This window comes from Trichocoleus sp. FACHB-262 (assembly GCF_014696035.1).
Taxonomy (GTDB): domain Bacteria; phylum Cyanobacteriota; class Cyanobacteriia; order FACHB-46; family FACHB-46; genus Trichocoleus.
Window position 1 is genome coordinate 230,362 of sequence record NZ_JACJPK010000017.1, and the last position, 56,904, is coordinate 287,265.

At 50.0% G+C, this 56,904-nt stretch carries 61 protein-coding genes (2 of these 61 cut by a window edge); 10 read left to right on the forward strand and 51 right to left on the reverse strand.

From position 1 onward, the window contains the following. The 4 genes in view from deoC to H6F68_RS02190 are tightly spaced (at most 56 nt apart) and all read left to right on the forward strand, a layout consistent with a single transcriptional unit that may run on beyond the window. Positions 1–571, forward strand: partial view of a deoxyribose-phosphate aldolase gene (deoC, locus tag H6F68_RS02175; RefSeq protein ID WP_190554174.1) — the 3' portion only. It extends 134 nt beyond the left edge of the window; 571 of the gene's 705 nt are visible here — the last part of the coding sequence; its start codon lies off the left edge, out of view; its stop codon occupies positions 569–571. Between the two features lie 56 nt (positions 572–627). Then, on the forward strand, positions 628–1,677 hold the full coding sequence (recO, locus tag H6F68_RS02180; RefSeq protein WP_190556150.1) for a DNA repair protein RecO: 1,050 nt from the start codon (positions 628–630) through the stop codon (positions 1,675–1,677). A gap of 11 nt (positions 1,678–1,688) precedes the next feature. Beyond that, entirely contained in the window at positions 1,689–3,404 is a 1,716-nt protein-coding gene (locus tag H6F68_RS02185; RefSeq protein ID WP_190556152.1) for an MFS transporter, read from the forward strand. Positions 3,405–3,420: 16 nt separating this feature from the next. Next, positions 3,421–4,581, forward strand: a complete 1,161-nt coding sequence (locus H6F68_RS02190; protein ID WP_190556154.1) for a glycosyltransferase family 4 protein — start codon at positions 3,421–3,423, stop codon at positions 4,579–4,581. Between the two features lie 23 nt (positions 4,582–4,604). Here H6F68_RS02190 and H6F68_RS02195 read toward each other — a convergent pair whose 3' ends face one another. The 41 genes from H6F68_RS02195 to H6F68_RS02395 all read right to left on the reverse strand — a co-directional run bounded on the left by H6F68_RS02195 (position 4,605) and on the right by H6F68_RS02395 (position 33,715). After that, positions 4,605–5,492: a peptidase gene (locus H6F68_RS02195; RefSeq protein WP_190556156.1), complete on the reverse strand. Its 888-nt coding sequence runs from the start codon at positions 5,490–5,492 to the stop codon at positions 4,605–4,607. 83 nt (positions 5,493–5,575) lie between these two features. Then, the gene (secG, locus tag H6F68_RS02200) at positions 5,576–5,809 is read right to left on the reverse strand and encodes a preprotein translocase subunit SecG (protein WP_190431516.1); all 234 of its coding nucleotides are present in this window, start codon (positions 5,807–5,809) and stop codon (positions 5,576–5,578) included. A gap of 42 nt (positions 5,810–5,851) precedes the next feature. Then, a complete protein-coding gene (gpmI, locus tag H6F68_RS02205; protein WP_190556763.1) occupies positions 5,852–7,450 on the reverse strand; it encodes a 2,3-bisphosphoglycerate-independent phosphoglycerate mutase in 1,599 nt (532 codons plus the stop codon). Positions 7,451–7,548: 98 nt separating this feature from the next. Further along, positions 7,549–9,267: an ABC-F family ATP-binding cassette domain-containing protein gene (locus tag H6F68_RS02210; protein WP_190431513.1), complete on the reverse strand. Its 1,719-nt coding sequence runs from the start codon at positions 9,265–9,267 to the stop codon at positions 7,549–7,551. Positions 9,268–9,552: 285 nt separating this feature from the next. Next, entirely contained in the window at positions 9,553–10,656 is a 1,104-nt protein-coding gene (gene prfA, locus H6F68_RS02215) for a peptide chain release factor 1 (protein WP_190431511.1), read from the reverse strand. A gap of 93 nt (positions 10,657–10,749) precedes the next feature. After that, complete coding sequence (rpmE, locus tag H6F68_RS02220) at positions 10,750–10,998, reverse strand: 50S ribosomal protein L31 (RefSeq protein ID WP_190431509.1); 249 nt, start codon at positions 10,996–10,998, stop codon at positions 10,750–10,752. 118 nt (positions 10,999–11,116) lie between these two features. Next, positions 11,117–11,530 carry a 30S ribosomal protein S9 gene (gene rpsI, locus H6F68_RS02225; protein ID WP_190431507.1) on the reverse strand — a complete coding sequence of 138 codons (414 nt, stop codon included), beginning with the start codon at positions 11,528–11,530 and terminating at the stop codon, positions 11,117–11,119. Next, on the reverse strand, positions 11,530–11,985 hold the full coding sequence (gene rplM / locus H6F68_RS02230; protein WP_190431505.1) for a 50S ribosomal protein L13: 456 nt from the start codon (positions 11,983–11,985) through the stop codon (positions 11,530–11,532). The genes rpsI and rplM overlap by 1 nt, the downstream gene beginning before the upstream one ends. 56 nt (positions 11,986–12,041) lie before the next feature. Next, positions 12,042–12,938, reverse strand: a complete 897-nt coding sequence (truA, locus tag H6F68_RS02235; protein WP_190556158.1) for a tRNA pseudouridine(38-40) synthase TruA — start codon at positions 12,936–12,938, stop codon at positions 12,042–12,044. Between the two features lie 20 nt (positions 12,939–12,958). Next, positions 12,959–13,309 carry a 50S ribosomal protein L17 gene (gene rplQ / locus H6F68_RS02240; RefSeq protein ID WP_190431501.1) on the reverse strand — a complete coding sequence of 117 codons (351 nt, stop codon included), beginning with the start codon at positions 13,307–13,309 and terminating at the stop codon, positions 12,959–12,961. 113 nt (positions 13,310–13,422) lie between these two features. Continuing rightward, entirely contained in the window at positions 13,423–14,370 is a 948-nt protein-coding gene (locus tag H6F68_RS02245) for a DNA-directed RNA polymerase subunit alpha (protein ID WP_313930014.1), read from the reverse strand. A gap of 141 nt (positions 14,371–14,511) precedes the next feature. Beyond that, positions 14,512–14,907, reverse strand: coding sequence for a 30S ribosomal protein S11 (gene rpsK / locus H6F68_RS02250; RefSeq protein WP_190431499.1), 396 nt, complete (start codon positions 14,905–14,907; stop codon positions 14,512–14,514). Between the two features lie 84 nt (positions 14,908–14,991). Next, entirely contained in the window at positions 14,992–15,375 is a 384-nt protein-coding gene (gene rpsM, locus H6F68_RS02255) for a 30S ribosomal protein S13 (RefSeq protein WP_190431496.1), read from the reverse strand. A 76-nt stretch (positions 15,376–15,451) separates the two neighbouring features. Further along, positions 15,452–15,565 carry a 50S ribosomal protein L36 gene (gene rpmJ, locus H6F68_RS02260; protein WP_071782548.1) on the reverse strand — a complete coding sequence of 38 codons (114 nt, stop codon included), beginning with the start codon at positions 15,563–15,565 and terminating at the stop codon, positions 15,452–15,454. A 99-nt stretch (positions 15,566–15,664) separates the two neighbouring features. After that, positions 15,665–15,892, reverse strand: coding sequence for a translation initiation factor IF-1 (infA, locus tag H6F68_RS02265; protein WP_009767978.1), 228 nt, complete (start codon positions 15,890–15,892; stop codon positions 15,665–15,667). A gap of 237 nt (positions 15,893–16,129) precedes the next feature. Then, the gene (locus H6F68_RS02270) at positions 16,130–16,684 is read right to left on the reverse strand and encodes an adenylate kinase (RefSeq protein WP_190556160.1); all 555 of its coding nucleotides are present in this window, start codon (positions 16,682–16,684) and stop codon (positions 16,130–16,132) included. Next, positions 16,684–17,988 (reverse strand): preprotein translocase subunit SecY, encoded by a 1,305-nt coding sequence (gene secY, locus H6F68_RS02275; protein ID WP_190431493.1) that lies wholly within the window; start codon positions 17,986–17,988, stop codon positions 16,684–16,686. Before secY ends, H6F68_RS02270 begins: the two co-directional genes overlap by 1 nt. 80 nt (positions 17,989–18,068) lie before the next feature. Further along, positions 18,069–18,521, reverse strand: coding sequence for a 50S ribosomal protein L15 (rplO, locus tag H6F68_RS02280; RefSeq protein WP_190556162.1), 453 nt, complete (start codon positions 18,519–18,521; stop codon positions 18,069–18,071). Positions 18,522–18,602: 81 nt separating this feature from the next. Beyond that, positions 18,603–19,124 carry a 30S ribosomal protein S5 gene (gene rpsE, locus H6F68_RS02285; RefSeq protein WP_190431489.1) on the reverse strand — a complete coding sequence of 174 codons (522 nt, stop codon included), beginning with the start codon at positions 19,122–19,124 and terminating at the stop codon, positions 18,603–18,605. Between the two features lie 111 nt (positions 19,125–19,235). Further along, a complete protein-coding gene (rplR, locus tag H6F68_RS02290; RefSeq protein WP_370588066.1) occupies positions 19,236–19,604 on the reverse strand; it encodes a 50S ribosomal protein L18 in 369 nt (122 codons plus the stop codon). Beyond that, a complete protein-coding gene (gene rplF / locus H6F68_RS02295) occupies positions 19,601–20,140 on the reverse strand; it encodes a 50S ribosomal protein L6 (RefSeq protein WP_190431485.1) in 540 nt (179 codons plus the stop codon). The genes rplR and rplF overlap by 4 nt, the downstream gene beginning before the upstream one ends. Before the next feature lie 83 nt (positions 20,141–20,223). After that, a complete protein-coding gene (rpsH, locus tag H6F68_RS02300) occupies positions 20,224–20,625 on the reverse strand; it encodes a 30S ribosomal protein S8 (protein WP_190431483.1) in 402 nt (133 codons plus the stop codon). Positions 20,626–20,656: 31 nt separating this feature from the next. Then, positions 20,657–21,199: a 50S ribosomal protein L5 gene (gene rplE / locus H6F68_RS02305; RefSeq protein ID WP_190431481.1), complete on the reverse strand. Its 543-nt coding sequence runs from the start codon at positions 21,197–21,199 to the stop codon at positions 20,657–20,659. A 77-nt stretch (positions 21,200–21,276) separates the two neighbouring features. Continuing rightward, complete coding sequence (gene rplX, locus H6F68_RS02310; protein ID WP_199296068.1) at positions 21,277–21,630, reverse strand: 50S ribosomal protein L24; 354 nt, start codon at positions 21,628–21,630, stop codon at positions 21,277–21,279. Further along, positions 21,630–21,995, reverse strand: coding sequence for a 50S ribosomal protein L14 (rplN, locus tag H6F68_RS02315; RefSeq protein WP_190431479.1), 366 nt, complete (start codon positions 21,993–21,995; stop codon positions 21,630–21,632). Before rplN ends, rplX begins: the two co-directional genes overlap by 1 nt. Positions 21,996–22,012: 17 nt before the next feature. Next, the gene (gene rpsQ, locus H6F68_RS02320) at positions 22,013–22,264 is read right to left on the reverse strand and encodes a 30S ribosomal protein S17 (RefSeq protein WP_190431477.1); all 252 of its coding nucleotides are present in this window, start codon (positions 22,262–22,264) and stop codon (positions 22,013–22,015) included. A gap of 6 nt (positions 22,265–22,270) precedes the next feature. After that, complete coding sequence (gene rpmC / locus H6F68_RS02325) at positions 22,271–22,507, reverse strand: 50S ribosomal protein L29 (protein WP_190431474.1); 237 nt, start codon at positions 22,505–22,507, stop codon at positions 22,271–22,273. 3 nt (positions 22,508–22,510) lie between these two features. Beyond that, positions 22,511–22,960 carry a 50S ribosomal protein L16 gene (gene rplP, locus H6F68_RS02330; protein ID WP_190431472.1) on the reverse strand — a complete coding sequence of 150 codons (450 nt, stop codon included), beginning with the start codon at positions 22,958–22,960 and terminating at the stop codon, positions 22,511–22,513. A gap of 76 nt (positions 22,961–23,036) precedes the next feature. Beyond that, the gene (gene rpsC, locus H6F68_RS02335) at positions 23,037–23,768 is read right to left on the reverse strand and encodes a 30S ribosomal protein S3 (protein ID WP_190431470.1); all 732 of its coding nucleotides are present in this window, start codon (positions 23,766–23,768) and stop codon (positions 23,037–23,039) included. 72 nt (positions 23,769–23,840) lie between these two features. Beyond that, complete coding sequence (rplV, locus tag H6F68_RS02340; protein ID WP_190431468.1) at positions 23,841–24,197, reverse strand: 50S ribosomal protein L22; 357 nt, start codon at positions 24,195–24,197, stop codon at positions 23,841–23,843. A 97-nt stretch (positions 24,198–24,294) separates the two neighbouring features. Then, entirely contained in the window at positions 24,295–24,573 is a 279-nt protein-coding gene (rpsS, locus tag H6F68_RS02345; RefSeq protein ID WP_190431466.1) for a 30S ribosomal protein S19, read from the reverse strand. A 90-nt stretch (positions 24,574–24,663) separates the two neighbouring features. After that, positions 24,664–25,527 carry a 50S ribosomal protein L2 gene (gene rplB / locus H6F68_RS02350; protein WP_190556164.1) on the reverse strand — a complete coding sequence of 288 codons (864 nt, stop codon included), beginning with the start codon at positions 25,525–25,527 and terminating at the stop codon, positions 24,664–24,666. Between the two features lie 95 nt (positions 25,528–25,622). Beyond that, positions 25,623–25,925, reverse strand: coding sequence for a 50S ribosomal protein L23 (locus H6F68_RS02355; RefSeq protein WP_190431462.1), 303 nt, complete (start codon positions 25,923–25,925; stop codon positions 25,623–25,625). After that, on the reverse strand, positions 25,918–26,550 hold the full coding sequence (gene rplD / locus H6F68_RS02360; protein WP_190431460.1) for a 50S ribosomal protein L4: 633 nt from the start codon (positions 26,548–26,550) through the stop codon (positions 25,918–25,920). The genes H6F68_RS02355 and rplD overlap by 8 nt, the downstream gene beginning before the upstream one ends. An 84-nt stretch (positions 26,551–26,634) precedes the next feature. Beyond that, entirely contained in the window at positions 26,635–27,276 is a 642-nt protein-coding gene (gene rplC, locus H6F68_RS02365; RefSeq protein WP_190431458.1) for a 50S ribosomal protein L3, read from the reverse strand. Positions 27,277–27,839: 563 nt separating this feature from the next. Beyond that, positions 27,840–29,624: an ABC transporter permease subunit gene (locus H6F68_RS02370; protein WP_313930001.1), complete on the reverse strand. Its 1,785-nt coding sequence runs from the start codon at positions 29,622–29,624 to the stop codon at positions 27,840–27,842. A gap of 7 nt (positions 29,625–29,631) precedes the next feature. Continuing rightward, a complete protein-coding gene (locus H6F68_RS02375; protein ID WP_190556166.1) occupies positions 29,632–30,393 on the reverse strand; it encodes a phosphonate ABC transporter ATP-binding protein in 762 nt (253 codons plus the stop codon). After that, positions 30,390–31,310 (reverse strand): putative selenate ABC transporter substrate-binding protein, encoded by a 921-nt coding sequence (locus H6F68_RS02380; protein ID WP_190556168.1) that lies wholly within the window; start codon positions 31,308–31,310, stop codon positions 30,390–30,392. The genes H6F68_RS02375 and H6F68_RS02380 overlap by 4 nt, the downstream gene beginning before the upstream one ends. 108 nt (positions 31,311–31,418) lie before the next feature. Beyond that, positions 31,419–32,648 (reverse strand): bifunctional phosphopantothenoylcysteine decarboxylase/phosphopantothenate--cysteine ligase CoaBC, encoded by a 1,230-nt coding sequence (coaBC, locus tag H6F68_RS02385; RefSeq protein ID WP_190556171.1) that lies wholly within the window; start codon positions 32,646–32,648, stop codon positions 31,419–31,421. Positions 32,649–32,746: 98 nt separating this feature from the next. Then, on the reverse strand, positions 32,747–32,959 hold the full coding sequence (locus tag H6F68_RS02390) for a DUF2555 domain-containing protein (RefSeq protein WP_190431449.1): 213 nt from the start codon (positions 32,957–32,959) through the stop codon (positions 32,747–32,749). Between the two features lie 90 nt (positions 32,960–33,049). Continuing rightward, entirely contained in the window at positions 33,050–33,715 is a 666-nt protein-coding gene (locus H6F68_RS02395; RefSeq protein WP_190556173.1) for an alpha/beta hydrolase, read from the reverse strand. A gap of 135 nt (positions 33,716–33,850) precedes the next feature. On the opposite strand from H6F68_RS02395, the gene purH reads away from it, so the two are divergent. After that, a complete protein-coding gene (purH, locus tag H6F68_RS02400) occupies positions 33,851–35,413 on the forward strand; it encodes a bifunctional phosphoribosylaminoimidazolecarboxamide formyltransferase/IMP cyclohydrolase (RefSeq protein ID WP_190556175.1) in 1,563 nt (520 codons plus the stop codon). Between the two features lie 67 nt (positions 35,414–35,480). On the opposite strand, the gene H6F68_RS02405 is transcribed toward purH, so the two are convergent. After that, entirely contained in the window at positions 35,481–36,956 is a 1,476-nt protein-coding gene (locus H6F68_RS02405) for an ankyrin repeat domain-containing protein (RefSeq protein ID WP_190556177.1), read from the reverse strand. A 187-nt stretch (positions 36,957–37,143) separates the two neighbouring features. On the opposite strand from H6F68_RS02405, the gene H6F68_RS02410 reads away from it, so the two are divergent. Next, the gene (locus H6F68_RS02410; RefSeq protein ID WP_190431441.1) at positions 37,144–37,614 is read left to right on the forward strand and encodes a DUF4079 domain-containing protein; all 471 of its coding nucleotides are present in this window, start codon (positions 37,144–37,146) and stop codon (positions 37,612–37,614) included. A gap of 103 nt (positions 37,615–37,717) precedes the next feature. On the opposite strand, the gene H6F68_RS02415 is transcribed toward H6F68_RS02410, so the two are convergent. Continuing rightward, complete coding sequence (locus H6F68_RS02415; RefSeq protein ID WP_190431440.1) at positions 37,718–38,446, reverse strand: DUF1997 domain-containing protein; 729 nt, start codon at positions 38,444–38,446, stop codon at positions 37,718–37,720. Between the two features lie 592 nt (positions 38,447–39,038). Here H6F68_RS02415 and H6F68_RS02420 point away from each other — a divergent pair. Further along, on the forward strand, positions 39,039–39,698 hold the full coding sequence (locus tag H6F68_RS02420) for an SDR family oxidoreductase (protein WP_190554156.1): 660 nt from the start codon (positions 39,039–39,041) through the stop codon (positions 39,696–39,698). Further along, complete coding sequence (locus H6F68_RS02425) at positions 39,699–40,526, forward strand: muramidase (RefSeq protein ID WP_399312567.1); 828 nt, start codon at positions 39,699–39,701, stop codon at positions 40,524–40,526. On the opposite strand, the gene H6F68_RS02430 is transcribed toward H6F68_RS02425, so the two are convergent. The 7 genes from H6F68_RS02430 to H6F68_RS02460 all read right to left on the reverse strand — a co-directional run bounded on the left by H6F68_RS02430 (position 40,494) and on the right by H6F68_RS02460 (position 53,356). Further along, entirely contained in the window at positions 40,494–40,889 is a 396-nt protein-coding gene (locus H6F68_RS02430) for a metal-sensitive transcriptional regulator (protein WP_242065301.1), read from the reverse strand. The genes H6F68_RS02425 and H6F68_RS02430 overlap by 33 nt on opposite strands. Before the next feature lie 54 nt (positions 40,890–40,943). Then, on the reverse strand, positions 40,944–41,435 hold the full coding sequence (locus tag H6F68_RS02435; protein ID WP_190556179.1) for a hypothetical protein: 492 nt from the start codon (positions 41,433–41,435) through the stop codon (positions 40,944–40,946). 192 nt (positions 41,436–41,627) lie between these two features. Beyond that, positions 41,628–44,219: a UDP-forming cellulose synthase catalytic subunit gene (gene bcsA / locus H6F68_RS02440; protein WP_190556181.1), complete on the reverse strand. Its 2,592-nt coding sequence runs from the start codon at positions 44,217–44,219 to the stop codon at positions 41,628–41,630. After that, positions 44,220–46,793 carry a cellulose biosynthesis cyclic di-GMP-binding regulatory protein BcsB gene (locus H6F68_RS02445; RefSeq protein ID WP_190556183.1) on the reverse strand — a complete coding sequence of 858 codons (2,574 nt, stop codon included), beginning with the start codon at positions 46,791–46,793 and terminating at the stop codon, positions 44,220–44,222. It lies immediately after the preceding gene. A 27-nt stretch (positions 46,794–46,820) separates the two neighbouring features. Further along, positions 46,821–48,065 carry a glycosyl hydrolase family 8 gene (locus tag H6F68_RS02450; RefSeq protein WP_313930002.1) on the reverse strand — a complete coding sequence of 415 codons (1,245 nt, stop codon included), beginning with the start codon at positions 48,063–48,065 and terminating at the stop codon, positions 46,821–46,823. Positions 48,066–48,206: 141 nt separating this feature from the next. Next, positions 48,207–50,546 (reverse strand): tetratricopeptide repeat protein, encoded by a 2,340-nt coding sequence (locus H6F68_RS02455; protein ID WP_190556185.1) that lies wholly within the window; start codon positions 50,544–50,546, stop codon positions 48,207–48,209. Beyond that, a complete protein-coding gene (locus H6F68_RS02460) occupies positions 50,543–53,356 on the reverse strand; it encodes a carbohydrate porin (protein WP_199299856.1) in 2,814 nt (937 codons plus the stop codon). The genes H6F68_RS02455 and H6F68_RS02460 overlap by 4 nt, the downstream gene beginning before the upstream one ends. A 439-nt stretch (positions 53,357–53,795) precedes the next feature. Here H6F68_RS02460 and H6F68_RS02465 point away from each other — a divergent pair, with 439 nt between their 5' ends. Continuing rightward, complete coding sequence (locus H6F68_RS02465) at positions 53,796–54,584, forward strand: hypothetical protein (RefSeq protein ID WP_190556187.1); 789 nt, start codon at positions 53,796–53,798, stop codon at positions 54,582–54,584. Between the two features lie 95 nt (positions 54,585–54,679). Here the strand turns inward: H6F68_RS02465 and H6F68_RS02470 are convergent, their stop codons facing one another. Continuing rightward, positions 54,680–55,420, reverse strand: coding sequence for a hypothetical protein (locus tag H6F68_RS02470; RefSeq protein ID WP_190556189.1), 741 nt, complete (start codon positions 55,418–55,420; stop codon positions 54,680–54,682). 719 nt (positions 55,421–56,139) lie between these two features. Between H6F68_RS02470 and H6F68_RS02475 the strand changes: the two genes are divergently transcribed. Then, on the forward strand, positions 56,140–56,904 hold the 5' portion of the coding sequence (locus H6F68_RS02475) for a cellulase family glycosylhydrolase (protein WP_190556191.1). Its footprint extends 978 nt past the window's final position; only the first 765 of its 1,743 coding nucleotides appear in the window; its start codon is at positions 56,140–56,142; its stop codon lies beyond the right edge, outside the window.

Below are 56,904 nucleotides of genomic sequence, written 5' to 3' on the forward strand. Positions count from 1 at the left end.
TTACCCCATCTTTGTGCGCCAAGCCACCCATCTCTTGCACAACAAGCGACCAAGAGTTTGCACAGTGATTGGTTTTCCTACAGGTGCTACCACCTCTGCCGTCAAGCTTTACGAAGCTCAAGAGGCTGTAGATAACGGAGCCACTGAATTAGATGTGGTGCTGAATTTAGGCTGGCTCAAAACTGGCAAAACCAACGAACTGTTTCAAGAAATTGCCGCTATCCGTGAAGCGACCGATCAAACAATTAAAGCCATCTTAGAAACCACCCTCCTCACTCCTCCCGAAAAGCAGACGGCAACCGAGATTTGTATGGATGCTGGAGTAGCCTTTCTCAAGACCAGTACGGGATGGCATGGGGGGGCAACTGTTGAGGATGTCCGCCAATTAAAGGAAATGACCCGCGACCGAGTGGGAATTAAGGCATCGGGTGGCATCCGCACCGCCCAGCAAGCTTTGGATTTAATTGTGGCAGGGGCAACTCGCTTAGGTACGTCTCGCAGCATCGATCTCCTGCGTCAGCGCGATACCCTAGAGGGAGTAAGAGGTAAGGGGCAGGAAGCTGACGGTTAGCGACCCTGGCTTTTTGTTGCCGCTCTCTTGCTTGTAACCCTTGCCTTGACTTCTGTATGAGTCGAACTTATAAAGCCATTGGAATTAATCTCAAGGGTGCTCCTCTCGGCGAGTCCGATCGCTTGCTCACTGTCTTGACACGGGAACATGGGTTGATTCGGGTTGTGGCACCAGGGGCACGCAAGCACCACTCCAAACTGGGGGGGCGCAGCGGCTTGTTTGTCGTGAACGAATTACTGATTTCAAAGGGGCGATCGCTCGATAAAATTACACAAGCAGAAACCTTGGAATCCTATCCAGGTTTAAGCCAAGACTTAGCTAAGTTAACTGCCAGTCAGTACTTAGCAGAACTGGTTCTCTGTCAGGCCTTGAGCGATCAACCTCAAGAAGAGTTGTTTTGCCTATTCAACGAACACCTTTGTCGCTTAGAAAGTTTATCCAGTAGCAGTGCAGGCAACGGTTTAGCATCGTTTGGTGTGTTGGCTCATCTAGCTCAAGCGGTCTTTCATTTACTCGCTTTGGCAGGGGTCGCACCTCAGGTACAAACCTGCTGCGTGACTCAACGTCCTCTCACTCCAGACCTAAACGACGATAACTGGCGGATTGGCTTCAACATGGCTGCGGGTGGCACAATTGATTTGGCAGAACTAGAGCATTTAGGCGAAGGTGCTAGAGTACCGTCCCGCACTAAAAACGCTGGATTTCAGACTGCCAAAGGCACTCAGGGCAACACCTCAAAACCAATCCTGCGCGATCGCCACTCCTCTACTGTGACTGCGATGGCTCCATCTACAGGTCAGGCGATCGCTGCTGCCGCTGCCAACTACCACGTTGTCAATCACCAGCAAAAATCTTCCGTTCCCAGTCTCCAGCTCAACGCAGTTGAACTATCTCTCCTGCAACACCTGGCTCAACCTGAACTCCTTCAGTTAGATGCATTCTCTCTAGAGTTAGAGCAAAATGCCTTTAACACCTCGGCTTATCAAGCTGCCTGGCTCAAAGTTGAGCGGATTTTACGTCAGTGCGCTCAGTATCATTTCGATCGCCCGATTCGCTCCGCTGCCTTGATTGATACCTGTTTCCTGTCTGTGCCAACTGCTCCCTAACTGCCTCAATTATGATGCGATTGTCGGATTCTGATTTGCAACTGCTGGCTTTGCCATCCCTCAACCATGCCAATTCTGGGATGGCCCATTCTGAAATGGAAGCTAGTAACCGCTATCATTCTCAGCAAAATGGCAATCGCGATGCCGATCCGGAAATGGGTCCCGCGAAATACCATTCAGCTCACAATCGCCTCTCTCAAGAGGAGCTGGCAGAAATCACCAAGACAGAGCAGTGCAAAGATGTTGAACTTGACCAAGGCGTTGAACCAAACACATCTGCTGGCGGTCTTGAGGGGCCTAGTACCCTCGCAGGATTAGCGCCTCTTCCAGGGGTCAGCTCCTTGCCCACTAGTAATGGCTCAACTAGCAATGGCACTTCTCCCAGCGTTGAATCTTCTACCGAGCTATCAGAGGATTTTGAGCAGGGATTTTTACCAGTGCTCAAAAATCGTAATTTCCTAGCCTTGTGGAGCGGCCAAGTTTTTTCGCAATTGGCCGACAAAGTTTACCTAGTGCTGATGATTGCGTTGATTGCTAGCCGCTTTCAAGCTGAAGATCAAACCATCAGTGGTTGGGTGTCTTCGATCATGATTGCCTTTACCATCCCAGCCGTCTTGTTTGGGTCTGTCGCCGGAGCCTTAGTCGATCGCTGGCCTAAGAAGCCTGTGCTGGTAATCACCAATTTGCTTCGGGGAGGATTAGTTTTAACGTTGCCCCCGCTCCTATGGATTTCTCAAGGTTGGGCACCCCTTGGAGGCTTTCCTATCGGTTTTGGCATTTTATTAGGGGTCACCTTTCTCGTTTCCACCTTGACCCAGTTTTTTGCTCCGGCTGAGCAGTCAGTGATTCCCTTGATGGTGGAGCGGCGACATTTGTTATCCGCCAATTCCCTCTATACCACCACCATGATGGCCTCTGTGATTATTGGCTTTGCTGTGGGAGAGCCGCTGTTGGCGATCGCGGATCATCTTACGGCTCAAATTAGCGGGGGCCTAAATATTGGCAAAGAACTTGTCGTCGGTGGCGGCTATGCGATCGCCGGGATAATTTTGCTGATGCTGCGAACAGGTGAAAAAATTACTGTCCCAGAGCAAGCATCTCCCCACATTTGGCAAGACGTGCGTGAGGGACTAGATTACTTAAGGCAGCAAACCCGTGTCCGCAGCGCTCTCATTCAACTGGTCATTCTATTCTCAATTTTTGCGGCTCTAGCCGTGTTGGCCGTCCGTTTAGCAGAAGTGATTCCAGGGATTAAATCTTCTCAGTTTGGCTTTCTACTCGCTGCTGGCGGTGTCGGCATGGCGGGTGGAGCCACAATTTTAGGGCAGTTTGGGCAACGCTTCTCTCACAATCAGTTGAGTTTGATTGGCTCGATTGGCATGGCAGCTTCCCTGCTTGGCTTAGCTCTATTTACCCATCAGCTTTGGCCAGTCTTGGTACTGCTTACCTCACTGGGTGGTTTTGCGGCCATTGTAGGGGTGCCGATGCAAACCACGATTCAAGAAGAAACGCCTGAAGAAATGCGTGGCAAGATTTTTGGCTTGCAGAATAATGCCATTAATATTGCCTTGACTTTACCGCTCGCCTTAGCTGGGGTGGCGGAGACATTTTTGGGTCTGCGGGCTGTATTTGTCAGCTTGGCACTGTTGGCGATCGCAGGAGGGCTCCTGACCTGGTATATTTCCCGTACAGGATCAAATCCGTTAGCCAACACTGACAAATCATAGGTTGACACTCATCTGAATGCACATTGCTTGGCTTGGAAAAAAATCGCCCTTCTGCGGCAACGTTACTTATAGTCGGGAAGTTACCAATAATCTTCTAGATCGGGGATACCAGGTCAGCTTTCTGCACTTTGCACAGGAAGAAGACACTCCAGCAGCCTGGTCAGACTATCAGGAAGTCTCTATTCCCTTTCTTTATAAGTCTCAGGTTTACACCATTCCCACCCTCAAATCCAGCAAAGTTCTGGCGCAGGCGCTCCGGGAACTCAAGCCTGACCTAGTCCATGCTTCCTTAACGCTATCGCCCCTCGATTTTTTGCTGCCAGAGATTTGTGCTGAGCTAGATTTGCCGTTGGTGGCTACTTTTCATCCCGCTTTCGATCGCAGGCGTAGACTAACTTCTAGTACTCAGCACTTGACCTACCAGCTCTACGCACCTTTCCTGGCTAACTACGATAGCGTCATTGTCTTCTCTGATATTCAACGAGATTTGTTGGTGCGCTTAGGCGTTTCTCCCGACAGAGTGGCAGTGATTCCGAATGGAGTTGACGTTCAAAAATACTCCACCGGTCCTTCCCGTCTGAAAGCAGAGCTAAAGGCCCAGCAAATTTACGTTTATCAAGGCCGCATTGCTCTAGAGAAGAACGTCGAGTCTTTATTGCGCGGCTGGAAGCAGGCGAATATGGGGCCTGAGTGCAAGCTAGTCATTGTGGGAGACGGACCCCTAAGACCCTCACTAGAACCATTCTACGGTCCAGATGCAGGCATCATATGGTTGGGGTTTGAAGCCGATGAGCAACGCCGCATCGAGATTTTGCGCGGTTCAGATGTATTTATTTTGCCTTCTTTTGTAGAAGGGTTATCGCTGTCCCTGCTAGAGGCAATGGCCTGTGGCGTTGCTTGTATCGCTACTGATGCTGGGGCAGACGGGGAAGTTTTAGCGGGAAATGGAGTCAGTGGGGATGCGGGCGTCATTTTGAAGCCTCAAGGCGTGCATGGACAATTACGCCACATTTTGCCCATGTTCCGTAACTTACCGGAACTAGCGGCTTTGCTAGGCCAAAAAGCTCGCCAACGCGTGCTAGAACGCTACACCCTCAATGGCAATATCACGCAAATAGAAGAGCTTTACGCCCAGGTATTACAACGAGGGCGGGTCCAAGTTGGTAGCCGAGTTTAGTCAGCATATTGAGGAGTCAGCTCTCAGCTAAGGGGTACTGTGGCAGCAGGTAGAGGCCAACCTAGTCGAGTGGGCTGCTGATAAACTCGCTTCAAGGTGCTGATATCTCTAGGAGAAATAGCTGCTGGCTGACGCACCTGCGAAAAATAAAGGGCATCGGTTTGCAACGGGCTATGTCCCCACAGCCCCAAAGCATGGCCTAGTTCGTGACGGGCTGCTGCTTGGATGTATTGGGCTGTTTGGCTCGGACGCAACCAAATCTTGCAGCGATGAGACAGCACAGGTGAGGTGCTACCCGTTTGCTGGGCATAAAGTTCGTAGCGGGTTTCGGCGGAGCGGACTCGGTAATTGCGATCGCTCGGTTTTGGCGCCCCTTTGGTTAAAGGAGGCGGCGATCGCCAAATGGTAATATCTGCTTGCTCTGGGCGATTGACGAGCTGCAAAGGTAGATAAGCTTGCCATTCCGTGACTGCTTGGGTCACTACCCGCGTCCAGACTTGAGCTGGAGATTCTGGTTTTGCGGTTGCCCCAGTTGATGTGGTAGTTAGTGGCGACTCAACGTAAACCTTGATCGGAAACTGAGACCAAATTAAAGCGCCGATGGGTAGCGGCTGAATTTGGTCAAAATAGTCACCCTGGTTGGCGCGATCGCGCCAACGCGCCAATGGGCTTGGTAAGGAATGCACCTGTAGCGGGGGCAGGGGCTGAGGAGACGGATTTGTTGATTGAGCTAGCAGAGGCCCGGATGGAATTATCTGCACTAGTGGTGGCCGAGCTGACTCAAAGGCGGCAATGGGACCAAGCCAGGAAGCACTAAGGACGATAAGCACAACGGTTCCTAAGGCCAACCAGAAGCCTTGGCTAAATTGCTTGAGTTGGCGATCGCCTGAATGCGCGGAACTCCTCTGCAAAAAAAGCGATTGGCCTCTGCGTAACAGTAGAACCAATCGCCTTTGTAACCCATACATAACGCTCAATGTGCTCTCAAATAATGCTACCGATTAAACCATCCCGCACTCAGACCCACCGTTAAAGCCATAAAGACCACAACTAAGGTCCAGGTAACCCGGTTCAAGGTAGTTTCAGCACTTTTAGTACTGGTAAAGAGTTGGGCTTGCCCACCAATACCTCCCAACCCATCCCCTTTAGGGCTGTGGAGGAGGACCAAAATAATAAGGCCGAGCGCCGACAAGGCCCAGATTGCCTGAATGATGTAAGTTAGTGTCATCGCAGCCAGCTCAATTGCAATAAGTTTAACGAAACAGAAATTCTATAAGGACACTCGCACAGGAGTTCGGTTCGCTCGCACATCAATCGTGGCTGGCTGAATCATCGAACGACCTGTCATTTCGGGTGGCTGTGGCAGCCTCAAAATATCCAAAATGGTTGGGGCAATGTCCGCTAAGCGACCATCCGATCGCAAGGAAACTTCTGTCCCATGACCTGGAATTTTCAATCCTTCCCCTTCTACCACAATAAAGGGAACTGGATTTGTTGTGTGAGCGGTCCAAGCACTGCCCTGCTCATCTCGCATATACTCAGCGTTGCCGTGGTCAGCCGTAATCAGTGCGGTGCCTCCCGCTTGGCCGATACTCTCTAGCAAACGGCCCAAACATCGGTCCACTGTTTGCAACGCCTGGACTGTCGCTTCAATCTGGCCTGTATGACCGACCATGTCAGGGTTAGCATAATTGATCACTACTAGCGAATAAATCCGCTTTTCAATCGCGGCGATCGCTACATTAGTGACTTCTTCGGCAGACATAGCAGGGGCGCGATCATAAGTTGGCACCATTGGGCTGGGCACCAATTCTCGGTCTTCACCAGCAAATGGCTCCTCAATGCCCCCATTAAAGAAGTAGGTGACGTGAGCATACTTTTCAGTTTCAGCAGTGCGGAACTGATGCAAGCCGTGACTGGCAATCACTTCGCCTAAGATATTGCTGAGGTTCTGCGGCTCAAACGCTACGAGCACTTGCAGACTTGAGTCGTATTGAGTAAAGGTCGCGAAGGTGAGCGGTTGAATCTGCTCCCGCTCGAATCCTTTAAAGTTGGGATCAACAAAGGCTTGAGTGAGTTGACGTGCCCGATCGGGACGGAAGTTGAAGAAGATCACTCCATCTCCCGGCGCGATCGCCCCTGGCGCAATCCGAGTGGGTAATAAAAACTCGTCCGTTGTGCCTTCTGCGTAAGCCGCCAGTAGCACTTCTAGCGCCGAACGCCCGTCTCCAGGACCATCATTCGTCATCACGTCATAAACGCGCTGGACTCGATCCCAACGATGATCGCGATCCATGCTGTAGTAGCGACCGCTGATCGTAACAATGCGACCTGTACCCGTACGCTGGATGTAGGTCTGGAGACTTTGAATTGCCCCTTTCCCATCCATCGGCTGTGTATCGCGACCGTCAGTAATAGCATGGATACAAACATCAGCGATGCCTTGCTCCTTGGCTAGCTCTAACAAGCCAAACAGATGGTTGAGATGAGAATGCACTCCACCTTCGGAGCACAGCCCTACCAGATGCAGCTTGCTGCCCCGTTGCTTCACGGCTTGGCAAGCCTTCAATAAAGCTGGGTTGCTGAGTAGAGTGCCATCTTCAACCGCATCTGAGATCCGCACCAACTCCTGAGGGACAATGCGACCCGCACCAATATTGAGATGACCAACCTCGGAGTTGCCCATTTGGCCTTCCGGCAGGCCGACATCTTTCCCAGACGTACGAATCAAAGTTCTGGGGTAAGCAGCCCACAAGCTGTTCATCACGGGTGTTTTGGCAGCGGCAATGGCATTGCCATCAGTTTCTTCCCGGTATCCCCAACCGTCTAAGATGACTAGCACCACCGGAGAAACAGGTGCTTGCGCCATACTAAGTTGCCCTTTCATTCAGTGATTTCTCCGCAATCATACCATCGAGTTTTGAATCTAAAATTGCTGATGCCACAAGAATCTGATGTAGTTCTGGATTAAGCTTGAGCCTGCGTTTTTTTAGCCTTCTCTTTCTCTTTTTGCTTTTCCCGTTTTGCTGCTACTTTGGCCGCTTTTTCAGCTTCAATGGCAGCGAGCTGATCCTTTTCTTTTTCTTCAGCAACCTTATCTAAATAGTAGTGATAATCTCCTAAATAAACTCGAAATTCTCCGTCTCGAATTTCCACAATTTTGTTAGCGACTTGGGAGATGAAATAGCGATCGTGCGAAACAATAATTGCCGTCCCATCATAGTTTTGCAGCGCCTCTTCTAGCATTTCTTTAGCTGGAATATCGAGGTGATTGGTAGGCTCATCTAAAATCAGCAGATTAGCAGGACGCAAAAGCATCTTAGCCAGAGCTAGACGGGCTTTCTCGCCGCCGCTCAATGCTTCTACTCGCTTATAAACGGTGTCTCCACTAAATAGAAATCGCCCTAACAATGTCCGAACTTCCTCATTTTTCCAGTCAGGAACCTCGTCATGAATGGTTTCCATGACAGTCTTATTAAGGTCCAGTGCTTCAGCTTGATTTTGCTCAAAGTAGCTGGGAATAACGTTATGATCCCCTAACTTAACGCTACCCTCAGTCGCCTGCTCCATGCCCATAATGATGCGGAGAACTGTCGATTTGCCAGCTCCATTTGGCCCCAGGAAAGCTACGCGATCGCCCCGTTCGATCAGCAGTTCTGCCCCTAGAAAGAGGATCTTCTCGTCATAGGTATGGACTAAATCTTCAATCATCACTACTTCTCGACCACTGCGGGGAGCAGGGGGGAACCGGAAATGGAGGGTTCGCACATCCCCAGTGGGAGCTTCGATCCGCTCTATTTTTTCTAATTGCTTTTCACGGCTCTTAGCCTGAGTGCTACGAGTTGCACTAGCACGGAAACGATCCACAAAAGTTTGCTGCTTATCAAGCTCTTTTTGCTGACGCTCGTAGGCACTGAGTTGAGCATCGCGCAGCTCAGATTTCTGCTGTAAATAAGCGGAGTAGTTTCCCAAGTAGGTGGTAGAAACTCCGCGCTCCGTTTCTACAATCTGAGTGCAGAGGCGATCTAAAAACTCTCGGTCATGCGAAACAATCACCAGCGGCGTGGTCAGCCCTTTAAGGTAAGTTTCCAACCACTCAATCGTTTCTAGATCTAGGTGGTTCGTCGGCTCGTCTAGTAGCAAGAGATCAGGCGACTGGAGCAAGATTTTGCCCAAACTCATCCGCATCTGCCAACCCCCGCTAAAGGCGCTGACTAAGCGATCGCCATCCTCGGGTTCAAAACCGATCTCTGGTAGAATTTTCTCGATTTGCGCTTCCAAGCCGTAGCCATCCAGGGCCTCAAACTGCCGTTGGAACCGATCCATCTTGCGGATCAGCACGTCTAGTTCTTCTGGAGTGGCAGTTTCCATTTGCCGATGGATTTCTGACAATGCCGTATGAGCTTGGTTCGCCTCTTCAAAAGCTTGCCACATCTCTTCTCGGACAGTCCGAGATGGATTCACATCAAACTCTTGGGTGAGATGAGCAATCCGTAAGCTAGAAGGTCGGATAATCTCACCCGTCGTCGGCTCCATCTCCCCTGCAATAATCTTTAACTGGGTCGATTTTCCTGCCCCGTTTACCCCAACTAAACCAATGCGATCGCCCGGTTTGACCTCCCAGCTAACATCCTTTAGAACTTCGCCAGTGGGGTAAATTTTGCTAATACGCTCTAACCGTAGCATTCAGAGCCTCCAAGGCAGGTAGGGTAGGGAGATTGAGTATGAGGCAGGAGTGCAGTTTTCCCAGCGATCGCCAAGGTGAATCTGCAACAAAATTTAATTATAGTTGGCGGTCAACGATCCTTTACATCCGTAAGTTCGATCCCTATAAAACTAAATCATCAGAATTTAACAGTCACGCTCTATTCAATTTTTCTAACAACTGAAAAAGCTAAACGCCTGTACCGTTTCATTACTAACAGTACAGGCGTGACTGAGCCACTCGTGCTTTTCTCAACTCTAACCAACTTAGGCAGATGTAGAAGTTGAAGCTGCCAACTCTTCTAAACGTTCCTGCTGATCCTGACCAATACAGGTCTGAATTAACAACTCTAAATCCCCTTCTAGGAGCGGCGATAAGGTAAAGTTTTGACCAAGACGATGGTCTGTAACTCGGTTGTCTTTGTAGTTGTAAGTGCGAATTTTTTCAGACCGAGAGCCAGTTCCTACTTGAGAGCGTCGCATAGAGGTTACTGCCTCTTGCTGTTCTCGCAACTTCATCTCATACAACTTCGCGCGCAGAATTTGCATGGCTCGCTCGCGGTTTTGTAGCTGCGATCGCTCCTCAGTACAAAAAATGCGAATTCCCGTCGGTTTGTGAAACAAGTCAACCGCTGTCTCTACCTTGTTGACGTTCTGTCCACCTGCTCCACCAGAACGAGCTGTGGTTAGCTCAATCTCTTTGGGATCAATGTGAACTTCCACTTCATCAACTTCTGGCATAATTGCCACCGTTGCAGTTGAGGTATGCACACGGCCCGAAGCTTCTGTCAAAGGCACCCGCTGAACTCGGTGCACTCCTGCTTCAAACTTTAACTTGCTGTAAACTTGTTCACCTTGGATCTCCAGAACAGCTTCCTTGAAGCCTCCCATATCCGCCGTAGACTCACTCACTAGCTTGACTCGCCAGTTTTGGCCTTCAGCATAACGTGAGTACATCCGCACCAAATCACCTGCCCAGATGCTGGCTTCGTCTCCCCCAGTTCCGGCTCGAATCTCCAGCATGATGTTCTTGTCATCATTGGGATCACGAGGTAGCAACAAAATCTTGAGGCGGCGCTCTAGCTGTTCGGTTTTTGCTTCTAGTTCTTCCACCTCCAAAGCCGCCATTTCTTGCAGCTCTGGATCACTCGCCGTTTCCTTCCAAACCTGACGAGCTCCTACCAGCTCTTCTTGAGTTGCCTTCCAATCATCATAGGTGTTGACCACTTCTTCCATGGATGAACGTGCTTTTGCTACCCGCTGAAACTCATTCGGGTCAGTTGCAACATCCGGGTCAGCCAGCCGACGGGTTAACTCATTGAAGGTTTGCTCAACGGATCTTAATTTATCTAACAGGTAGGTTTCGGCCATAGAACAGCTTCCGCTTCACACAAAAGAGAGGTGTTTAGAAAAAAGTTAAACGCCCTAGCAGCTCATCCAGGGCGATACCAACTAAGCACCTATCTATTTCTTCTTCGTTTGAGCTGTGTCTTGGTCTGCTTGGCCATCCATCATGCCGTACTTACGCAGGAAGCGCTCTACCCGACCCTCTGTATCAATAATCTTTTGAGTACCGGTGTAGAACGGGTGGTTACCAGACCAAACATCAACATGCAACTCTGGCTTAGTAGACCCCACGGTCATTACTACTTCCCCATTGCAGTACACTTTAGCCTCTGGGTACCACTCAGGATGAATCTCTGACTTAGGCATGACTCTTTCTCTCTAACTTGGCTATGCTCTATACAAATTTTAGCTCTTAGCTTCTCACTGGTAGAGGCTGAAGCTAGGGATGAAAAACATTCCCGGACCAGGAATGCTGAGAAAATGGTTAACGCTTGGAGAACTGAGGTGCTTTCCGAGCCTTACGCAGACCGTATTTCTTCCGCTCTTTAGCCCGGGGATCACGGGTGAGGTACCCTTCAATCTTCAGAGGTTTCCGATTTTCTGGATCGAGCTGGCATAAAGCACGCGCTACGCCTAAGCGAATAGAGTCGGCTTGACCTGTCAAACCCCCACCTTCAGCGTTGACAAGAATGTCGTATTCGTTTTCCAAACCCAACGTCTCCAAGGGAGCCTTGGCAACAGACAGGTAGGCTGGATTGAATTGCAGGTACAAATCTCCAGGTTTGCCATTGATCACTAGCTGACCATTACCTGGAACTAAACGGACTCGCGCCACGGCAGACTTACGACGGCCTGTGCCCCAGTAAACAACGCGATCGCTCTGTTCAATTGCTTGCATTACTTCTCTCCTCCAGGAATGGTTTGAATATTTAATACTTCAGGCTGCTGAGCCGCATGGGGGTGCTCCGGTCCTGCATAGACTTTGAGCTTTGTAAATAGCTGACGACCCAAAGTATTCTTTGGCAACATGCCCCGCACAGCCTGCTCAACAATTCTCTCTGGTACGCGAGCTTGCAACTTAGCAAAAGTTTCGGTCTTCATGCCCCCCGGACGGCCAGAATGGCGGCGATATAGCTTCTGGCTCCGCTTTTTACCAGTCACAGCAACTTTGTCTGCATTCACCACAATCACAAAGTCGCCCGTGTCCATGGATGGGGTGTAGGTTGGTTTGTTCTTACCCCGTAACACCATCGCAATTTCGCTAGCAAGGCGGCCTAGACGCTTATCAGCAGCATCTACAACGTACCATTTGCGGTCTAAAGTATCCTGAGGAGGAAGATAGGTTTTGTTCATAGAGGTCTTTGTATCCTTGACAAAGGGATGAATCTACAGAAGGCCTTCAGCGGCGCTCAAATTAAGCAGTGTTCTGAAACAGCCGTTGTTGGCAGAACCAACTTTGGTTGAGTATCAAACCAAATATCGGGTGGAAAAGGAGATTGGGGATATCCCACTCTCAGGAGGCAAAGCCCTTGAGGAGGCGCAGCATACTTGACTTGGTCTCGACGCTCAGCCTGCCAAAGCTCTGTGAATTCCTCTGGCGATCGCGTCCCCTTACCAACTTCTACTAACAAGCCCATCAATAAGCGCACCATGCCATACAAGAAACCACTTGCTTGAATCTCTACATGAACCATTGGCCCTTGGCGCTGACAAGTCACATCTTGAACTTCAACCCAAGAGTGGGCCCGCTTAGATCCAGCGCGGTGAAAAGCAGCTAAGTGATGTCGGCCTAGCAGAGGATTGAGGGCTTCCCGCATCAGCAAGTCATCCAGGGGAGCATAGTAGTAATGCCAGGCAAATGACTGCACAAACAGGTTAGGCACCGAATCGGTATACAGGGTGTAACGATAGCGTCGCCAGGAAGCTGAAAATCGAGCGTGCCAGTCTGCATCCACTGCTACCGAGGCCCGAATCAAGATGTCTTTTGGCAGACGCGAGTTGAGAATAGAAGCCCAGCGACAGGCTGGGATCGCTGAATCATGGACATCGAAATGAGCCACTTGAGCAGCAGCATGAACTCCAGAATCAGTCCTACCTGCTCCAAAGAGAATAACTGGGCGTTCTAGCACCGACTCCAGAGCCTTTTCAATCTCTTCTTGCACTGTCCGATGCCGAGCCTGACGTTGCCAACCATGAAAATGAGTGCCCAGGTATTGAATTACCAGGGCAACTCGCTGGAATGTTTTTGGCTTTAGCCCAGCGACCGAATCCAAAGTATCGGGTGACAGAGGCAGTGCAGAGGACATGAGATCTCAAAGTGTCCTGATCAAGTCAGCTCGATAATCGCCATATCAGCATTATCTCCTCGGCGTGAAACAGTACGCAAAATCCGGGTATAGCCACCCTGGCGATTGCCATACCGAGTACTCGCTTGTTCAAACAGGGCATGAACCAACTGCTTGTCATAAAGATAACCTAGAGCTCGGCGACGAGCTGCTAGGGAACCATCCTTAGCCAAAGTAATCATATGCTCCACTTCAGATCGAACTGCTTTAGCTCGAGTTTTAGTGGTTGTGATCCGACCATTGCGGATAACTTCAGTTGCAAGCGCTCTTAATAGCGCTCGACGTTGATCGGCAGGCTTGCCAAGTTGATGAACACGACAACGGTGACGCATGACATTCTGTAGGAAGTAAACAGCCTAATTAATTTCAGACTTCAGTTTTGTGAATACCAAAGTCTGAATTGCAAGGATAGGTCAAATTGACCGCGAAAGACCAGCCTGGTCCATTAACTAGTCTTTGCAGACTTTTCTTGCGGCAGGGTAATACCCATCCGTTGTTGCAGCGCTTCAATCACTTCTTCAGCAGATTTTTGGCCAAAGTTCTTGATTTCTAGCAAATCTTCCTGGCTGTAATCCAGCAGGTCTGCAACAGTATTAATCTGAGCCCGCTTCAGACAGTTGTAAGCCCGTACTGAAAGCTGTAATTCTTCAATGGCAACCTGACCAATCGGATCCTCATCCGGGAACTCATCTTTGTCCATTGGCTCAAAGGTGATGTCCTTAAGAGGATTGAACAGGTCAACCAAAATATTTGCAGCTTGGCTCAGCGCTTCCTGCGGCGTTAAGCTTCCGTCTGTCCAGACCTCCATAATCAGTCGGTCTTTTTCGAGTGAACCACCTACGCGAGCGTCTTCAACGCTATAGTTCACCTTCCGAACAGGCATGAAGACTGCATCAATGTGGAGGAAATCTAGCGCAGCCGCCTCATCACGTCCACGATCAACAGCTCGGTACCCTTTGCCACGCTCAGCTCTAAACTCCATTTCCAGGGTTGCCCCTGTAGAAAGCGTAGCAACATACTGATCGGGGTTTACCAACTCTACTTCAGACGGTAGATCAAACTGAGCAGCTGTAACGGTTGCAGGACCATGCACCAACAATCTACCCAGTTGAGGCTGAGAAGAATAGCTCTTAAGAACAATCTGCTTCATATTGAGCAGAATATCCAAGACATCTTCCCGAACACCTGGAATAGTTGCGAATTCGTGATTTACGCCTGCAATCCGAACAGATGTAACTGCCGATCCCTCTAAGTTAGATAGCAAAACTCGTCTAAGAGCATTCCCAACCGTAGTTCCTTGACCACGCTCAAGGGGTTCCAGAACGAACCTACTGTACTGACTCTGATCGTTTTCAGTATTAGACTCTACACACTCAACCTGAAACTGCGCCACGGAGCGACCTCCCTTCTCCATATCCCCGGAAGGCATAGCCTTCCTAATCCAAAACCCTGCACAAATGCTCAGTCGTCAGTACGGAGCCAAAACGTTTCAGCTTAACTGAGAGCTGAAGTTCCCTAGCGACTCAAATCAAAGTTAAACACGGCGACGCTTAGGCGGACGGCAACCGTTATGAGGAATTGGAGTTACATCTCGAATTAGAGTAATTTCCAATCCAACAGCTTGAAGGGCTCGGATGGCGGTTTCGCGGCCAGCTCCAGGACCACTAACCATGACCTCAATTTGGCGCATGCCTTGATCGGTAGCTCGTCGAGCTGCACTTTCTGCCGCAGTCTGGGCTGCGAAGGGTGTTCCTTTCTTAGCTCCTTTGAAGCCACTTGAGCCTGAAGATGCCCAAGAAATTACCTCACCGATTGTGTCAGTGATGGTAACAATGGTGTTGTTGAACGTTGATTGGATATGAGCCACACCACTGGGTACATTCCGCTTTTGTTTACGGGGTCCAGATTTTTTGGTCGGTTGTCGCGCCATATGAGTTTCTTAGATTGAAGTGTTGACTTGCTTAATGAATTACGACAATGCCAGAAGTGCGTAGCTACGCACTTCATGGGGTAATTATTTCTTGCTAGGAGCCTTCTTTTTACCGGCAACGGTGCGACGACCACCACGACGAGTACGAGCATTCGTACGAGTTCTTTGGCCACGCACTGGTAGGCCCATGCGGTGGCGACGCCCTCTGTAAGTGCCGATGTCCATCAACCGCTTGATGTTCATCGCTTCTAAGCGTCTTAGGTCGCCCTCAATCTCGTAGTTGGTTTCTACGGTCTCTCTGAGGGCAGCAACATCAGCGTCGCTCAAATCCTTGACTCGCGTATCAGGGTTCACACCTGTCGCAGCCAAGACTTCCTTGGATCGCGTTAGTCCAATCCCATAAATGTAAGTCAGACCAATCTCAACGCGTTTATCGCGAGGAAGGTCTACCCCGGCAATCCGTGCCACGTCTTCTACTCCCTAGTTTTGCTTTCCTGCTGTGGTCTTCAACGATGCTGGCTAGCATCTACATAAGATGGGTGAGTTAACCTTGGCGCTGCTTGTGTTTTGGATTGGAGCAGATCACCATCACCCGACCGCGACGGCGAATCACGCGGCACTTCTCACAAATTTTCCGGACAGATGCTCGAACTTTCATGCCTTGTCTCGGCAGCACTACAAAAGTGATATTATATCAAATTCTTATAATTTGCGTCAAACATTTTTTTGACAATAACTTTTGCTAAAGTTATGCCTCTTATTTTTTATTGCGCAAACGGTAGGTGATGCGACCTTTGGTGAGGTCGTAGGGAGTCAATTCTACTTTGACGCGATCGCCAGGCAAAATCTTGATGTAATTGCGACGAATCTTCCCAGAGATATGGGCGAGAACGTTAAATCCGTTGTCTAAGTCAACGCGAAACATAGCATTAGGCAAAGACTCTGTAACGGTTCCTTCCATTTCGATCAGATCTTGTTTAGACAATTCACTTCTCCTCAAAATTGGTTTGTTTAGGTTCAAAGACACAAAGACAGGTTAATTGTCTATCTCAGAATCAAGACATTCTGAGTATAGATAATTAACCCTTCATTAACAGGCTATCAAATCTAGAACGCGGCTGTCGGTAATTAAAAAGCCCACTCATTCTGATCACAGCGATTGATATCTATTGCAATCACTATAGTTATTCGGCAGTTATTGAGTGAACCGAAAACGTAAAAATCACACTTTCACGGCTGCTTGCAAGGCATCAGCAACTGCTTCCATAGGTTGATTACCGTTGACGGACACGAGTTGCTGGCGATCGCGGTAGAAGCTAATTAGTGGAGCTGTTTGCGCGTGGTAAACGGCTAAGCGATGCCGAATCACCTCTTCCGTATCATCTTTGCGTAACCGCTTCAGCAAGCGCTCTACTAAAACTTCATCTGGGACTTCTAGGCTAATTACGCGATCGTAGGAAGAATTAATCTTCGTAAGCAGCTCATCTAGAAATCCAGCCTGTGCAACATTACGAGGAAAGCCATCAAGAATCCAGCCAGTCGCTGTATCTTCTTGGCTTAATCTTGCCTGGATCATATCCAGAATTAACTGGTCGGGAACCAGCTCCCCTTGGTCCATATAGGACTGGGCTTTAAGCCCTAGATCACTCTGGCGAGCGACATTATCTCGCAGGATATCACCCGTAGAAATATGGGGAATATTCAAGAGATTTGCCAAGACTTGTGCTTGAGTTCCCTTACCCGCTCCCGGTGGCCCCAGGAAGATCAATCGCGTCACTATTGCTTCACCATTCCTTCGTATCGCTGAGAGATCACATAAGTTTGAATCTGTTTCGCTGTGTCAATCGCTACTCCTACTAGGATCAGCAGAGAAGTTGCTCCTAAGCCACGGAATGTAGGTACTCGAGTCGCACTTTCGACAGCGGTTGGAATCGTGGCTACTAAGCCCAAGAAGATAGCGCCCAGAAAAGTCAATCTGTTGATGACTCGCTCCACATATTCGCTAGTAGCTCTACCAGGACGAATACCGGGAATACTAGCTCCCATCTTCTTCAGGTTTTGAGCCATATCTACAGGATTCACAATTAAGGAAGAGTAGAAATAGCTGAAGAATACGATCAGTACAAGATACAACACCACATGCAGCCAAGAAGTAGGACTGAGATAGGTGCTGATAAACTGACTAAACGCTTGATTCTTAATAACCTGTGTCAAGAAAGCTGGCAAAGTTAGCACAGCAGACGCAAAAATGATCGGCATAACGCCGCCTTGATTGAGCCGCAAAGGCAAGTAGCTGCTCTTCTCTAAGTACATGCGCCGTCCCACTTGACGACGAGCTGAAATGATGGGAATGCGGCGTGTGCCTTCTTGGACAAAGACAATTCCCACAATCATTGCCAGGAAAACTAGGAGCAGAATAATGACACCGCCCACAATGTTGCGATCGCCACCTTGAGCAAGCTCGATCGTCTGCCCTAGAGATCTAGGCAAGCCAGAAACAATGTTTAGAAAAATTAGGAGGGAAGCACCGTTACCAATGCCCCGTTCGGTGATTACTTCGCCCGCCCACATGACAAACATTGAGCCTGCGGTCAAAGCCAGAACTGTCTGAACTACAAAGAAGGGGCCCCAGTTTTCGGCAAACGGTTTAATCAGACCGACTGTAATCCCAACACTTTGAATAATGGCCCAACCCAAAGCAACGTAACGGGTAACCTGGGAGATTTTGCGTCGCCCAGCCTCTCCTTCATTTTTTTGTAAATCTTCTAGCGCAGGAATTGCTGCGGTCAGCAATTGCAGAATAATAGAAGCATTAATGAAAGGTAGAATACCTAACGCAAAGATACCAAGCGCCATTAGTCCGCCTCCGGCAAATAAATCCAGGAAGCCTAACGCTTGGTTATTCTGAATATTTTGAGCAAATGCGACTCGGTCAATTCCTGGTACAGGAATAAAAATGCCCAAGCGAACTAAGATTAACAAGCCAATAGTTAAAAGCAGCCGGCTTCTTAGACCAGCAGCTTGAGCCATTTGGGCGAAAGTTTCTTGGGCGCTTGGAGTTTTGTCCCGGCTAACAACCATGAAGGGCTCCCTCTACAAAGCTAAATGCAGTGTTGCAGAAGCAATCTTAATCAAAATCGCTCCTGCACTCATGCTAAACCTTATTCAGCCTCTAATGCTTCGCAGCTACCGCCTGCAGCTTCAATCTTTGCTCTAGCAGATTTAGTAAAGGCTGCTGCCTGAACTTTCAGAGAAACATTCAGTTCACCATCCCCTAGCACTTTTAGGGGACCATCATCAGACGTCAGTAAACCTAGTTCTAATAAGGAACCTAAAGTAACTTCCGTATTTGCTGGTAAAGAGGCTAGTTTACTGACATTAATCGTGGTGTATTGCTCACGATTGATTACAGTAAAGTGCTTTAACTTGGGCAAGCGACGGTAGAGAGGAATTTGTCCCCCTTCAAAGCCAGGACGTGTGCCACTTCCTGATCTCGACTTCTGACCACGCATACCAAAGCCACAGCTAGCGCCTTGTCCAGCAGCAATTCCTCTCCCAACGCGACGACCGCGCTTCTTAGAGCCCGGTTGGGGATGAGCATCTTCTAGTCTCATGATTCTAAGTCCGTTAACAACTTGTACAAACGCGATCGCGCCGTGTGCTTTACAGCAGCCAAACCGTCAGTTGAAAACGGTTTAAGCGTAGAGATTTTCGATAGGAATGCCGCGTTCTTCAGCTACTTCTGAGAAGGTTCGTAAAGTCCCCAAGGCTTCAACCGCAGCTCTAGCATTGCTTAGCGGATTACCGGAGCCGAGTTGTTTGGCTAAGATGTTACGAACGCCTGCCAACTCTAGAACTGTACGGACAGCACCCCCGGCAATTACCCCTGTACCAGGTGCAGCAGGGCGCATCATCACTTTAGCTCCACCACCACCACCCGTTGCAGGGTGAGGGATAGAATTGGCTTTAGTTAGAGGCACATCAACAATATGCTTCTTACCATCAGCGACACCCTTCTTTACTGCGCCGATCACGTCACTGGCTTTACCGACACCAACACCAACTTGGCCTCGTTCGTTACCAACAACAACGATCGCACGAAAACTGAGCTTTTTACCGCCTTTGACCACCTTGGTCACGCGGCGAATTTGCACAACTCGCTCTTGCCAGTCGGCCTCTTTTTCACGAGTGCGGTTGCTTTTACGACGATTCGCCATGTTTCTGTCCTGAGTTTTGATAACCTGAAGCGATATCTAATTTTGAGCTTTTTACTCGTAACTCAGCAAACTCTTGCTGAACTCTAAAGAGCAGTGACAATGACAGGATGCCTAGAAATCTAGCCCACCTTCACGAGCTGCATCTGCCAGAGCTTTAACCCGACCGTGGTAGAGATTGCCACCTCGATCAAAGACAACCTGCTTGATACCTTGCTCCAGCGATCGCTGAGCAATTAACCTACCAACTTCAACCGAGGCATCACAGGTAGAGCCAGACGCTGACTTCGACTTTAAGTCTGATTCCAAGGTTGAAGCAGATGCTAAGGTACGTTGCTTAGTATCATCAATAACCTGAGCATAGATATGTTGATGTGAGCGAAAAACGGATAGCCGAGGACGTTCTGCTGTACCCACTACATCCCGTCGAATCCGACGATGCCGACGACGGGTTGATTCTTTACGACTAAGTTTCATATCTATTTCTTCCCTGCTTTGCCAGCCTTGCGTCTGACGAACTCACCTGCGTAGCGAATACCTTTGCCCTTATAGGGTTCTGGTGGACGAACAGCTCGAATGCGTGCTGCGATGTTGCCAACGATTTCTTTGTCGATGCCACTAACAAGAACGTTGGTGTTGTTTTCAACAGCCATCTGCACACCTTCAGGGGGCTCAATTTGTACTGGGTGGCTATAACCGACACTCAGTACTAAATTACGCCCTTGAACTTGAGCCCGGTAACCAACTCCTTGAATTTCAAGGCGACGCTGGAATCCTTGAGAAACACCTTCTACCATGTTGGAAACTAAGGTGCGGCACAAACCATGCCGTTGGCGAGCCGCACGAGATTCATCCCGACGCTTCACCAGCAGTGTTTCACCTTCCTGCTCTACAATTACTTCATTTGGTAGAATCCTAGAAAGTTCACCTTTAGGTCCTTTAACCGCAACCTGCTGCCCCTCAATTGTGACAGTCACTTTCTGAGGAATACTAATGGGACGCTTACCAATGCGAGACATGACTGAATACTCCTGGTTGATGTAGATGAACAGGATCTAGGACTTCCTGTGCATCTCGACAAGATTCTGCTTGGTAAATTGGCTTACCAAACATAGCAAAGCACTTCACCGCCAACACCACTACGACGTGCCTCACGATCCGTCATAATGCCGCTTGAAGTAGAAATGATCGCAATGCCAATGCCGCCTAACACGCGCGGTAGTTCTCTGCGATTGGAGTAAACGCGCAAACCTGGCTTACTAACCCGTCTTAAGTTTGTAATAATAGGTCGACGATTTTTTCCTTTATATTTCAGGGCAATGACTAAATGTCGCTTCACCCCGTCACCAACTTCCTCAAAGTCAGAGATAAAACCTTCGTCTTTGAGGACTCTGGCAATACTTTGAGTCATTCTAGTTGCTGGTACTTCTGTAGTCTGATGCCGCGCTAGATTTGCATTACGAATACGCGTCAGCATGTCTGCAATTGTGTCGTTAGCCGCCATAGTTCCCTCTTTATGAAACCGTCTGCCTTAATTACTCCCGAAAGGGCATACCCATCTCTTTCAGTAAGGCGCGGCCCTCCTCGTCATTGTTTGCAGTTGTAATGATTGAGATGTCCATCCCACGGATTTGGTCGATGCTGTCGTAACTAATTTCTGGGAAAATGAGTTGCTCTCGCACACCCAAAGTGTAGTTACCACGGCCATCAAAGCTTTTGGGACTGATACCACGAAAGTCACGAATTCGGGGCAGCGACAAGTTGATTAGTCGCTCTAGGAAGGAATACATGCGATCGCCCCGCAGGGTGACCATGACACCGACAGGCATTCCTTGACGGATCTTGAAGCCAGCGATCGCCTTCTTGGCTCTAGTCACAACAGGCTTTTGACCTGTGATGACTGCGACTTCATTCACAGAAGCCTCAAGAGCTTTTGCATTCTGAGAAGCTTCTCCCAGACCACGGTTGATGGTGACTTTGACCAGTTTCGGCACTTGATGGATGTTAGTGTAGCCAAACTGATCCATCAGCTTCGGTACGATTTGTTCTTGATAAGTTGTTTTTAGCTTTCCCGCCATAATTTCGTCCTTTTACCCTGGGCTTTGTCAGGGAAATGAAGCCTAGTGATTTACCTGGAATTAAGATTTGACTTTGTCTAGTCAATAATCTCGCCAGTTTTCTTGAGCATCCGCACCTTGCGACCACTGTCGTCAAAGGTGTAGCAAATGCGGCTAGCCACTTTTTGCTTGGTCGAATACAGCATGACGTTGGAGCTGTGAACTGGCGCTTCAGTCGTCACAATACGGCCTGATTCACCTTCTTGCTGAGGTTTAACGTGTTTGGTCTTAACGTTAACCCCTTGAACCACTACTTTGCTGAGCTTAGGATAGGTCTTTAAGACCTCACCGATCGTCCCTTTGTCTTTGCCAGCAATGATTTGAACTGTGTCGCCTTTCTTCACATGCATTCTGTGACGAACTGGCGTCGTTGCTTGATTTTTGCCTGCCATTACAGCACCTCCGGAGCCAGAGAAACAATTTTGGTGAAGTTTTTGTCGCGTAGTTCACGGGCTACAGGGCCAAATACGCGAGTTCCCCTGGGGTTGCCATCGGCGTTGATGATGACAGCAGCATTATCATCAAAGCGAATGCTCATGCCGCTATCGCGTCTCAAGCCTTTCTTGGTACGAACGATCACAGCGCGGACCACATCAGACTTTTTGACTGCCATGTTAGGAATTGCATCCTTAACGACAGCAATAATGACATCGCCAACACCACCGTAACGGCGGTTTCCCCCTAAAACGCGGATACACATCAGTTTGCGCGCACCGCTATTGTCAGCCACATTGAGGTAAGACTCTTGTTGAATCACGTCTGGTCTCCCTGGTTCTAGACTTGTGAAGCACTGTTAAGGATGTCACTGACAATCCAGCGCTTGGTGCGGCTGAGAGGTCGAGTTTCACGAATGCGGACGCGATCGCCCACATGACACTTATTTTCTTCATCATGGGCTTTGTAACGCTTGGTGCGTACCATGATTTTGCCGTACTTGGGGTGAGGCGCTCTGTTCTCTACCGCCACAACTACTGTCTTGTCCATTTTGTCGCTGACAACCAAGCCAACTCTTTCTTTAACTGCCATGATCGCCTACTCCTGTTCTGTAGCTGACTGCGTGGTTGAGGATGCAGCTATCTGGCGCGCTCTTTCCACTGTCATGAGTTGAGCCAGCTGGTGCCGCGCATGCTTAAACTGATGTGACTTTTCTAACTGTCGAGTTGCTTTCTGCATTCGCAATTCAAACAACTGACGCTTTACAGCCAAAATTCTTTCGTTAAGTTCTTCATCACTGAGGTTTTTCACCTCATCAATCTTGGGAAGAGACATGTTCTACGACTCCTCAGCAGGCGCTTCTGCTTCTACTGCCGCTTCTACTTGACGGACAACTACTTTAGTTTTGATGGGTAGTTTGAAGGCAGCTAAACGCATTGCCTCACGAGCGGTCTCTTCAGTTACCCCACCAATTTCAAACATGATGCGACCGGGTTTGACGACTGCCACCCAAAACTCAGGATTTCCTTTACCAGAACCCATCCGGGTTTCAGCAGGACGCATCGTTACAGGCTTGTCTGGGAAAATTCGAATCCAGATTTTGCCGCCCCGACGAATGTAGCGAGTCATAGCTCGACGGCTAGCCTCAATTTGGCGGGAAGTAATCCAGGCTGGCTCTAGTGCCTGCAACCCAAAATCACCGAAATTCAGCGCACTCCCTTTAGTCGCCAAACCGCGCATCCGACCGCGCTGTTGCTTTCTAAACTTAGTTCTTCTTGGACTTAACATGGTTCGATTCCAATCTGTAGGCGATCACTCAAAGCTGATGTTTAGCAATCCTGTGTCTATACTCAGACTTCGCAAATCAACCTTCGTTAGAGCGGTCTTCAAATTGCTGACGGCGGCGTTGCTGGCGACGACGAGGCTGAGTATTGCCTGCGGGTGCTGGTTCTTCCTGACCAGGAATAATCTCACCCTTAAACACCCAAACTTTGATTCCTAAAACACCATAAATGGTCTGAGCAGTGCGATAGGAGTAATCAATATCAGCACGCAAAGTATGAAGGGGGACTCTACCTTCACGAGTCCATTCTGGTCGAGCGATTTCTGCTCCGTTCAAGCGACCACTCACTTGAATTCTGATGCCTTCAATCCCGGCTCGTTGGGCTCTTTGAATCGCTTGACGTACCACTCGACGGAAGGAAACTCGGCGCTCTAGTTGCTGACCAATGTATTCAGCAATCAAGGCTGCGTCTGCATCCACCCGAGCAACTTCTACGACGTTAATGCGGATTTGGCGATCGCTGCTGCCCAATTCAGCTTGCAGTCCAGCGCGTAGAGATTCGATTCCTGTACCACCGCGTCCCACGACTACGCCAGGGCGAGCGGTACGAATTTCTAGATCGATTTGATCAGCTTTGCGTTCAACTCTAATTTCAGAGATACCAGCATTGCTCAAATTTTTCTGAACAAACTGACGGATTTTGTAGTCTTCCTGCAAAAGCTCTGGATAGCGGCTAGGTTCAGCGAACCAGCGGGAGCGGTGTTCTTGGGTTGTACCCAAACGAAAACCAACTGGATGAATTTTCTGTCCCACGAATACGTCCTCGATAAAAGCAGTAAAGGGCTAGCTAAGTTAAGGGGATAGAGATACCAAGAAGCGTCCTATCTATGCATCCCCTTGAGGCGCAACCGCTACAGTAATGTGGCAGGTAGGTTTACGAATTTGATAGGCGCGACCTTGAGCCCGAGGTCTAAAGCGCTTTAAGGTAGCACCTTGGTCAGCAAAGGCTTGGCTAACCACCAAGGTGGCTGGATCAAGTCCAGCGTTGTGCTCAGCATTAGCAACAGCAGAGCGTAAAACTTTAAGTACAGGCTCACAAGCCCGATAGGGCATAAATTCCAGAATAATCAGCGCTTCTCGATAAGACCGACCCCGGATTTGGTCTAGAACCCGCCGAACCTTGTGGGGGGACATGCGGATGTAGCGTGCGATCGCTTTTACTTCAGTAGTATCAACAGCCATAAATTTACCCTTCTATCCCTCTGGCTAGCAGCCTGCAAAATGGGTTTACAATCTCCAACTCACAGGCTGAAGCAAACGGCTAAACCCTCACATCTTTTTACCGACGAGCCTTCTTGTCACTCTTAGAGTGACCACGAAATGTGCGAGTCGGAGCAAATTCTCCTAGTTTGTGACCCACCATTTGCTCGGTCAAATATACAGGAACATGTTGACGACCATTATGAACCGCCACCGTATGACCAATCATCTGCGGCAGAATGGTGGAAGCTCTAGACCAAGTCTTAATGACTTGCTTTTCGCCTCTAGCATTCAACGCTTCAATCTTGCTCATTAAGTGGTCAGCGACAAAAGGGCCTTTTTTTAAGGAACGAGACATAGCTCAGTCAACCTATCGGTGATTACAAATCGTTCTAACCAAGAGTCAATGCAGACCCTATTTAAGGGCCTACATCAGAAGCCAAGAGATTTAGGACTCCCGACCGCCACGACCCCGCTTGGAAGACTTACGACGGCGACGGACGATCAAGGCATCGCTCAGTTTCCGCTTCTTACGAGTCTTGTAGCCTAGAGCTGGCTTACCCCAAGGAGTGACAGGCCCGCTTCTACCGATAGGAGCGCGACCCTCACCACCACCGTGGGGGTGGTCCACTGGGTTCATAACGCTGCCCCGCACCTCGGGTCTACGGCCCAAGTGGCGCTTGCGGCCTGCTTTACCCAAGCTGATATTTCTAGCTTCGGTATTACCGACCTGACCAATCGTGGCATAGCACTCGCGGCGAATCAGGCGAACCTCACCAGAGGGCAGCTTCAGCGTGACATAAGCTCCTTCTTTAGCAACCACCTGAGCGATAGCTCCAGCAGCCCGGACAATTTGCCCACCTTTTCCTGGCACCAATTCAACGTTATGTACGCCGGTACCTAGAGGAATATTGCTCAGGGGTAGAGCATTACCAATCTCAATGGGTGAGTCGGGACCAGCGACCACTAGGGTGCCGACCTTAAGACCTAAAGGATGGAGAATATAACGCTTCTCACCATCACGGTAATGCAGCAGGGCGATGCGAGCATTACGGTTGGGATCGTACTCAATCGATACAACCCGCGCTGGAATACTGCGCTTGTCACGACGAAAGTCGATGATACGGTAGAGGCGTTTGTGACCACCACCCCGATGGCGAGTGGTAATTACACCTCGGTTATTCCGACCTTTGGCGCGGTGAACTGAAATTGTTAAAGACTTTTCTGGCTCGCTACGTGTAATCTCATCGAAGTCTGAGACGGTACGCTGACGAGTTCCAGGGGTATATGGCCGATAAGAACGGATGCCCATAACTCAAACTCTTGGTTGCACTAGTAGACCATTCAACAATGTTGCTAGTACGGGCATATCAAAATACGCCCCTACCGACAGTACAAGGGAAAACCCTAAACTTCAGGGAACAGAGTAATAGAATCTCCTGCTGCCAAAGTTACGACCGCCCGCTTGTACTGGGGGCGATGACCCATAAACTTACCAACTCGACGCTGCTTGAGGGGAGGTCTTTGAGTGTTGACACCCACGACTTTAACTTCAAATAGTTCCTCGATCGCCGCCTTGATTTGTGGCTTAGTTGCTTGAGGAGCAACTTCAAAGGTGTATTTGTTGTCTTCTAGCAATCGAGTTGCTTTCTCAGTCACCAGAGGGCGGCGAATCAAATCTGCTAAAGAGCGAGGATTAGCCTTAGTCACCGTAGACCTCCTGGATTTTCGTAAGAGCAGATGCTGTGGTCAAAATCTGATCCGCAGCAAGGATGTCGAAGACATTCAAGTTGGACGCAGAGATGAGTCTCAGGTTAGGGATGTTGCGAGCTGAGAGGTAAACAGTTTCGGCACGCTCAGGCATGATCAACAGGATTTTAGCTGTTGGCTCAATTCCCCAACGAGCGATCGCGGATACCAATTCTTTGGTTTTCGGCCGAGGCAGTTGATCAGCAAAATCCTGCACAACCACCAAATCTTCGAACCGACTTTGCAGAGCAGTTCTCAAAGCTAAACGACGCTCTTTCCGGTTCATCTTGATCGTGTAATCTCTTGGCTTCGGGCCAAAGATGACACCACCACCCCGCCACAGGGGAGAACGATTGGAACCAGCACGGGCACGTCCTGTACCCTTCTGCCGCCAGGGCTTACGACCCCCTCCACTCACTTCTGCACGGGTCTTGGTACTCGCAGTTCCTTGACGAGCATTCGCCAATTGACGAACCAATGCTCGGTGAACAACGTGAGAAGCCGTCCCTTCTTTTGCAACGCGGAGGTCTAGGGGAGCCTCTCCGACTTCCTTTCCTTCCCAGTCTCGAACTACACAGTTAACCATATCTCTCTTTAATCCCTGTCCTGTAGCCTCTTGTCTGCGATGGCCTGCGAGCCAAGATCAGCCAGCATAACGCCTACAGAGCTTTTACTTTGAACGACCTACTTGTTTAGCAGGAACGATGCTCAGCAACGCACCCGGCTTACCAGGAACCGCCCCTTTGATCAGCAATAGATTGCGCTCAGCATCTACGCGAACCACTGTCAATTTACGAATCGTGACTTGCGAGCCACCCAAACGACCAGCCATCCGCTTTCCTGGATAAACGCGTCCTGGCGTAGTACCAGCTCCCGTCGAACCCGGGGCACGGTGGTTTTTAGAACCGTGAGCCATAGGACCACGAGCGAAATTATGACGCTTTTGATAACCAGCGAAGCCGCGACCGATACTAGTACCGATGACATCGATGATTTGACCAGCAGAAAAGATGTCTGCTTTGATCTGCTGACCTAGCTCAAACTCGCTGGTATTATCTAGCCGATATTCCTGTAGATGGCGTAGCGGCGTAGCATTCGATTTGGCCAGGTGGCCTAGTTCAGGTTTATTCAGCGCCTTTTGGCTTGTTTCGCCAAAGCCAACCTGAATGGCAGAGTAGCCATCGGTTGATGCTGTTTTAATCTGCGTAATAGCGCATGGACCCGCTTGAACGACAGTCACAGGAATTGCTTTCCCCGTTTCGTCGAAGATCTGAGTCATGCCAAGTTTGGTGCCGAGAATACCCACAGACACAGCAACTGGTCTCCCTTTTGTACACACTACAAAGGAGCTGAACCAAAAAATGATTCATAACTCCGATGAACCTTGTCAGAGACCAGCCAAGAGTAAGACCTGAATCAACAGAATCTTTCTCTTGGAAGTCCTGCAATATTTAAGGCTAGCTTTTTCGATGAATGTCAAACCAATATGGTTTGACGCTGCCTACTTTCGCCGGGACTTAAGCAAAACCGCTCAGTATCCTTAGGGCACAAGCCAAGCTATTGATCGGAAGCCAATGCTAACACGCTTTGGTTCACTCAATCTCAGCCTGACCTTAACTCTCAATTAACGGACCCAGAAACATCTCTCTTTGTCTGAGTTATCAACTTTGAGACAAAAGCAGCAAAGCTTTTACTTTGCTGAAATTCTGGGGAGAATTTGTTAGCCCGGTTTTTTGGCGACAATAAAACATCTTAGACAATTTGTTTGAACTTGTCTAGTCAATTTGCAAAATTAGTTCATCTAACGATTCAGTTTATTAAGCTTGGCCTGCAAAGCCGCATCAGAACGAAGACTCTTTAATAGTCAAAACCAAGCTATCGCAGGGCTTTGCGAAGAGTCGTGCTAATGAGATCCACTACGAATGTTAAACCAATAAAGCAACTCAACGTGACTAGTAATCCTGGATAGTCAAAGCTGCTGAGTTGTTCTGTCAGTAATCGACCGAGGCCGCCCGCACCGACTAACCCCACAATCACGGTTTCTCGAATACACACTTCCCAACGGTAAAGGATGTAAGCGATAAAGCGGGGAAATGTGGGAGGCAAGACGCCATATAGAAAGACTTGGGCTCCTGCTGCACCTTGAGCTTTGAGGGCTTTTAAGGGTCGCTCATCTAAATTTTCATTCACCTCAGCCATCAAGCGGCCCAAGATACCTAAGTTATGCAAGCCAAGAGCGATCGCACCAGGTAAGATTCCGGGAAATAAGACGAACAGCCACATCAAAGCCCAAATGGGGGCTGGAATGGCACGGCTAACAAGCAACCAGAAGCGAGTCAGTAAAAAACCCGTTGGACTCCAGAATTTGGCGGCTTGATTAGTTTTCGTGGGATTCAGTAGGCCACCTGGCAAAAAAAAGTTGTGGGCGGCAGGAAAGGAAAGTAGGACACCACCGACTCCAGCGATCGCCATTGCCAAGATTGACATCGCCAGGGTTTGCGTCGCTAATTCCCAAAGTTGACTGCTGGAAATGCCAGTTAAATGAGGCGGCCAAGCAGTTTGAAGTACTTCGCTCAAGAGCTGTAGAGTCCGAGGTTGCCAAAGCTTGCTGACATCTGCTTGGACATACCAAAACGAAAACGGGAGCAATAGCACCACCCCCAGCCAAGAACCAATCACCACCGGATCGCGCTGATAAAACAGAGAGGGGCACTGAGTCAAATTGAGAGTATTGAGATCCAGCCGATTCGGTAAACCCAGGCGATGACGCAAGAGAGCGCTCCAAAAGTCAACGGAGCCGTTGAGAAGAAATAGCGCCAAGAACAGCGTCCACATCTGTTCGTAGCGTAGAGATTGCAGACTCAGCAAGATTTGATAGCCTAAGCCACCAGCTCCAATAATTCCTAGGACAGCCGCCGAACGAATTGAGCATTCAAATCGGTAGAACGTGTAAGAGAGTAGATTGGGAAAAGCTTGAGGAATTAAGCCATAAGTCAATGCTTGCAGTGGTGACACGCCGCTATTTAGCAGTGCTAGCAAAGGCTGGCGAGGAGTTTCATCCAGAATTTCGGAGAAGACTTTGGCTGTAATTGCGCCGAAGGGAAGGGCAATCGCCAATACGGCTGTGAGTGGGTCTAACCCGAAAATGTTGACGAAAAACAACCCCCAAATGATTTCATGAATCGCACGTGGCACCGACAACACCGCTCTAATACTGAGCCAAGGCCAACGATCGCGATTGGCAAATGACCAGCGTTGAAGCTTTTTGCCCCAAGACTGGAAGCGAACCGTTTCACATTTGCTTGGAAAAAGGGATTGCCACCAAACCTCAGAAGCTAGTACCCCCCCAACCATACCAACCACAACACTGAGACTCGTTCCACACACCGCATAAGCCAGAGTTGTGAGTGTAGAGTGCCAGGTAAGCCAAAGAAAAGCTGGGCTGAAATCGGGGTGGAAGCTAGCTGCGAGAAAGCGCCCTACTAAGCCCCAACCCCCTGGATTGAAGAGGCTACGGCTGAAAATGCCAGTTTGTTGTACGGACCAAGCGATCGCAGCCAAACAGACGGCTCCCCACAGCATTCGTGAATTGAACAGCGAAGGGCGAGGAGGTAGTTTGGTAGAGAGTTTAGCGAAGGAGGGATCGCGAGTCGGCCACACAGCAAATCTAATTTTCGTGATCAATTCGGTAGAGCGCTGCAATCATCTCAGGTGAGATCGCAGTCGAAGACACATCAAAGAGGATTCGTCCTTGCCTTAAGCCAATGATGCGATCGCAGTGGCTTTGTGCCAGTTCAATGGAGTGCAAGCTCATTACTAGGGTTTTGCCTGTACTCTGGCTGAGATGGCGTAACAGATCCATGATTTCTCGGCTGCGCTCTGGGTCGAGGCTGGCGATCGGTTCATCCGCCAAAATCACCGTCGGGTTTTGCACTAACACTCGCGCTAAAGCCACCCGTTGTTGTTGCCCGCCCGAAAGTTGATCAGTGCGATCGTAGAGCTTTTCAGGAATGCCCACTTGAGTCAGAGCTTTGACGGCAACTTCCACTTCTAGAGGCCAAAGCAGGGAAAGGGCTGATTTCAACCAAGACCAGTGTCCCAAGTGACCTGCGTTGACGTTATGCACCACTCGTAGATTATCGACCAGGTGGAACTGCTGGTAGATAGTACCAATCTGTTGCTGTACTCGTCGCAACGTCTGAGGGGAAAGCATCGACAAATTGCGACCAATGGCCCAAACCTCTCCTTGGGTAGGAAACAAGGTGCCATTGAGCAAGCTGATTAATGTACTTTTTCCCGCCCCACTAGGGCCAACCAAAGCTACCCGCTCTCCCGCTTGAATTTGCAAGTTAATCTCGGTCAAGGCGGGAAACGAGCCAAACCATTGACCAACCTGTTTCAACTCCAAAATCGGGCCAGCCGCACTCATTTAATCTTGCCAATCTCGCGACCTACGGCTTCAATTTTGGCGTAGTTACCATTCTGAGTGGGGATAAACTTCTGCGCCCCGAACAAATTCAGAATTTCCTTTTGCTCTGGCACTTTGGGGTCTAGCTTTAGGAAAGCTGCTTGTACCTTCTGCGGAAAGTCCTCACCATAGCGCTGTTTGACCTGGGGATTGACTACCCAGTGATAGTCATAGTAAGCGGGCGTTTGCCACAACACCATAACCTTGTCTAGATTGACTTCCCCAGCCTTAACGCGATCGCGCCAAACTTGCTCATTTAGCACACCAGCGTCGTAAGTCCCCGCCTCCACCAACTTAATCGTGGCGTCGTGAGAACTAGAAAATCCGGGTTGGCCTTTGAAGTCGTTCAGACTCATGCCCGATTGCTGAAGGAAGTACTGCGGCATCAATCGTCCCGAAGTCGAGGATTCACTGCCAAAAGTAAACGTCCGCCCCTTCAATGCGGTTAATTCTTTTAGGTCTTGAATGGGAGTGAGACCACTAGACTTGTTAGCAATAAAGACGCTGTGAAACTTCTCATCAATATCCCGTTGGGCGATCGCTTCTGCCCCTGGCACCTGTAAGCGCGCTTGCACCCCTGTCAAACCGCCAAACCAAACCAAATCTAGGTCACCCACCTTAAAGGCAGTCACAGCTGCGGTGTAGTCAGTCACAGGTTTGTACTGAACTGGCACCCCCAATTCTTTAGTTAAGTAGTCTGCCAGCTTGTCATATAAGCGCTGCAACTTCTCTGGATCTTGATCTGGAATAGCTCCTGCCACCAACGGCTGCACCTGACCATTCGCATTTGGTGCTGATGTCGTTGAGTTAGGTCGTGGTGAGCAAGCGGCAAGGGGAAGTAACAACAGCAATAAACCGACCAAACTAATTTTTTTCATACGGGCTTGTATCTCTGCCAGATATCACTAAACCAGAAGAGATGATAATCCAAATTTGAGAACAACCTAGTACTCAAGCCAAAGTGTTGATCGTTACCTAGAGTCCTATTAACCAGACGGTAAGGTTTGTACAAAGTCAAACAAACGGTGAGCCATTTCCAGCTTGCTGCACTGAGGCACAGGAACTTGACGACCGTGGGCATCGAGCAGAACGGCTTGATTGGTATCTGTACCGAAACCACTATCAGGTTGATCGACTGGATTTGCTGCGATCGCATCTAGCTTCTTTCGCCGCAGTTTATCTAGAGCAGGGGTGACAATATCTCCGGTTTGCGCGGCAAAGCCAATTAACCGCTGGTGGGGTTGCTTGAGCGTACCAATTTCGGCGGCAATATCAGGCACCGAGGCTAAGGGTAGGGTAGAAGGAAGCGATCGCTTGGGCAGTTTTTCGGCGTGGTACTCTGCAGGTTTGACATCCGCTACCGCTGCTGACATCACAATCCAATCGGCATTGGGTAAGCACTCTAGCAAAGCTCGGCGCATCTCCTCGGCACTGACCACGGGGTGCGATCGCACTCCTTGTAAGGGCGAACAGCCATTCGCCTTTACTCCAATTAAGGGGGCATGAACCAGGGTGACTTGAGCACCACGATGTAGAGCTGCTTGCGCTAGAGCTAGACCCATTTTGCCCGTGGAAGGATTGCCAATAAAGCGAACGGGGTCGAGATGCTCACGAGTCCCCCCGGCACTAATTAAAATTTGCCTGCCAGCTAAATCTCGTTGGCCTCGCGTGTGCACCAGGGAAAGCAAGTGCGGCAAGATTTCTTCTGGTTCTGCCATCCGACCTGCCCCAACGCGATCGCAAGCTAAGATGCCTGCCCCTGGCCCAACGGTGTGATAGCGGGAGTCAGCTTGAAGTTGCTGCCAGTTTCGTTGTACTGCCTGCTGCTCCCACATATCTGTGTTCATCGCTGGAGCTAGTAGGACTGGGCAGGTAGAAGCCAGAACCGTGTTCGTGAGTAAGTTGTCTGCTAAACCGTAGACTAGCTTGGCTAGAGTGTTGGCGGTGAGGGGAGCCAACAGCAATACTTCAGCCCATTCCCCTAACTCAATATGGAGGGGACGACCCTGGACTGGCTGCCAAAAATCTTGATCGGTATAGGCAGGATAACGCGATAGCGTGGCAAAGGTTAGGGGAGTGACAAATGCCTGAGCCGACTGCGTCAGAATGACTTTGACTTCGGCACCCGCTTTGGCGAGGTTGGAAACAACCTCACAAATTTTGTAAGCAGCAATGCCCCCACTGATGCCGATTAAGACTCGTTTACCTTGAAGCATGAATTGATTGACTGGAATTGACCTCTCCCCATCCCCTCCCCTAGCAGGAGAGGGGTGCCGGAGGCGGGGTGAGGTTTGATTTTAGCTAAATCACAACTCTAGGCTTCGTCGTAGGCCTCTAAATCCAGCAGGTGCATGTAAGGTTCAATCAGTTCAGGACGTTGAAAGGCGATCGCCCGGAGGAGATGCCAATCATTCAATCCATCAAACGGATTGGTATAGCTATCCTGCTCTAGACGTGTGGCTAAATCCGCAACATCAGACTCAGTCAACGCTTCAATCTGTCGGCTCGAAATACTCAACGTAGTCATCGCCCGCACCTCCCGTCAGCAGCACCAGCATGTAGTGGATAGCTTGATCCAAGTACCCCTCTATACTACTGAGTTCAGTCAGTATACCCGTCAAACTTTATAAGAAGTTTTTGCACGATTCTGTGACAGTACTTGAAGCACAAACGTCCGCATGAGCTGCAACACTTCTGGACGGACATCGTGCCCCATCTGAAATTCTTGATACTGCACTGACACCCCTAATGCTAGGAGCCGATCCCTCGCATCTCGCGCTGCACTGAGAGGCACGACGTTATCTTGCAGACCATGCGCCATAAACACAGGTGGAAAGGCATCGCTTTTGGGTTGGGATGATTGATGCCAATAACCGCTTAAAGAAACCAAACCTGCCAACGGTAAGCTAAGCCCCACATCCAACGTCATTGCGCCGCCTTGGGAGAAACCAGCCAGAACCGTTCTCGATAGTGGCACTCCTGTCTGCCCTTCTAGAGATTGGAGCCAATCGGTGAGCAGTTGGCGGCTTGCTGCTAGACCTGTTCCGTCGGCAACGGGGAAGGTCGGCGTTTGACCAAAGCTGTACCACATGCGCCCAGAAGGTGGGTTGTAAGGATGAGGCAACGGCCCGTCTGGGCAGAGAAATTGACAATTCGACAAATTCAGCAGGGGCAGTAACGATGCTACATCTTGAGCATTTGCACCCCAACCATGTAAGACCACGATTAGTCCTTCGGGAGCTTGACCTGTTGCGGGTGGAATTGAGATAGCCTGTAGACTCAAAGTGACTCCTTTCAGAATTGCGACAAATAGCGATCGCTGCCTGGATAATCATAATTTCGCATCGGTGCAAATTCCATTTATCCTGAGTAAGGCAAGTTTTCTGACTGTTTGTGCACTAGGGGAGATTTCGGCGTCATGGCGCGTCTAGCACTGCTGAGTACATCGGATAAAACGGGTCTCATTGACCTCGCTCGCAGCTTAGTAGAAGAATTTGAGTTTGACCTAATCAGCAGTGGGGGCACCGCCCAAGCCCTAAAAGACGCTGGGCTACCTGTAACTAAAGTGTCCGATTACACGGGGTTTCCCGAAATTTTGGGAGGTCGCGTCAAGACCTTGCAGCCTCGGATTCATGGCGGCATTTTGGCCCGGCGAGATGTGCCCCAAGATTTAGCGGATTTGGAAGCGCACCAGATTCGCCCCATCGATCTAGTTGTGGTGAATCTCTACCCCTTCGAGCAAACAATCGCCAAACCAGGGGTAACTTTAGCCGAAGCGATCGAGCAGATCGATATTGGTGGGCCAGCGATGTTGCGAGCCTCGGCAAAAAACCACGCTCACCTGACCGTACTCTGCGATCCCACTCAATACAATACTTATTTGCAAGAGTTACGGCAAAACAACGGCGCAGCGTCTCTAGAATTCCGTCGGGCTTGCGCCTTACAGACTTTCCAACATACGGCTGCCTATGACCAAGCGATCGCTACTTATCTAAGCCAAGGCAGCTCTGCTCAGCATGAATCAGCGGATCTGCCCCAGGAATTTTCCCTCTCTGGTCAGCAGTTGCAACCGCTACGCTACGGTGAAAACCCCCACCAATCTGCGGCTTGGTACCAAACTGGAGCCACAGCAACCGGATGGGCCGCAGCGGCTAAGCTCCAAGGCAAAGAGCTGAGCTACAACAACTTGGTGGACCTAGAAGCCGCGCGCCGCATTATTGCTGAATTTAGTGATCCCCAAAGTCCTGCTGCCGCCACCATCATTAAACACAACAATCCTTGTGGTACTGCCTTAGGCAGTAGCCTAGTGGAAGCGTACCAGAAAGCCTTCAATGCCGATTCCACTTCGGCGTTTGGTGGCATCGTGGCTCTCAACCGCCCGATTGATGCGGCAACGGCGACTGAACTCACCAAAACCTTCTTGGAATGTGTGGTTGCTCCAGGTTGCGATGCTGAGGCTCAAGAAATTCTGGGAGCTAAATCGAAAGTTCGGGTTTTGACCTTGCCTGACCTGCGGAGCGGTGCCAAAGATAATGTCAAAGCGATCGCCGGAGGCTTTCTAGTCCAAGCGTCTGATGATGCGGTTGAAGATCCTGCCCAATGGCAAGTGGTGACAGAACGCAAACCCACTGATGAGCAGCTAGAAGAACTCCTGTTTGCCTGGAAAGTTTGTAAGCACGTCAAGTCCAATGCCATTGTTGTGACGCGCGATCGCACTACTTTAGGAGTGGGCGCAGGCCAAATGAATCGCGTCGGTTCCGTCAAAATTGCCTTAGAGCAAGCAGGCGGCAAAGTTCAAGGAGCCACCCTAGCCAGTGACGGCTTCTTCCCCTTCGATGACTCCGTGCGAACTGCTGCCGCCGCTGGCATTGTGGCGATCGCTCAACCGGGTGGCAGCATGCGCGATCAAGATTCAATTCAAGCAGCCAACGAGCTAGGCATCATCATGGTGCTGACAGGCGTGCGCCACTTCCTCCACTAACCACCCACCTCTAACACTGCCTCTATTTCCCCTTCCCTCGTAGGGAAGGGGCCAGGGGTTAGGTTCTTCACTCTGCCCCCGCTTGTTTCAGCAATCGCGCTACCTGATCAAACCCATTAAATTCAGCCAACATCAACGCTGTGTAGCCACCTCGATTCTTCAGGTTGACATCTGCTCCCGCCTTAAGCAACATCTGGACTGCTTCAACTCGGCCTCGGTGCGCTGCCCACATTAGAGCAGTTGCCCCCGCTTGGTCTTGGAGATTTGCATCTGCTCCCTGTTGCAGCAGCTCCTGCATAATATCGACGTAATCGCGATCGCAAGCTTTCATTAAAGGCGTTTTGCCATCGTCGCCTTGAGTGTTGGCATCGGCACCATAAGCGAGCAAGGCTTGTACGACAGGGGTACGACCTCGCATCGTAGCAATGCTCAGAGCCGTTTCACCAAAGTTTCTCGCCGCTGCATCTGCGCCATGACGCAGCAGCGCGATCGCAATCTCACAGTAGCCGTGAATCGCTGCCACCATTAGGGGTGTATCGCCTAAACGGTTGCGGGTTTGACAATCTGCACCGCGACTCAGCAGCAACTCCACCATTGCGGTGTGACCCTCAACCACGGCTAAATTCAATGCCGTTTCGGACTCTTGATCTTTGGCATTAATATCTGCGCCTGCGTTGAGTAAAGCAGTGGCGATCGCTATTTCTCCACTAGCAGCCACAGCCATTAAAGCGGTAGCACCTTCTTGGTTCTTGGCATTCGCATCTGCACCTTGCGCCAGCAAAGCTTGCACCACTGGCAAATGCCCTTGGTCCGCTGCCAAAGTTAGGGCTGTTTCTCCCTCCCCATCTGGAACATTGACATTAGCACCTTTGGCTAACAGCGCTTGCACGGCACCCCCAAAGCCTAGCTCTGCCGCTTGCATCAAAGCAGTTCTACCGTCTGGGGTTTGACCGTCTATCGCTGCTCCGTGCTCAACCAACACTCTGACAACTTCTACCCGATTCTCGCTGGCCGCTAAAGTCAGGGCAGTTTCACCATAACTGGTTTGGTTGGGATTGGCCCCCACTTCTAGCAAAGCGCGGACAACTGCTGTATGCCCTTGAGCCACAGCTAAATTAAGCGCCGTGTCCTCATCTTTGTCCTGCACATCTGGCTTTGCACCCGCTTGTAGCAAAAGTTGCACCGTATGGATATGGCCTTTCAGCGCTGCTGCCATTAGCGCCGTACTGCCGTCATCATTGCGAGCATTCACCGCTGCCCCGTGGGCCAACAAAATTTGCACGCTATCAACTCGGTTATTGGCTGCTGCTAGCATGAGGGCCGTGATGCCAAACGTCACTCTGACAGCATCAACCTCGGCTCCCGCCTCCAAGAGCAACCGCACAATTTCGGTGTAGCCACTCTGAGCTGCAAACATTAAAGCCGTGGTGCCATCTTTATCTTTAGCATCAGGACTCGCACCAGATGCCAGTAAAGCCTGTACTTGACCCACATCACCCCGTCTAACCGCCTGAAGAAACGCAAGATTGTTAGCAGCGGTCATTTTTTGACATCACCCCGTGCGAAATGTAATAGTTCACCCATTTAATTTTGCTGGTTGGGGCTCGCCCGCCCACACTATCCGTAAATCTAATTTGGTGAAGCAGTGAATTTTCTATCAATAGAGAGTTGACTATTATGCTAACTTTTATGAAGTTCCTTAGCCAATCCTTGATTCCCCTGAGCACCTTATGAGCTTCGAGATCCCCGAATCGACAAAATTCTGGCTCAACTTTCTACATCCTGTAATGATGTGGGTTTTGTTAGCGATCGCCTTTTACGCAACCTATCTAGGCTTCCAATGGCAACGGACTCGTACAGCCGAAGGGGACGAGAAAAAAGAACTACTCAAAGGTCGATTCAACATTCGCCACCATCAATTTGGTTCGCTGTTGTTGGCTGTCATGGTAATCGGAACGCTAAGTGGTATGGCTGTCACCTACATTAATAACGGCAAACTATTCGTCGGACCTCACCTTTTAGCAGGGCTAGGTATGACTGGAATGATTGCAGTTTCTGCGGCGCTCACCCCTTTTATGCAGAAGGGCAAGGACTGGGCTCGCTACACCCACATTGCCATCAACTTCGTACTCCTAGGACTTTTTAGCTGGCAAGCCGTTACGGGAATGCAAATTGTTCAGCGCATTTTAAATCCTACCTAGACTTGGCAACTTAGTTGGTAACTTAGACAGAATTTTGGCTCATTGAACCAAAAAGAAGGGGCGCAAGTTGCGCCCCTTTTGCATGCTTGAACTAAGTTTTGAATTAAGCCGATTTCCGCTTGAAGTGTTTTGGAAACGGAACTCCAATCTCATTATGAAAATCTTCTTGCACCTTATAAGTGAGGCGACGAGAGATCTGCTTGACCACTTGGTAAAGCAAGCGATCGCCCGTATTTTGAATCATGTTTTTTGGCAGCGTATGGATAAACTTGGGAAATTGTAGCGACACCACCAAATCCAACTGCCACTCCACTTGCGTCATTACTGGGGGTAGATTTGCGATCGCTGAGCGCTTGATTTTCGCCATTTCAGCAACTTGCTCTGTTGGCACTTCTATCAATTGCAACGCAGCTTGAAAATCCACTTCATAGCCTTGAGGAACATAGTCGGGCACCGGGATCGTTCTAATTCGGTAAACCCCTTGGTCTTGAGGAAGCAAATCTAAGCCGACTCTCGGCTCTACCTGATAACCAAAGGAACCGTATGGACCAAGAATGAGCGCGTAACCATTCTGACCCAAAGTTTCAACTTTTAGAGGATGAGCACAGCGACGAAACCAACCATGATGAGAATCCATGTACTCAGCAACGGTGGCACGCTCAGCAAACATTTCCATGCAGTCAATGAACTGGCTCTGAAATTGAGTTGTCTCTGTCTGGCCCTGAGTAGTTTCTTCTGAATTCAAATAAGTCGGCTCGATAAACCCTGTCATTGGATGCAAAATTGCCTCAGCGGAATCAGCAGGTTGATGTTCAATGAAATTTGACTGCATAGCAAGCGTTCCTGCACTAGTTGCTCATCGCTCAACTCTAGGACTCTCAACAGGCTATTGATTTTCCACATTCTATATAGAACTTAATTTAGAGTGATGGAAAACCAACCCTACTTTGTTCCAGGCTCAATCTCGACGGAGGAAGCGATGAGTGAATCTCGGAATGATTGTTTCCTCAGCATAGCTCCTGCTATTCCGGCTCAACATGCTTAATGTTACGGATTGAAATCGGGATTTATGCGCCAAGTTAGGCTGGAATTAAGTATTTTTTCAGTCTAGTAGCTTTACGCTGAGTTAATGAAGTAGGACATCACAGCTAGGGTGAGATCTCGATCAATCAGCCAGCAACCGCTACTCCAGCCTAGTCAACCTAAAACAAACTTGACTCTTTTACCAAACAAACTACTCACAAATTACTAACCAAAAGTTCAATTTTACCGTGGGGATCAATTCATTCTATAGAAAGGTAAGCGACTGCAGAAGTTCCACTATAATCGTCTAGGTTCGTTGAGCAGTCTGCCTCAAGCGATCGCGCTATGCAGGTAGTCTATCGCTGGAAAATCTACGTACTAACAGGAAAGTAGAAACAGCAATGAAAGCGTTTGTAGCTGGAGCCACAGGCAAAACAGGTCGCAGGATTGTAGAAGAACTACTCAAGCGCAACATTCCCGTCCGGGCATTGGTGCGCGATCTTGCAACCGTTCGGGACAGCTTCCCGCCTGAAGTGGAATTAGTGGTCGGAGATGTCTTAAAACCTGATACCTTAACCACCGCTTTAGGAGACAGCACGGTCCTGCTGTGTGCTACTGGTGCCAGACCCAGTTTTGATGTCACAGGTCCTTATAAAGTGGACTACGAGGGCACTCGAAATTTGGTAAATGCAGCCAAAGCTCACGGAATTGAGCATTTTGTTTTTGTTTCTTCCCTTTGTGTGTCACGGCTCTTCCACTTCTTGAACTTGTTCGGCCTGATTTTGGTTTGGAAAAAGCAGGCAGAGCAGTATCTGCAACAAAGCGGTCTCACTTATACGATTGTGCGACCCGGCGGTTTGACCGAGGCAGAAGGAACCAATGCAGTGGTGCTGAGCCAGGCTGACACTTTGTTTGACGGCAGTATTCCCCGTACTCAGGTTGCTCAGGTTTGTGTTGAAGCGCTATTTCAACCGACAGCCCGCAACCAGATTGTGGAAGTGATTGCTGAGGCAAAGGCTCCAGCCAGACCCGTCGAGGAACTGTTTACCAGTGTGGCTTAATTGAACGAAAGTAATACTATTCGGCGATCGCCACGTCGTACTCGTCGTCCCGCTCTAGCCTCTACTCGGCAAAGCAGACGCCAAAACCGTAGAACTAAAGCCTTACAAAGGTTTATTGGTAGCTGCCTTGCGCTGGTGGGTCTCTTACTAGCTCTCTCGCATTGGCCCACGCGATCGCCTTTGCCAGAGCAGTCTCAAATTACTAGCGAATTACCGCCTTTAGTCATGCCGGGAGGCGATCCCTACGTTCGGGCCTTGATGCGAACTATTTCGGCTAGCGAGTCGAACGATGCCTCTCCTTATACGGTGCTCTATGGCGGCCAACACATTTCCGACTTCACTGAGCATCCCGATCTCTGTATTAAGATCGTCAACGGACCGAACAAAGGCAACTGCACAACGGCAGCAGGCCGCTATCAATTTCTTACGACCACCTGGGCAGAAAAAGCGCGCTTGTATCACCCCAATTCCACGCGCTTCCTGTTTTGGGAAACTTATAGCTTTGAACCCCAGTATCAAGACGAGGTAGTTTATACCTGGCTCCGAGATCCCCAAGCTTGGGGCGTCGATATTCCGGCCTTATTACGGGCGGGTGAGATCAACCCAGTTTTAGAACTGTTATCAGGTACTTGGACGAGCTTGGGCTATGGCATCGAGGATAATCAAATGACAGGGGCGCTCCCAGAGATCTATCAAAAGCTACTCCAAGAAGAACTTGAGGCCGAGAGAGCTTCCCGCCATACGGAAGCCCGACCGATTATGCATTGGTCTGATTGGAACCTATTAAGCCAACAGCTAGGGCAAGAATCGATCCAAGGCAGCTTTTAGCTCTTCAATTTCGACTTCGATATTGCCTTCTAAAGCAGCACGGGCAACACACTGAGTTAAATGCTCATCTAAAATCATCCGCGCCACTCGGTCTACTGCTCCCCGAACTGCGGCCAGTTGTACCAATACATCTGGGCAGGGACGACTCTCTTGCACCATGACTTTGATGCCACGAACATGACCTTCAATGCGAGAAAGGCGGTTGACAATGCGCCGTAGCGATTCTTCACTGTGGACATGAGGATGATCGGCTACGCCATCCACAGCGTGGGAATGATCGCCATGAGCTACATCCTCGAAGGTTAGATGGTTTGTCCTTAGTGAGGACAACATTTCATTTGGATGGGGCTCAGATTTAGTCATTGCGCTCAACCAGGACAGCAGAGGTATGCTTCATTCTAACTTAGGGTGCTCATCTCAAGGGGAAGTTTGAGGACTGACTTCTGCACTTGGGTTATTGACAGATGGGGCTTTGTAACCTGATAAGGCAGCCAGTTCCAAGAGCGATCGCGTACCCGAATAAAGACGATCGCCAATCTCCCAGGTAGGATAACCTTCAATCTGTTTAGCTTGACACAAGCCTGGTTGGGGTTTTTCGCCTTTTGGGTCACATTCTACATAAGGCACTGTAGCCACGGCAGGCCCAAACAAAGCTTTTTGATCAGCACAATGAGGACACCAGTAAGCGCCATACATTTTGGCTCCTGTCTGCTGGAGGTGCTGAGCTAAGCTTTGCTCAAAGGCAACCGTTTCCGGTGGTGTTGGAAGATTGGCGGCAGTTAGGTCGTCGCAACCCCACAGGAAAACGGCCAAGCTCAGCGCGATCGCCACACTTAAAAATTTTGCTTGTCTGAGTAATGCCGCCAGTGGATTCCGGCTGCTCTGCTCGTTTTGCTGACTAGACAACATCACCTTAATTTTCCCCCATCATATCTCACAGGATAAAGCCCAAACTAAAGCCCAACGTGGAAGCATCTTACTATTTGCGATCGCTCACCTGTACGACTCTCGTAAGAACGAAAGAAACGAAAGATCAGTTAGCTTAGGGAAAGGCACACCCTCCGGAGGTGTGCCTTTCCCAAACCTTTTAGAGGTTCTTGGCTAGAGCGTTGCCAAAAGTTGCTTGATTCGACCTTCCTGGCGTTCTTGCAATTGCTCTGGGAAGCGCAGTTCGATCGCGGTACTCGATGCTGCATCTCCATTACCAGAATTGGCTAATAGCTCTATTGTTTGCACTACTGCCAACAAACGCTTGGGTAAAGGATGACCATCCTCTAGCAACACGCCGACGACGGGCTGGCTTTGCCGAAGTTGCTCTAAAGCATCAATTGGTTCGTGAAATTCTAGCCGCAGGCTGCGTACTCCCATCTCAGTCGCCATAGCCGTATAAAAATGGCCTTCCCAATATAACTGGGCGGGAGTTTGAATGCGCTTGCGCACCTTTTGGCCCTGAATGGGCTTGGCTTCTTGAAAAGAGCGAGTCAAGCTGGTCGCAATAAAGCGGAGAGAATCCAGGGGGTCATCTACTTCAGTACGATTTTGGGAATACCACTCGCGCACATCCGAGTAGAGCACGATCGCCAAGGCATCCAGCTCTGACTGGGTAGGGTTGATAAAGTCAGCGACTAAAATGGTTTGGGCATCGTTCAGCGGCACTCCTCGCACAATCCGCGCTTTGAGAAACGCTCGGGCTCCATAGTCACCCACGAGTTCTAACTCGATCTCGTCTGGTAAGTTTGGCCAAGAATCGAGCACAATTCTAGCCCCGGACTCACTGACATCTTCAGTTTTGCCTCTCCAGGTTTGGTCAGGGCCATAGATGACTGCGGTTAGCTTGCGGTTGAGGCGGTGGGTTCGTCGTAATTGCGGCTGTTCAAATGAAACCAAGATTGCCGCCACAATCAACACTAGGTTGAAGATGCCCCACAGCATGTTCACCAACACAGCTTCGCTATCTTCTGGCCGCAGAATCAACCAGAAGGGCACGGATAGCACCGACAGAGCAACCAGAACCGCCACTACTACCAAGGGACGGGCGGATTCCCAATCAAAGTCTCGTTTGGTGACAGATAACCCTTTGTCGGTAACGTTGAAAGACCCCATTCTAGGATTGATCAACGCCATCAGAGTCACGGCTCCGGCGTAGAACGACATGGCGAATTCGTAAATCTCGTTCCAGAACGAGAACCGCACATTCTTGTAGGTGATGAAGTTGGCGTACATCGACAAGAGAATATGTGGCAGGGCGTAGGCTAAGGTCTCAAGCCCTAAACCCCGGATCGGATTGATGCCAAATAGCAGGAAAAGGGTGGGAGCGATCGCGTACATCAAACGCGGAAAGCCAAAGAAGAAGTGCGAAGTCGCCGAAAAATAGCAAATCCGCTGCGGAATAGTCAGGTTGAGCTTGCGGTTGAGCAGAGGATTTTCTAGGCGCAAAATTTGGGCCATGCCTCTAGCCCAACGCACTTGCTGACCAATGTAAGAAGAGAATTTCTCTGGGGCTAAGCCTGCCACCATGATTTGGTCGTAATACACCGACTTATAGCCCAAGGAGTGGAGCCGAAAAGCGGTGTGGCAGTCTTCCGTAACTGTTTCTGTAGCAATTCCGCCAATTTGCAGGGCATAGTCTTTGCGAATTACCGCTGCGGAACCGCAGAAAAAGGCTGCATTCCAAAAGTCATTCCCTTTTTGCAGCACTTTATAAAAGAGTTCGTTGCCCACAGGCACTTTGCCGCGAGTCAGCAAGTTGCGCTCAAACGGGTCTGGGTTATAGAACCAGTGCGGCGTCTGGACAAATGCCACCTTGGAATCGTAAAAGAAGCCTACTGTCGTTTGGAGAATGGGTCGAGCAGGAATGTGGTCACAGTCCAAAATCAAGACCAAGTCGCCATCAGTACGCTTAAAGGCCGTGTTAATGTTGCCTGCCTTGGCATGGTCGTTGTTGTCACGAGTCAGCAAGGTGCAGCCAAGTTCCTCACACATCTGGCGGAGAGACTCTCGTCTATCCTTATATTTCTCAGCTCGACCGTCATCTAAGATATAGACCCGCTTTTTGTCAGCAGGATAATCGATCGCTAAAGCTCCCAAAACCGTTTTGCGGACAATCTCTACATCTTCGTTGTAGGTGGGAATATAAACATCTACCTTAAACAAGCGATCGCTAGGAATAGTAGAGAGGTCAATGGGTTGGCGTTCTCTGATTTTCAGAGTTTGGAAGTAAGCCAAAAACAGGGTGATGATCGCGTATAGCTCTGCCCCGTACAGGAGGATGCAAAAAAAGCCGTTGAGCCAACCGTCAAAATTGAAAGTGTAAGCGGTGCGATAGTACAGGTAGCGAGCCGTCGTCACTGTACTGAGCCACACCAAGAACAAATGCAGATATTCGCTAGTTTGCGGGTTGTTGCGTTGCTGCTCAATGCGCACAATCAACCAACCCATCAGAACCAGGAGCCCTGCAATCACGCCTTGCTGCCAAACCTTCAGCGGTGTAGTCACCAAGGGCAAGGAGAGCACGAGCACGAGTAAAGCTAACAACCAAAGTTGGCGGCGGTTAAGCGATTGCAAGGCGCGATCGAACCAACTGGGAACCAGGTTCACCAACCAATCGGTTAATGTGTCTAGAGGCGATCGCCTTGTCGCTCCAGTCGCTAGGGGCGGTGGATCTGGCCGTAACGGGGGAGAGGGATTGGCCATTTATTTATCCTGCTTTTCTACACGCTTGAGATAGAGCTGAGTGATACCGTAGAGACCCAAAGCAAATACAACGATCCCCGTCGGCAGCACGAACCAATGGTCTTGCAAAAAGCGCGAAACTTTACTGAAAGGATTGCTGTTGTCCAGCCGTCGCTGAGAACTTTGCTGGAGAAACTCCAAATTGTAAGCATCTGGATCGTAGCCAGAAGCACTTGCTTGATTGGCACTAATCAGCACCGTATCGCCATTGAGCTGGAAGAACAATGGGTCTTGGTTCAGCAAATTTTGCACTTGCTGTAAGCCTGCCTCTGTTTGTGCGCTCAAAGCCAGCAGGACGCGATCGTCGTTCCAAGGAGAAATCACTTCTTTGATTACCCCTTCCGAATCTGGCAAGGCTTGAATCTGGCTTTGATTCCATTTGCGAGAAAACACATTTTTTAGGGCAAAGCCATTTTCTTGGAACGCTTCGGGGAAGGGGAACTGCGATCGCACACCAATTCCGACTAAGTTTTGTCGTTGCTTCACTTCTGTCGTGAGAGCGTCCTGGGTGTAAGCCTGTATTTTCACCGTGTCGGCTTGGCTGAGGCGACCTAAGCGCTCACTAAACTCTAACAACGTACTCAAGTCGGTGACGGATGGTGTTTCTGGAACCACGATTGCTGTGGTGGAGAGGTCTTGAGGCGCAGCAAAGGGATACCCCGTAGACAGCAACTTCAGGTCAGGAATTTGGACGACATTTTGGCGCTTGAGTTTAAAGTTGGTGTCAGCATGGACTTTCCCCCAGAGTTGCTGGTCATTGATTCGACCACAGTTAGCAGGTTCACGCGGACTGAGGTTGAAGGCTACCTGAATTTTGGAATCCGGTTTGACTAACTCAGCTGGGAGATTGACATTTAACGTATCCCTAGCTGCTCCCTGCTCGGAGGTCAGGCGCTTACCGCCAATTGGGGCACCATCGAGTCGTACTTCCACCGTCGAGAGTCGAGGATTCACCTGCGGGCCGTAGCTATACACCAAGTTCATCGAGCTGCCACGAGTGAACTGGTCATCTGGCAAGGCTCGGAAATTTACCTCTACAGGCGGCGCATAAGCACCCCGCACCGTAACATCCTCAAAAGGTTCGTTCTCAGCGTTATTGAGCTCACGCAGTTTGAAGGAGTTTTTCTCGGGCAAATAACCGGGCCATTGCCTCAGAGGCGGCGTGGGCACTGAGGTAACGCTATTCACAACTAGGTAATAACCTGTACCAATCTGGCGGTCCTTCGACTGCACCAAAAACTGCACTGCTTTGTTCACGCCTTCCGGCCCATTCCCTGTGGCAATCAAAACCGGAATGCCATTGTTGCGGGTGGTAGCCAGCATCAAAATGCCTGACTCCGCTGGCAATGGGTTGCGGCTAGCGTCTAGCACTTGGTTGTCAGCGATCGCCAATGGCAACTTGAGCGACTTCAGCGCCGGTTGCTCTTCAGGAGTGCCAATCACCACCAAGCGCTCGTCTGCTTTTGCCTGATTGAGGTTTTTCACCAACCGAGTTTCTAGCGGTCGAAACTCTGCCAAGCGTCCTAGCGCGGCCTGGAAGCGAGCCGCCGAGGTCAACCAAGCACTATTGACTTGGTTGGGTAACAGATAGGTGACTCGATTTGGGTCCAGGCTGAGGTCGTCGAAGAAAGGATAGGGGTATCGGGTAAAGTCGAGTTTGACGGGTTTGGGCTGATAGTTAAAGATCAGCTTGGAATCAGGTAAGACTTCCGTCCATAAGGTGGGGTCGGCAGGATCAGTACAGGTGGCTGAGTTGTTCTGCTGTGCCACCAGCGTCACTTCATTAAAGTCTTGAATTAAGTTGGGCGGCACATTCAACAGAACCTGGCCGATTTCAGACTGCTTCCGGTTCAGCGGTACACTGCCAACGCTCGTTCCATTTACTCGAACGGTTAAGTTAGAACGGTTGGCTAAAAGGGCGGGCGAGTGTTGGAACCGCACCAGTACCTTGGCGGAACGCAAATTCCAAGTGCGGGGACGGGTAAATCCTAAGCGAGCATCCGCAAACACCCCTTGTAACCGCAAGCGATTACCTACGACTGGGCTGCGGTTGAATTCTAGGACGTAAGGAACGGTTGGGCCTCGGGCAGCGACAGCATCCGGGGTAGAGCTAGGACTTGGACTAGCTCCTGGTGAGGTAGGAGAGCTGGCAGGTTCTGGTGCAGTGGCGGCTGGGGGAGCAGCAGGCTCAGGGTCAGGTTCAATCGCCGCTGGTTCTCTGGGAGCTGGAGCTTCCGCAGGTGCGGGTTCGGGTGCAGGTTCTGGCGCAGGTTCGTAAGGTGCAGGCTCAGGCGCAGGTTGGTATACCGGAGCCTGGGGCGGCGGTTCTGGCAGCGTCAGCTCCTCGATCACCTGGTTTTCGTCTTGGGTAATATCGCGATCGTTCTGTTGGGCTACGGCTAAGCTTGCCGTCACCCCAATCGCTGTGCCCGCAAAGGTGAGTAACAAGAGCCAGATCACGGGGCGCTGTTGGCGGCTCCCTGGGCAAGACTGGCGGCGGGAAGATGAAAGTAAGTGCCGGAAGATGCGTTGCATGGATGGGTAAGTTTAGCGGGTGGGGCTTTAACGAGGTTGCAACAGTTGGGGAGAAATGGTGTCGGGCGGTAGCAAGCCTAACCAAGCGAGGTTTTGCACATAATAAGCGGAGTTGTTATCCCAAAAACCATTTCGGTACTGGGGCTGCAACTTTCGCTGCCAAAGCTCGGTGGCGATCGCCGGGTCGAGCAGTCGCCAAGCAGGATACAACATGGCATATTGAGCAGTGGCTTCGTAACTCACGGTCGGTGCACCTGAAAGATCAAAAGTGGCGGGGATTTTTTGTTGCGATCGCCATTGTTTTTGCAGAAATCCTGAATGCTTTTGCAGATATGCTTTGGCAGGTGCGGAGTCAAACAGCTCCGCGTCCCAAGCGACCCGCCACCAGACGCGGTAAGCGTCAAAACTGTATTGGCTTTTCAGCGGCCCAGAGAGCGGTAACGGTTGAAATTCTCCTGTGGTGGTATCCACCGCTACCCAATCGCTCGGCAAACCAGCAGCCGATAGCGTGGCTGAGTTTTCCAGAGCTTGATAACTACTGTCCACCAAGCTCAGCCAATCGTGCTTGGGATCGACTTGAGCAAAAAGCCGAAACGCATAAGGCGCAAAGTAGGACGGATTCAGTTGAATCACGGTCTGCTGCTGAAAAGCTGCGGCTGGCCCTGGCAGCAGATAGCGCTGTCCACCAGCGGTCACAGTGGAGAATCGCCACAAGTCTTGCAATTTGGCTTGGGCTAACTTCAGATACTCTGGTTTCTGCCAACGCCGGGATGCCAAAATCAGAGCGGTAATGGCATCGACATCGGCATCACTGGCAAAATTCGGGTCGATCGCTCCCCATCTTGCGGGTTCATTTGGGCCTTGTTCATTACGGCCCCACTTCCAAACCCAGAGCTGGTCGGTACGTTTGCCATTAGCTTGGCGTTGCAAATTGTTTTCTGACCACTGCAAGGTTTTGGCAAAGGTGCTGGGGTCATCACTCAACACCGCTCGCAGCATGGCGTAGGCTTGCCCTTCGGACGTGGAGCGATCGCCTGCTTCCCGGTCAATTACCCGCCCATCCGCTTGAATAAAACGTTGCCGATAGGCGGTCCAACTTTGCTGCAACAGTTGTTGAGTTGGCGCTGCTGTTGCTGAGCTGATTACAGTCGGGTCTGGACTGGGAATAGGCGCTGTAGTGGCTGGCGGGGTAGCGGGTGGAGATTGTCTAACGTCGCTAGAAAATTTAGAACATCCGAGTAGTCCTATCATGCCACTCAGACTAACTGCCACTGTTGCCCTACGCCACCATGACCACGAGCCTGTTTGTCGCTTAGTTTTGGGGTACCGTAACATCTCAACTGGCCCTGCACAAGGTAGTAAAGCTAAAGGCACAAAATGAACCGCATGGTGACAACACCATCCATCTAGCAGTTAGTAACGCTCCCACGGCGGTTGAAACCCTCGCTGTCTCAACAAGTCTTCTTTGATCTGCTGCACCCTCCGGGACAAGCTACTATCCGGGGTTCCGGTTGTCGCTTGCTGTACCTGAAGTTGTTCCAGTTGCTGCAAAGCGGTGAGGGGCATGCCTTGAGCCGCCATCAATTCAGCCAGCGATCGCTGTGCCCCCACATCTGTCGGATTGAACGCCAGCACTTGCGAATACAACTGCTCTGCCGCCCCAAACCGACGCTGCTGGAATCGCACCCCACCTAATGCAGATAACGCTTCAATATTGTTCGGTTGGATTTGCAAAAGCCGCTGGTAGGCATCACTGGCTTGGTCCAAATCTCCTAATGCCTGGGCTACCTGCCCTTGCAGTTGGTAAGCACTCGGATTATTGGGATTGCGGGCTACCAGTTGGGCCGCGATCGCTCTGGCTTGGGCAGGACTCCGGGCAGCGATCACCTGAATCGAGCGTAACTGCAAAGCAGAGTTACTCGGGTCCAGTTGCAGCAGCGCATTGTAAAGCGGTTCACGGCGAGGATCCGGGGGTAGCACTCCCACCAAAGTCACCAATTCCGGCGGCGTGTCGGTGGGGGGGCGGGTTTGCAGCCAAGTATTCAACACCGCTTCCGCCTCAGCTAAAGAAATCCGTTGAGCCTGATAAGCTAAAGCTGCTCGACCCAGTTGAATTTCCAAATTTTGCGGATTCAGGGCCACTAATTGGTTATAAATCGCTAACGATTCATCGGTGCGTCCCTGCGTTTGGCGCACACTTGCCAAGCCTTGCAAGGCATTATTGATAATGTCGCGATCGCTGGGATTACTGGCCAGAATTGCTTGATAACGCTGAGCGCTGGCTTCCAAGTTGCCTTCGCGCCGCTCGATCTCAGCCAGAAGTAGTTCCGAAGCTCGGTCTTGTGCTCCTGCCGATGTATTGGCATAGGCAGCCAAGGCACTTCTCGCCGCTGGTAAATTATTCTGCTGAATCAAGAGTTGGGCGATGCGGAAGTTCAGAAAAGGCGCGTTGACGCCCGCTTGCAGCAACGTTTGGTACACCGGGAACAGTTCTGGCTCTGGTTCCACCGCTGAAAGCGCTTGAGCTAACTGTTGTAGCTCTACTGGATTGCTCGGTAAAGGCTGCAAAACCGTTTGTAGTCGTTGCCGTAGCTCAGCTCTAGAAATCACGCCCAACTGGCTCTCCAAGGCCAATTGCTTCAGCGCCAAAATTTGATTGTTGGGCTGCTGCTGCGTCAGTTGGCGATACAGTTGCAGCGCATAAGGTTGCTCGGCAGGAATACCGCTGAGCACATCGGCCACTTCTTGCACCAACGTCGGCGTAGGATTGGTTTGGCGCTGGAGTTCCTGACGGTAGAGGGCTGCTGCCTCTTGGGTCAGGGTCGGAGCATTGGCTTTGCTCCCTAACTCATTGAGTGCCCTCGCCAAAGGCAAGGCTGCTTCAGTGCGACCACGGAGTGGATCTAAGACTGCTAACGCTTCAGCAGGTTGCTGGTTAGCCAAATAAGCTTGAGATAGTTCCGAGCGAGCTTGAATCGCCGTGTCGTCTAAGTCGCGGGATGCTTGTAGTTGCGCTTGCAAAATGGCGATCGCTTGAGCAGGATTGCCCGTTTCCCTTAAGGCGCGGGCATAGGCCACTGCGGCATTCCCGGTGATCGTTTTGCCGGAAGCTCGGTAGCGGTTGAACAGCTCTAACCCTTGCTGGGCATTTCCCGTGTAAGTGTAAATTTGCGCCGCCCCTAGAATCACATCAGGGGTGGGATTGTTTTGTAAAACAATCTGGTAGTCAGCCAAAGACTCTGCAAAGCGCCCTCGGTAGCCCAGTAAGAGCGCCCGCTGTCCCCGCGCTTCTAGGTCGTTGGGTTCTAAGTTCAGCAAGGTAGTTAAGGCGATAATGCCTTGGTCCTGCCATTCCGCTCGGTAGCCTCCTAGGAAACCCAGCGTTTTGAGCGCCAAACGGTTGTTGGGGTCTTGTTCCAACACGCGCCCATAAGCTTGGAAGGCATTGGCATCTTGTCCTGCCCGCCGATAGGCGATCGCCAACCCCAATTTGGCTTCTATCGATTGTGGGTAACTGCGAATGGCTCGCTGAAAAGCCGCGATCGCATCATTGACCAAACCGCGATTCAGCAGGGTATAAGCTTGTCGAACTGGAGCAGGCACCGTCTGCGCTTGCACCGCCGGAATTTCCCAAGGCCACAGGTCTACCATCAAGCCACCGCTCAATCCTACGGCGAGCAAGCAAGACCATCCTAATCGCCTAAACTTTACTGTTTTGCGGGTGTTTTTCCAGGTGTCATGCCGTTGGTTCATTGCAGCCTGCCCTTCGGTGTGACATCAAATTCGGTCTTGAGCCGGAATCCCGCGATCGTCTCCGAGAAACCATTTAGTTCCTGTAAGGTAAAGCCTAGCCGCAAGTTAGGCAAAAAGCGAAAATCGTAATAGAGTTCCAGAACATCTGGGTTGCGATCGCCCAGCTGTCTTCGTAAAGCCGCATTAGACAGTTGGCGACCATAGGCTAAGCCCAAGCGATCGTCAGGGGCAAATACATCTAAAACGGTAAGTCCGACGTTGTAGGTGTTGCCTTGTTCGTCAAGCCCCCGGTTGTTGTACTGGCCGTAGCGACCGAACAAACCCATGTTGAGGCTGGGAATAAAGACTTCCGCGTTGATGCCAAAGCCTTCCTCGCGATCGCCTCGCTGGGGTCCACTCAACCCATCCCCTCGATTCACTTGAAAGATTTCTCGGAAGCCGTCGCCTGCCCCAGTTTCTCGCCCTGTGCTGTAAGTACCGCGAATGATAGCGTTGCCGTAACGCAGTCCCAGTTCGCCCGCAAAGCCATCTAAGCTGAAATCCCCAATGCTCCGCGCCGAGGAAAACGCCGCAAATCTAGCTTCGATGTTGTCAGTTAAAGCCCAGTTCACTAAAGCACCGGGCCGAGAACCAATCCCAGTTGCGGTCAGCGCGGAGTTAGTCTGAAACACTGGGTTAAAGAAGTGGCTCGCGCCATCCTTGGCAAAACTGTTGCGATCGAAATAAGAGGTCAAGTCTAATTGCCCCACCACAAACCGCAAGTTGGGCAAATCTCGCGGAGAAGTAGCGACAAACAACTCATTCAAACTCAGCCCCTCTTGCTGCGAATCGACCAACCCCTGTCCTGTCGTCAAATCCAGCGCCCCACCAAACAGAATGTTGGGCGTTAAAGGATAAGCCGCTGACAAGCGAGCTCTAGCGGATGATTCATCCGCCTGATAGAGATATACACCTTGCAGCTGCACAGAAGGTTCGCTCAAAGCCGTACTTCGCAAAAGTGGCTTAGAGGAAGTTTCTGGTCGAGTTTCTAAAGCAGCAGCAGGGGCTACATTACCTGGTGAATTGCTTGGGGGGGCTGTTGTGCTTTGAGGAGCTGTTGGTGTGGGCGTATTTTGGAACTGCGGAAAAGCGGTCGGCTGCCCCGTCGGATACCCAGCACCATAAGGGCTAGGAGCACCGTAGGGCGCAGCAGGGGCACCGGGGTATGGACTTCCAGGGTAGTTGGGTGCAGCGTTATAAACGCTACCGGGATACATGGGCGTAGGATTAGCACCATAGCCGGGATAATTCGGCGCAGGACTAGACGGATTGCTCGGATAATTCGGGGCAGGTGGAAATGCAGTTGGATAGGAATTAGGTGGGTAAGAATTAGGCGGATAAGAATTACCGGGATACCCTAAAGCAGGGCTGGGATAATTACTGGGATAGTTCGGTACAGGACTATAAGAATTACTGGGATACCCAGGTGCAGTTGGATAGGAATTAGGCGGATAAGAATTACCGGGATACCCTAAAGCAGGGCTGGGATAACTACTGGGATAACCAGGAACATTGTTATAAATATTACTGGGATAATTGTTGGGATAACTAGGAGCTTGAGGGCTATAAGTGTTAGTAGGGTAAACCGGATTTGGACTATAGAAATTACCGGGATAATTCGGCGCACCATTATAGAAATTGTTTGGGGAATTGGGTGCACCATTATAGAAATTTGGATATGTTGATGGCGCAGTCAAATTAGGGACGGAGGCAGGCGCTACAGGTGCGGCAGTAGGCTGTGGCGAAGGAGCGTACCGATTGTAGAAATAGACATTATTGGAGCTATCGGGTCCAGTAGGACCACCTGCCCCTGGAACCATCAAGGTTGGCATGGGAGCAGGCATAGGCTGACCCATCGGATAGAAACCACCATTGGGATTCCAACCATAAGGATGCCACCCAGGAGGCGGCATTGGTGCTAGCTGAGCCGGAGGTAGTTGCCCGACCGGATAGGGATAAGGGTAAGCATTACCATTGACGCCGCCCCAACCCGGAGCAGCTACAGGCCCTCCAGACATCCAAGGCAGTTGCTGAGGAGAAAAACTGGCGCTTGGCGTCTCGGGGCGAACCGTAGGCAAGGGGGTTGGTACTAGCAGGGGTTGTCCGTTGGGATCGCTACGCTGCCCTACGGGCTGCGGCCAACCATTGCAATTCCCCGCACAGACTCCAGGACTATATTGTCCAGGGACACCTAAGCCTGCACCATTCATCTGCCAGTAATTGTCAGCCGTCTTGATTGGGGATGTCTGGGACGGTTTAACCCCAGAGGTTTTGGTCGTGCTTTTAGTCGTAATAGATGAAGATTGATCCGATCGCGATCGCTTCGAGTTAACCGACTTAGATGGAGTCGTAGCGTCAGATTCTAAAGACGGCGATCGCTCCGGAGCGATGAAGCTGGGCAAGGCCGTTTCCACCTGCTTAGCCAGCACTTCTGGTCTAGAACCAGCGATTTGATGGACTAGATCCGCTTCAGTATTAGACAGGTTTTGGGGAGCCTTAAGAGGGGCGATCGCTGCCGCAGCCAACCTAGAGCGAGCTTGAGGTGTGGCCTTTTTATTTCTGAGCTTTGCTTCGGAACTTGGACTCTGAGTGGCTGGGGCCTGACTCTGAGAACTGGGTTGAGGCGTTAATTCCGACAGACGGGGAGAATTTGCCCAGCTAGGCTTTACCTGAGTTAGCCCGGTGAAAAGAAGCAATGAGATTGAGCCAGATGCTAGGACTCTAAGCGAGAGTAAATAGCTACGGAAGATAGACCAACGAGAATCAAGCATGATATGGCTCACACCTATTGTGCTGTCTGATGCGGTCTAGTGAATATGGAAGCTAAGACTACCGAAAAACATTTAGACTGCTGAAAACTTTAGCAGAAGCGGCGGTCATTGGAACAATAAAGTTTTACTTGTATGCAAATACATCGCTAGTGTTTGAATGCGTTCAATCTAAATATTATTAAAATCGAACTCTTTACTAAGCACCCTAACTTGAATTAGCGTCAGACAATCTAACTTAAGGAAATACAATATCTCCAAGTTCTTGTGTCAAAGAAGTCAGTGAATTCACTAAGTTTTTACACAAGAACTAGAAGATTAAAATATTGTCCTGATCAAGAAAATCTTCATGAATCACTATTTGATTCTGTTCTAATTCAGTTCACACTAACTAATAGGATTTGTTATTCCGTTTATAGCCCCATTTTTACTCGCGATCGCCATGCAACGTCAATTCCTACATTTCATCTTGCCTGCCAAACAAATTTGGCATGGAGCGGCACCCTATTGTTTAAGTGGCCTACTTCTGGCTAGCACTGGTTGCTCGCAAGCTAAACCTCCTGAGGTTAATTTGAACCTTCAAGTAGAACCTGCTGGGCGATCGGGAGTTTATTCCGTCTCAGGCAACACAAACTTACCAGACCAGAGCCGCATCACTGTCTCTGCTATCCGCTACCTCTCTCCCAGTCAAACAGCACCCTTAGCAACTGGGGGTTTATCACCACAACTTCAATCTCAGTTGACTTACACCGTCTTAAGTCGGCAAGACGTAGTGGTTAACCAAGGCAAATGGCAGACCTCCCTCAATCTTTGGCAAGTTGCACCCAATGGCCAATTTCGCGAGGGATGGCAGATTAACCAGTCCGAACTCAAAATTCCAACGACTCCCGCCCCTGATGTTGTCTTTCTGGCAACGTTTGAGCCAGAGGGGCAACCGCCTACGATTCAGCAGAAGGTACAAGAGCAAGGAATTCAACTAGAAGGTAATTTAGCGCGATTCACTACTGATGGTCAGCGTTATCTACAGATTAGTCAAGCTTTACCCGTACCCTTACCGACCGGGAAAACCACTCCTCCCACCCTGACGACAGCAGACATCAACGGAGGGTGGGGCGATCGCTCGCAGATTGCTACCCCTGAAAAATCAGCCCCAGCAAACTCCAAGGCAACCGCTAGTGCCAATACAAGCCAAACTACTGCTCCTCTCTCACCTGATCAGTTACTCCGCTAACGACGCTTGCTTCAAGTTATATCTAGCGGCATCAAGGGTTGAGGAAACAGTAGTTTGGATTTGGCAATCAAGTAGCCTTGAGCTAACTGTGTGAGTCAGGAAGCCACTTTCTGTTGAACACGGATTGGCTCTACCTTTTGGGAGCGCTGAGCATAGCTCATAGTGGGATGGAATCTGGTAAAGCTGCTAGCACGAGCAGCATCCAGTTGAGGCACATCGTGCAAAGCTCCTTGCAACACTTCCAGTTGAGCCATGATTTGCTTGAGTTGAGTTTGCAGCTCATCAACTTGAGCATGGGCAACGGGTGATTGTACCTCTGTTTCCTCGGTGGTTGCCCCAGCTTGCGCAAAACTAAGGAAAGCTTGAGCTGGATGCAGAGCTGAGACAGCGGCTTGCACCGAGACAGGGCGGGACAGATCAGTTTTGACCGCAATCTGTGAGGTCGTAACTGTTTCAGCAGTTGCAGTGGGGATGGCTGATGGAGCAATCACGACAGGCTGAGCTAAATCTACCGTAGTTCCCGTGACCACTTGGACTGGCTTGTCATGCAGAAATTCAGAGAGGCCTATAGCAGCTAGGCGAACTTCGGATAACTTTAGTTCTTCTAACTGACTCTCTTTAACTTGCAAATTCTCTTGGAGGCTGGATAGCTGTTCTTCAACTTGAGCCGATTTGCGCGAAGACCGCCGCCATCCAGTTACAGCTACGCTAGCGATGCCCGCACCCAAACTCAGCGCCGTTGCAAAACCAAGGTAAGGAGCTGCTACATCTTTCAATTGGCCACTGAAAACAGGTTCTTGCTGAACCCGAATATCAATTGGCTGTGAACCCAACATAACTAATGGTAACGTCAAGCTGGAAAACACCGTGCTAGACAGAAGGACAGCAGGCAATAAAAAGCTTTTAAGCGACGATACAGGCATTTTGGGGACTCCAAGCAAATATGGGTTTCAAAAGTCGTTGGTTTTGTAGCGGAAAGTATATCTACTGTTTCAATATCCCTAGTTCTTAGGTCAGGCAGGATCGAAAACAGCGACTGAGTGGGTAACTAGGAAATTCACTCTAGAAGGCAGCACATAGAGTAATTTCTCTTCTCTATAAACACTAATAGGTATCTAGGTAATCTTTCGTATAGAGCTGATAAAGACACCCAGAGAAGGTGATGAAGAAGATGTGAACTTTTTACTTAAGCGTTTTGGTTGATAGAAGTTGCGTAAGTTATATCCCTTAGCTTAGATTCTTAATTTTGCCTATACAAATAATCCCTAAAAGGTAAGTACCTCTTAGGATAGAGCTATATTTATCAAGGGCTGAGGGCTACAAGAAGCTTAGATGAAGCTGGATTGTTGAATGGTAAATCTTTCAATAAATAGACACCTTTGACTTGAATTAACGTCCAAAACTGTAATCTTCCGAGTTGCATGTTATTGCGGAGTCGATAGAGTTAGACCGATGAAACCTATTAGTTAACTCAACAGAAGTTAAGAAGCGATTAAGAGGTTATTTCGGGTATCTCATTGAGTGCTCATAGCTAAACCATTTATTGACTAAACATATGAGCAAATTGTTCCAGCCAGCTTTGAAATCTTTTGGGCGCTATTGCCAAAGAGCAATTTCTGCCTGGAAACAGGCACGATCGCTCAACCCCAATCGTCCTCATTTAGGCGCTCAAACCCCAATTTGGCGATCGCGGTCTTTACTCCAGTGGTTGTCCTTAGCTTTAGCGGGTTTATGTCTCAGTTTAGGATTACAGTTCAACCCAGGTTTAGAAGCCGCGAGTGCCGCGATCGCGCTCCCTCTCTCCACCAGAGGAGCCCAAATTGTCGATGGGGTCGGTCGTCCAGTTTTATTGCGGGGAGTGAACTGGTTTGGCATCGAAACTGAATTACATGCCCCTCACGGTCTCTGGGCACGGGACTACCGTGAGATGCTGGCGCAAATCAAAGGATTAGGATACAACATCATTCGGCTGCCCTTCTCCCTAGAAGCTTTGCGCTCTGCCGCAGCAAGTGGCATTGACTTCAATATCGGTGCCAATCAAACCTTGCAAGGTAAATCGCCTCTAGAAATTATGGACGCCGTGATTCAAGAGGCAGGGCAACAAGGGCTACTGATTTTATTGGACTGTCATCAACTGAATGATCAACGCATTCCAGAACTTTGGTATGGCGATGGCTTTACTGAAGCTGATTGGATTGACACCTGGAAAATGTTAGCAAATCGCTACAAGAATCAGCCTCATGTCATTGGAGCTGACCTAAAAAATGAGCCACATGGTCGAGCGAGTTGGGGCACCAATGACATAGCAACAGACTGGCGA

Bases quoted from the DNA above. Each gene is read 5' to 3' on its own strand.
- recO (WP_190556150.1), top strand. From the start codon at position 628: ATGAGTCGAACTTATAAAGCCATTGGAATTAATCTCAAGGGTGCTCCT.
- H6F68_RS02185 (WP_190556152.1), top strand. From the start codon at position 1,689: ATGATGCGATTGTCGGATTCTGATTTGCAACTGCTGGCTTTGCCATCC.
- H6F68_RS02190 (WP_190556154.1), top strand. From the start codon at position 3,421: ATGCACATTGCTTGGCTTGGAAAAAAATCGCCCTTCTGCGGCAACGTT.
- secG (WP_190431516.1), bottom strand. From the start codon at position 5,809: ATGACACTAACTTACATCATTCAGGCAATCTGGGCCTTGTCGGCGCTC.
- gpmI (WP_190556763.1), bottom strand. From the start codon at position 7,450: ATGGCGCAAGCACCTGTTTCTCCGGTGGTGCTAGTCATCTTAGACGGT.
- H6F68_RS02210 (WP_190431513.1), bottom strand. From the start codon at position 9,267: ATGCTACGGTTAGAGCGTATTAGCAAAATTTACCCCACTGGCGAAGTT.
- prfA (WP_190431511.1), bottom strand. From the start codon at position 10,656: ATGGCCGAAACCTACCTGTTAGATAAATTAAGATCCGTTGAGCAAACC.
- rpmE (WP_190431509.1), bottom strand. From the start codon at position 10,998: ATGCCTAAGTCAGAGATTCATCCTGAGTGGTACCCAGAGGCTAAAGTG.
- rpsI (WP_190431507.1), bottom strand. From the start codon at position 11,530: ATGCAAGCAATTGAACAGAGCGATCGCGTTGTTTACTGGGGCACAGGC.
- rplM (WP_190431505.1), bottom strand. From the start codon at position 11,985: ATGAACAAAACCTATCTTCCTCCTCAGGATACTTTAGACCGCAAATGG.
- truA (WP_190556158.1), bottom strand. From the start codon at position 12,938: ATGTCCTCTGCACTGCCTCTGTCACCCGATACTTTGGATTCGGTCGCT.
- rplQ (WP_190431501.1), bottom strand. From the start codon at position 13,309: ATGCGTCACCGTTGTCGTGTTCATCAACTTGGCAAGCCTGCCGATCAA.
- rpsK (WP_190431499.1), bottom strand. From the start codon at position 14,907: ATGGCGCGACAACCGACCAAAAAATCTGGACCCCGTAAACAAAAGCGG.
- rpmJ (WP_071782548.1), bottom strand. From the start codon at position 15,565: ATGAAAGTTCGAGCATCTGTCCGGAAAATTTGTGAGAAGTGCCGCGTG.
- secY (WP_190431493.1), bottom strand. From the start codon at position 17,988: ATGGTTGTTAGCCGGGACAAAACTCCAAGCGCCCAAGAAACTTTCGCC.
- rplO (WP_190556162.1), bottom strand. From the start codon at position 18,521: ATGAGACTAGAAGATGCTCATCCCCAACCGGGCTCTAAGAAGCGCGGT.
- rpsE (WP_190431489.1), bottom strand. From the start codon at position 19,124: ATGGCGAATCGTCGTAAAAGCAACCGCACTCGTGAAAAAGAGGCCGAC.
- rplF (WP_190431485.1), bottom strand. From the start codon at position 20,140: ATGTCTCGCATTGGTAAGCGTCCCATTAGTATTCCTCAGAAAGTGACT.
- rpsH (WP_190431483.1), bottom strand. From the start codon at position 20,625: ATGGCGGCTAACGACACAATTGCAGACATGCTGACGCGTATTCGTAAT.
- rplE (WP_190431481.1), bottom strand. From the start codon at position 21,199: ATGGCGGGAAAGCTAAAAACAACTTATCAAGAACAAATCGTACCGAAG.
- rplX (WP_199296068.1), bottom strand. From the start codon at position 21,630: ATGGCAGGCAAAAATCAAGCAACGACGCCAGTTCGTCACAGAATGCAT.
- rpsQ (WP_190431477.1), bottom strand. From the start codon at position 22,264: ATGGCAGTTAAAGAAAGAGTTGGCTTGGTTGTCAGCGACAAAATGGAC.
- rpmC (WP_190431474.1), bottom strand. From the start codon at position 22,507: ATGTCTCTTCCCAAGATTGATGAGGTGAAAAACCTCAGTGATGAAGAA.
- rplP (WP_190431472.1), bottom strand. From the start codon at position 22,960: ATGTTAAGTCCAAGAAGAACTAAGTTTAGAAAGCAACAGCGCGGTCGG.
- rplV (WP_190431468.1), bottom strand. From the start codon at position 24,197: ATGGCTGTTGATACTACTGAAGTAAAAGCGATCGCACGCTACATCCGC.
- rpsS (WP_190431466.1), bottom strand. From the start codon at position 24,573: ATGTCTCGTTCCTTAAAAAAAGGCCCTTTTGTCGCTGACCACTTAATG.
- rplB (WP_190556164.1), bottom strand. From the start codon at position 25,527: ATGGGCATCCGTTCTTATCGGCCATATACCCCTGGAACTCGTCAGCGT.
- rplD (WP_190431460.1), bottom strand. From the start codon at position 26,550: ATGGTTAACTGTGTAGTTCGAGACTGGGAAGGAAAGGAAGTCGGAGAG.
- H6F68_RS02375 (WP_190556166.1), bottom strand. From the start codon at position 30,393: ATGAGTGCGGCTGGCCCGATTTTGGAGTTGAAACAGGTTGGTCAATGG.
- H6F68_RS02380 (WP_190556168.1), bottom strand. From the start codon at position 31,310: ATGAAAAAAATTAGTTTGGTCGGTTTATTGCTGTTGTTACTTCCCCTT.
- coaBC (WP_190556171.1), bottom strand. From the start codon at position 32,648: ATGCTTCAAGGTAAACGAGTCTTAATCGGCATCAGTGGGGGCATTGCT.
- H6F68_RS02390 (WP_190431449.1), bottom strand. From the start codon at position 32,959: ATGACTACGTTGAGTATTTCGAGCCGACAGATTGAAGCGTTGACTGAG.
- purH (WP_190556175.1), top strand. From the start codon at position 33,851: ATGGCGCGTCTAGCACTGCTGAGTACATCGGATAAAACGGGTCTCATT.
- H6F68_RS02405 (WP_190556177.1), bottom strand. From the start codon at position 36,956: ATGACCGCTGCTAACAATCTTGCGTTTCTTCAGGCGGTTAGACGGGGT.
- H6F68_RS02410 (WP_190431441.1), top strand. From the start codon at position 37,144: ATGAGCTTCGAGATCCCCGAATCGACAAAATTCTGGCTCAACTTTCTA.
- H6F68_RS02415 (WP_190431440.1), bottom strand. From the start codon at position 38,446: ATGCAGTCAAATTTCATTGAACATCAACCTGCTGATTCCGCTGAGGCA.
- H6F68_RS02420 (WP_190554156.1), top strand. From the start codon at position 39,039: ATGAAAGCGTTTGTAGCTGGAGCCACAGGCAAAACAGGTCGCAGGATT.
- H6F68_RS02430 (WP_242065301.1), bottom strand. From the start codon at position 40,889: ATGACTAAATCTGAGCCCCATCCAAATGAAATGTTGTCCTCACTAAGG.
- H6F68_RS02435 (WP_190556179.1), bottom strand. From the start codon at position 41,435: ATGTTGTCTAGTCAGCAAAACGAGCAGAGCAGCCGGAATCCACTGGCG.
- bcsA (WP_190556181.1), bottom strand. From the start codon at position 44,219: ATGGCCAATCCCTCTCCCCCGTTACGGCCAGATCCACCGCCCCTAGCG.
- H6F68_RS02445 (WP_190556183.1), bottom strand. From the start codon at position 46,793: ATGCAACGCATCTTCCGGCACTTACTTTCATCTTCCCGCCGCCAGTCT.
- H6F68_RS02455 (WP_190556185.1), bottom strand. From the start codon at position 50,546: ATGAACCAACGGCATGACACCTGGAAAAACACCCGCAAAACAGTAAAG.
- H6F68_RS02460 (WP_199299856.1), bottom strand. From the start codon at position 53,356: ATGCTTGATTCTCGTTGGTCTATCTTCCGTAGCTATTTACTCTCGCTT.
- H6F68_RS02465 (WP_190556187.1), top strand. From the start codon at position 53,796: ATGCAACGTCAATTCCTACATTTCATCTTGCCTGCCAAACAAATTTGG.
- H6F68_RS02470 (WP_190556189.1), bottom strand. From the start codon at position 55,420: ATGTTGGGTTCACAGCCAATTGATATTCGGGTTCAGCAAGAACCTGTT.